At 59.3% G+C, this 55,176-nt stretch carries 59 protein-coding genes (1 of these 59 running past the window's edge); 33 read left to right on the top strand and 26 right to left on the bottom strand.

From position 1 onward, the window contains the following. Positions 1-352: 352 nt before the first annotated feature. Positions 353-1,171, bottom strand: a complete 819-nt coding sequence (locus tag ACR0LX_RS07820) for a sulfotransferase family protein (RefSeq protein ID WP_480783215.1) — start codon at positions 1,169-1,171, stop codon at positions 353-355. Between the two features lie 142 nt (positions 1,172-1,313). Between ACR0LX_RS07820 and ACR0LX_RS07815 the strand changes: the two genes are divergently transcribed. After that, positions 1,314-2,891 carry a DUF5928 domain-containing protein gene (locus ACR0LX_RS07815; RefSeq protein WP_480783214.1) on the top strand — a complete coding sequence of 526 codons (1,578 nt, stop codon included), beginning with the start codon at positions 1,314-1,316 and terminating at the stop codon, positions 2,889-2,891. A gap of 6 nt (positions 2,892-2,897) precedes the next feature. Here the strand turns inward: ACR0LX_RS07815 and amaB are convergent, their stop codons facing one another. The 3 genes from amaB to ilvD all read right to left on the bottom strand — a co-directional run bounded on the left by amaB (position 2,898) and on the right by ilvD (position 7,636). Then, positions 2,898-4,394: an L-piperidine-6-carboxylate dehydrogenase gene (gene amaB / locus ACR0LX_RS07810; RefSeq protein WP_480783218.1), complete on the bottom strand. Its 1,497-nt coding sequence runs from the start codon at positions 4,392-4,394 to the stop codon at positions 2,898-2,900. A gap of 18 nt (positions 4,395-4,412) precedes the next feature. After that, positions 4,413-5,519 (bottom strand): saccharopine dehydrogenase family protein, encoded by a 1,107-nt coding sequence (locus ACR0LX_RS07805; RefSeq protein WP_480579202.1) that lies wholly within the window; start codon positions 5,517-5,519, stop codon positions 4,413-4,415. Between the two features lie 284 nt (positions 5,520-5,803). Further along, positions 5,804-7,636, bottom strand: coding sequence for a dihydroxy-acid dehydratase (gene ilvD / locus ACR0LX_RS07800; RefSeq protein ID WP_480783213.1), 1,833 nt, complete (start codon positions 7,634-7,636; stop codon positions 5,804-5,806). Between the two features lie 106 nt (positions 7,637-7,742). On the opposite strand from ilvD, the gene ACR0LX_RS07795 reads away from it, so the two are divergent. The 4 genes from ACR0LX_RS07795 (at position 7,743) to ACR0LX_RS07780 (ending at position 10,682) form a co-directional block, all read left to right on the top strand. After that, positions 7,743-8,303 carry a helix-turn-helix domain-containing protein gene (locus ACR0LX_RS07795; RefSeq protein ID WP_480783212.1) on the top strand — a complete coding sequence of 187 codons (561 nt, stop codon included), beginning with the start codon at positions 7,743-7,745 and terminating at the stop codon, positions 8,301-8,303. A 2-nt stretch (positions 8,304-8,305) separates the two neighbouring features. Then, a complete protein-coding gene (locus ACR0LX_RS07790) occupies positions 8,306-8,572 on the top strand; it encodes a CBU_0592 family membrane protein (protein ID WP_480783211.1) in 267 nt (88 codons plus the stop codon). 71 nt (positions 8,573-8,643) lie between these two features. After that, a complete protein-coding gene (sseA, locus tag ACR0LX_RS07785; protein WP_480783210.1) occupies positions 8,644-9,498 on the top strand; it encodes a 3-mercaptopyruvate sulfurtransferase in 855 nt (284 codons plus the stop codon). Next, positions 9,498-10,682, top strand: coding sequence for an amino acid aminotransferase (locus ACR0LX_RS07780; RefSeq protein ID WP_480783209.1), 1,185 nt, complete (start codon positions 9,498-9,500; stop codon positions 10,680-10,682). Before sseA ends, ACR0LX_RS07780 begins: the two co-directional genes overlap by 1 nt. Before the next feature lie 71 nt (positions 10,683-10,753). On the opposite strand, the gene ACR0LX_RS07775 is transcribed toward ACR0LX_RS07780, so the two are convergent. After that, positions 10,754-12,079, bottom strand: coding sequence for an ammonium transporter (locus tag ACR0LX_RS07775; protein WP_480783208.1), 1,326 nt, complete (start codon positions 12,077-12,079; stop codon positions 10,754-10,756). A 32-nt stretch (positions 12,080-12,111) separates the two neighbouring features. After that, positions 12,112-12,450: a P-II family nitrogen regulator gene (locus ACR0LX_RS07770; RefSeq protein WP_058273036.1), complete on the bottom strand. Its 339-nt coding sequence runs from the start codon at positions 12,448-12,450 to the stop codon at positions 12,112-12,114. Between the two features lie 259 nt (positions 12,451-12,709). Here ACR0LX_RS07770 and ACR0LX_RS07765 point away from each other — a divergent pair, with 259 nt between their 5' ends. Next, the gene (locus ACR0LX_RS07765) at positions 12,710-14,896 is read left to right on the top strand and encodes a transglycosylase domain-containing protein (RefSeq protein WP_480783207.1); all 2,187 of its coding nucleotides are present in this window, start codon (positions 12,710-12,712) and stop codon (positions 14,894-14,896) included. A gap of 46 nt (positions 14,897-14,942) precedes the next feature. Here ACR0LX_RS07765 and leuB read toward each other — a convergent pair whose 3' ends face one another. From leuB to ACR0LX_RS07730, 7 genes are all read right to left on the bottom strand, one after another. Further along, positions 14,943-16,046, bottom strand: a complete 1,104-nt coding sequence (gene leuB / locus ACR0LX_RS07760; protein ID WP_480579219.1) for a 3-isopropylmalate dehydrogenase — start codon at positions 16,044-16,046, stop codon at positions 14,943-14,945. A 143-nt stretch (positions 16,047-16,189) separates the two neighbouring features. Then, the gene (locus tag ACR0LX_RS07755) at positions 16,190-17,212 is read right to left on the bottom strand and encodes an endonuclease/exonuclease/phosphatase family protein (RefSeq protein ID WP_480783206.1); all 1,023 of its coding nucleotides are present in this window, start codon (positions 17,210-17,212) and stop codon (positions 16,190-16,192) included. Further along, entirely contained in the window at positions 17,209-18,039 is an 831-nt protein-coding gene (locus ACR0LX_RS07750; protein WP_480579223.1) for a hypothetical protein, read from the bottom strand. The genes ACR0LX_RS07755 and ACR0LX_RS07750 overlap by 4 nt, the downstream gene beginning before the upstream one ends. 330 nt (positions 18,040-18,369) lie before the next feature. Continuing rightward, positions 18,370-18,975 carry a 3-isopropylmalate dehydratase small subunit gene (gene leuD / locus ACR0LX_RS07745; RefSeq protein WP_480783205.1) on the bottom strand — a complete coding sequence of 202 codons (606 nt, stop codon included), beginning with the start codon at positions 18,973-18,975 and terminating at the stop codon, positions 18,370-18,372. 42 nt (positions 18,976-19,017) lie between these two features. Further along, a complete protein-coding gene (locus tag ACR0LX_RS07740; RefSeq protein WP_480579227.1) occupies positions 19,018-19,563 on the bottom strand; it encodes an HdeD family acid-resistance protein in 546 nt (181 codons plus the stop codon). A 37-nt stretch (positions 19,564-19,600) separates the two neighbouring features. Further along, positions 19,601-21,004, bottom strand: a complete 1,404-nt coding sequence (gene leuC / locus ACR0LX_RS07735; RefSeq protein WP_480783204.1) for a 3-isopropylmalate dehydratase large subunit — start codon at positions 21,002-21,004, stop codon at positions 19,601-19,603. A gap of 43 nt (positions 21,005-21,047) precedes the next feature. Next, positions 21,048-21,143, bottom strand: a complete 96-nt coding sequence (locus ACR0LX_RS07730) for an isopropylmalate isomerase (RefSeq protein WP_260023663.1) — start codon at positions 21,141-21,143, stop codon at positions 21,048-21,050. Positions 21,144-21,387: 244 nt separating this feature from the next. On the opposite strand from ACR0LX_RS07730, the gene rsfS reads away from it, so the two are divergent. Genes rsfS through ACR0LX_RS07715 form a run of 3 tightly spaced genes read left to right on the top strand, consistent with a single transcriptional unit; the run spans position 21,388 to position 22,749 of the window. Continuing rightward, positions 21,388-21,747, top strand: a complete 360-nt coding sequence (gene rsfS / locus ACR0LX_RS07725) for a ribosome silencing factor (protein ID WP_058276550.1) — start codon at positions 21,388-21,390, stop codon at positions 21,745-21,747. Positions 21,748-21,791: 44 nt separating this feature from the next. Next, positions 21,792-22,262 (top strand): 23S rRNA (pseudouridine(1915)-N(3))-methyltransferase RlmH, encoded by a 471-nt coding sequence (gene rlmH, locus ACR0LX_RS07720; protein WP_480783203.1) that lies wholly within the window; start codon positions 21,792-21,794, stop codon positions 22,260-22,262. Position 22,263: 1 nt separating this feature from the next. After that, complete coding sequence (locus ACR0LX_RS07715; RefSeq protein ID WP_480783202.1) at positions 22,264-22,749, top strand: flavodoxin family protein; 486 nt, start codon at positions 22,264-22,266, stop codon at positions 22,747-22,749. Positions 22,750-22,752: 3 nt separating this feature from the next. On the opposite strand, the gene ACR0LX_RS07710 is transcribed toward ACR0LX_RS07715, so the two are convergent. Together ACR0LX_RS07710 and ACR0LX_RS07705 are read right to left on the bottom strand one after the other, a co-directional pair. Further along, positions 22,753-23,100, bottom strand: coding sequence for a hypothetical protein (locus tag ACR0LX_RS07710; protein WP_480783201.1), 348 nt, complete (start codon positions 23,098-23,100; stop codon positions 22,753-22,755). A gap of 35 nt (positions 23,101-23,135) precedes the next feature. Then, the gene (locus tag ACR0LX_RS07705) at positions 23,136-23,846 is read right to left on the bottom strand and encodes a DUF599 domain-containing protein (RefSeq protein ID WP_480783200.1); all 711 of its coding nucleotides are present in this window, start codon (positions 23,844-23,846) and stop codon (positions 23,136-23,138) included. 82 nt (positions 23,847-23,928) lie between these two features. On the opposite strand from ACR0LX_RS07705, the gene ACR0LX_RS07700 reads away from it, so the two are divergent. The 7 genes from ACR0LX_RS07700 to ACR0LX_RS07670 all read left to right on the top strand — a co-directional run bounded on the left by ACR0LX_RS07700 (position 23,929) and on the right by ACR0LX_RS07670 (position 30,824). Then, positions 23,929-25,368 carry an FAD-linked oxidase C-terminal domain-containing protein gene (locus ACR0LX_RS07700; protein WP_480783199.1) on the top strand — a complete coding sequence of 480 codons (1,440 nt, stop codon included), beginning with the start codon at positions 23,929-23,931 and terminating at the stop codon, positions 25,366-25,368. Positions 25,369-25,433: 65 nt separating this feature from the next. Further along, complete coding sequence (locus ACR0LX_RS07695) at positions 25,434-26,534, top strand: FAD-binding protein (RefSeq protein WP_480783198.1); 1,101 nt, start codon at positions 25,434-25,436, stop codon at positions 26,532-26,534. A gap of 4 nt (positions 26,535-26,538) precedes the next feature. Continuing rightward, a complete protein-coding gene (glcF, locus tag ACR0LX_RS07690; RefSeq protein ID WP_480783197.1) occupies positions 26,539-27,861 on the top strand; it encodes a glycolate oxidase subunit GlcF in 1,323 nt (440 codons plus the stop codon). Positions 27,862-27,979: 118 nt separating this feature from the next. Next, a complete protein-coding gene (locus ACR0LX_RS07685; protein WP_480579245.1) occupies positions 27,980-28,765 on the top strand; it encodes a trypsin-like serine peptidase in 786 nt (261 codons plus the stop codon). After that, on the top strand, positions 28,762-29,580 hold the full coding sequence (locus tag ACR0LX_RS07680) for a trypsin-like serine peptidase (protein WP_480783196.1): 819 nt from the start codon (positions 28,762-28,764) through the stop codon (positions 29,578-29,580). Before ACR0LX_RS07685 ends, ACR0LX_RS07680 begins: the two co-directional genes overlap by 4 nt. Before the next feature lie 122 nt (positions 29,581-29,702). Further along, complete coding sequence (locus ACR0LX_RS07675) at positions 29,703-30,170, top strand: Hsp20 family protein (protein WP_480579249.1); 468 nt, start codon at positions 29,703-29,705, stop codon at positions 30,168-30,170. 279 nt (positions 30,171-30,449) lie between these two features. Further along, entirely contained in the window at positions 30,450-30,824 is a 375-nt protein-coding gene (locus tag ACR0LX_RS07670; RefSeq protein ID WP_480783195.1) for a hypothetical protein, read from the top strand. 72 nt (positions 30,825-30,896) lie between these two features. On the opposite strand, the gene ACR0LX_RS07665 is transcribed toward ACR0LX_RS07670, so the two are convergent. Beyond that, positions 30,897-33,080 (bottom strand): esterase-like activity of phytase family protein, encoded by a 2,184-nt coding sequence (locus ACR0LX_RS07665; protein WP_480783194.1) that lies wholly within the window; start codon positions 33,078-33,080, stop codon positions 30,897-30,899. A 271-nt stretch (positions 33,081-33,351) separates the two neighbouring features. On the opposite strand from ACR0LX_RS07665, the gene ACR0LX_RS07660 reads away from it, so the two are divergent. From ACR0LX_RS07660 to ACR0LX_RS07625, 8 genes are all read left to right on the top strand, one after another. Continuing rightward, positions 33,352-34,431 (top strand): hypothetical protein, encoded by a 1,080-nt coding sequence (locus ACR0LX_RS07660; protein ID WP_480783193.1) that lies wholly within the window; start codon positions 33,352-33,354, stop codon positions 34,429-34,431. A gap of 317 nt (positions 34,432-34,748) precedes the next feature. Beyond that, the gene (locus tag ACR0LX_RS07655) at positions 34,749-35,873 is read left to right on the top strand and encodes a hypothetical protein (RefSeq protein ID WP_480783192.1); all 1,125 of its coding nucleotides are present in this window, start codon (positions 34,749-34,751) and stop codon (positions 35,871-35,873) included. 57 nt (positions 35,874-35,930) lie between these two features. After that, positions 35,931-37,862, top strand: coding sequence for an AAA family ATPase (locus ACR0LX_RS07650; RefSeq protein WP_480783191.1), 1,932 nt, complete (start codon positions 35,931-35,933; stop codon positions 37,860-37,862). Then, positions 37,859-38,218, top strand: a complete 360-nt coding sequence (locus ACR0LX_RS07645; protein ID WP_480783190.1) for a hypothetical protein — start codon at positions 37,859-37,861, stop codon at positions 38,216-38,218. The genes ACR0LX_RS07650 and ACR0LX_RS07645 overlap by 4 nt, the downstream gene beginning before the upstream one ends. Then, complete coding sequence (locus ACR0LX_RS07640; RefSeq protein ID WP_480783189.1) at positions 38,211-38,546, top strand: hypothetical protein; 336 nt, start codon at positions 38,211-38,213, stop codon at positions 38,544-38,546. The genes ACR0LX_RS07645 and ACR0LX_RS07640 overlap by 8 nt, the downstream gene beginning before the upstream one ends. Beyond that, positions 38,543-39,880 carry a DUF6638 family protein gene (locus tag ACR0LX_RS07635; protein ID WP_480783188.1) on the top strand — a complete coding sequence of 446 codons (1,338 nt, stop codon included), beginning with the start codon at positions 38,543-38,545 and terminating at the stop codon, positions 39,878-39,880. Before ACR0LX_RS07640 ends, ACR0LX_RS07635 begins: the two co-directional genes overlap by 4 nt. 1 nt (position 39,881) lies before the next feature. Then, a complete protein-coding gene (locus tag ACR0LX_RS07630; RefSeq protein WP_480783187.1) occupies positions 39,882-40,148 on the top strand; it encodes a hypothetical protein in 267 nt (88 codons plus the stop codon). Positions 40,149-40,158: 10 nt separating this feature from the next. Beyond that, entirely contained in the window at positions 40,159-40,803 is a 645-nt protein-coding gene (locus tag ACR0LX_RS07625; protein WP_480783186.1) for a DUF1523 family protein, read from the top strand. A 45-nt stretch (positions 40,804-40,848) separates the two neighbouring features. Here the strand turns inward: ACR0LX_RS07625 and ACR0LX_RS07620 are convergent, their stop codons facing one another. The 6 genes from ACR0LX_RS07620 to ACR0LX_RS07595 form a co-directional block, all read right to left on the bottom strand. Then, positions 40,849-41,943: a flagellar basal body P-ring protein FlgI gene (locus ACR0LX_RS07620; protein WP_480783185.1), complete on the bottom strand. Its 1,095-nt coding sequence runs from the start codon at positions 41,941-41,943 to the stop codon at positions 40,849-40,851. Further along, on the bottom strand, positions 41,940-42,947 hold the full coding sequence (locus ACR0LX_RS07615; protein ID WP_480783184.1) for a flagellin: 1,008 nt from the start codon (positions 42,945-42,947) through the stop codon (positions 41,940-41,942). Before ACR0LX_RS07615 ends, ACR0LX_RS07620 begins: the two co-directional genes overlap by 4 nt. A 2-nt stretch (positions 42,948-42,949) precedes the next feature. Continuing rightward, a complete protein-coding gene (flgK, locus tag ACR0LX_RS07610; RefSeq protein ID WP_480783183.1) occupies positions 42,950-44,401 on the bottom strand; it encodes a flagellar hook-associated protein FlgK in 1,452 nt (483 codons plus the stop codon). A 33-nt stretch (positions 44,402-44,434) separates the two neighbouring features. Then, positions 44,435-45,730 carry a flagellar hook protein FlgE gene (locus ACR0LX_RS07605; RefSeq protein ID WP_480579275.1) on the bottom strand — a complete coding sequence of 432 codons (1,296 nt, stop codon included), beginning with the start codon at positions 45,728-45,730 and terminating at the stop codon, positions 44,435-44,437. A gap of 95 nt (positions 45,731-45,825) precedes the next feature. After that, a complete protein-coding gene (locus ACR0LX_RS07600; protein ID WP_480783182.1) occupies positions 45,826-46,665 on the bottom strand; it encodes a flagellar motor protein MotB in 840 nt (279 codons plus the stop codon). A gap of 89 nt (positions 46,666-46,754) precedes the next feature. Further along, positions 46,755-48,092, bottom strand: a complete 1,338-nt coding sequence (locus ACR0LX_RS07595) for a FliI/YscN family ATPase (protein ID WP_480783181.1) — start codon at positions 48,090-48,092, stop codon at positions 46,755-46,757. A gap of 88 nt (positions 48,093-48,180) precedes the next feature. Here ACR0LX_RS07595 and ACR0LX_RS07590 point away from each other — a divergent pair, with 88 nt between their 5' ends. The 9 genes from ACR0LX_RS07590 to ACR0LX_RS07550 are packed head-to-tail and all read left to right on the top strand — an operon-like array spanning position 48,181 to position 52,735. Then, entirely contained in the window at positions 48,181-48,570 is a 390-nt protein-coding gene (locus ACR0LX_RS07590; RefSeq protein ID WP_480783180.1) for a FlgB family protein, read from the top strand. A gap of 11 nt (positions 48,571-48,581) precedes the next feature. Next, positions 48,582-48,968 carry a flagellar basal body rod protein FlgC gene (gene flgC / locus ACR0LX_RS07585; protein WP_480783179.1) on the top strand — a complete coding sequence of 129 codons (387 nt, stop codon included), beginning with the start codon at positions 48,582-48,584 and terminating at the stop codon, positions 48,966-48,968. 11 nt (positions 48,969-48,979) lie between these two features. Beyond that, on the top strand, positions 48,980-49,270 hold the full coding sequence (gene fliE, locus ACR0LX_RS07580) for a flagellar hook-basal body complex protein FliE (protein ID WP_480783178.1): 291 nt from the start codon (positions 48,980-48,982) through the stop codon (positions 49,268-49,270). Positions 49,271-49,274: 4 nt separating this feature from the next. Beyond that, positions 49,275-49,547: a flagellar biosynthetic protein FliQ gene (locus ACR0LX_RS07575; RefSeq protein ID WP_480579287.1), complete on the top strand. Its 273-nt coding sequence runs from the start codon at positions 49,275-49,277 to the stop codon at positions 49,545-49,547. After that, positions 49,547-50,257, top strand: a complete 711-nt coding sequence (locus ACR0LX_RS07570; protein WP_480579289.1) for a flagellar hook-basal body complex protein — start codon at positions 49,547-49,549, stop codon at positions 50,255-50,257. The genes ACR0LX_RS07575 and ACR0LX_RS07570 overlap by 1 nt, the downstream gene beginning before the upstream one ends. A 20-nt stretch (positions 50,258-50,277) precedes the next feature. Next, positions 50,278-51,063 (top strand): flagellar basal-body rod protein FlgG, encoded by a 786-nt coding sequence (gene flgG / locus ACR0LX_RS07565; RefSeq protein WP_480783177.1) that lies wholly within the window; start codon positions 50,278-50,280, stop codon positions 51,061-51,063. Beyond that, the gene (gene flgA / locus ACR0LX_RS07560; RefSeq protein ID WP_480783176.1) at positions 51,063-51,476 is read left to right on the top strand and encodes a flagellar basal body P-ring formation chaperone FlgA; all 414 of its coding nucleotides are present in this window, start codon (positions 51,063-51,065) and stop codon (positions 51,474-51,476) included. Before flgG ends, flgA begins: the two co-directional genes overlap by 1 nt. Next, positions 51,476-52,207: a flagellar basal body L-ring protein FlgH gene (flgH, locus tag ACR0LX_RS07555; protein ID WP_480783175.1), complete on the top strand. Its 732-nt coding sequence runs from the start codon at positions 51,476-51,478 to the stop codon at positions 52,205-52,207. The genes flgA and flgH overlap by 1 nt, the downstream gene beginning before the upstream one ends. A 9-nt stretch (positions 52,208-52,216) precedes the next feature. Beyond that, a complete protein-coding gene (locus ACR0LX_RS07550) occupies positions 52,217-52,735 on the top strand; it encodes a flagellar basal body-associated protein FliL (protein ID WP_480783174.1) in 519 nt (172 codons plus the stop codon). Positions 52,736-52,753: 18 nt separating this feature from the next. Here ACR0LX_RS07550 and ACR0LX_RS07545 read toward each other — a convergent pair whose 3' ends face one another. The 4 genes in view from ACR0LX_RS07545 to flhA are tightly spaced (each overlapping or abutting the next) and all read right to left on the bottom strand, a layout consistent with a single transcriptional unit that may run on beyond the window. Next, a complete protein-coding gene (locus ACR0LX_RS07545) occupies positions 52,754-53,122 on the bottom strand; it encodes a hypothetical protein (protein ID WP_480783173.1) in 369 nt (122 codons plus the stop codon). Next, complete coding sequence (gene flhB / locus ACR0LX_RS07540; protein ID WP_480783172.1) at positions 53,119-54,207, bottom strand: flagellar type III secretion system protein FlhB; 1,089 nt, start codon at positions 54,205-54,207, stop codon at positions 53,119-53,121. Before flhB ends, ACR0LX_RS07545 begins: the two co-directional genes overlap by 4 nt. Further along, a complete protein-coding gene (locus ACR0LX_RS07535; protein ID WP_480783171.1) occupies positions 54,204-54,977 on the bottom strand; it encodes a flagellar biosynthetic protein FliR in 774 nt (257 codons plus the stop codon). Before ACR0LX_RS07535 ends, flhB begins: the two co-directional genes overlap by 4 nt. Then, on the bottom strand, positions 54,974-55,176 hold the end of the coding sequence (gene flhA / locus ACR0LX_RS07530) for a flagellar biosynthesis protein FlhA (protein ID WP_480783170.1). 1,885 nt of this gene lie beyond the right edge of the window; 203 of the gene's 2,088 nt are visible here — the last part of the coding sequence; the start codon falls outside the window, past its right edge; the stop codon is at positions 54,974-54,976. Before flhA ends, ACR0LX_RS07535 begins: the two co-directional genes overlap by 4 nt.

Below are 55,176 nucleotides of genomic sequence, written 5' to 3'. Positions count from 1 at the left end.
AGGTTCAAATCCTACTCCCGCAACCAGCGTCAGAAAACCACAACACAACCCGTTCAGACTACAAACAGTCCACCAGACCAATTGCTTAACGATCAAACCTCGTCAGGCTCATAACCTGAAGGTCAGAGGTTCAAATCCTCTCCCCGCAACCAAACTTCCAACAGCCCGTTCGATCTACAAACAGTCCACTGGACTGTTTGCTTAACGATCAAACCTCGTCAGGCTCATATTCTTGGGCTCCATTTAGACAACGTTGCGTGGCAAGCGAACGACAAAGGTCTGCGGCTTATGGACTCCCGTTCAATGGACATACTAGGGTACGCCGCCTTAGGGGATAGGCTGTTTGCTTGCCTTAGTCGCCCAGTTTAGCATGAACCTCGTCAAGATCGATCTCGGCGATCGGCATCTTGTTTGCGGGGTTTTCGAAATCGTATTTGAACAACTCGAAATCCTGTTTGTAGATCTCGTAGACCAGATGCATCGACAGGTCGTCAAAATAGTCCTCGACTGGATGCGCGCGCTTTGGTCCGTGACCTTCGGATTCGTTGAAGCGCGGAATTTCTGACAGGGTGACAGGATGCGCGGTCTCTAGGTTGTTCAAAACATCCTGCATGCCGTCGTTGAACTTTTCGGTCCAGAAGATGTTGTCATACTGACCGCCATTCGCAATGAGAGTCGAGACATGCCCCGACATCGCTGACCAGTGAATGTCCGGGTCCATCGGGCGTCGCCAGCGAATGGTGTCGCGTGCGAACAGTAAGAATCGGCGAAAACTGGCGATCTGGTCGAACTCTCCTTTGCCGTCGTCACCGCCTACTTCGATCCCGTAATTGTAGATCAATGTCGGCACCAGATTTCCGCGATAGCGTCTCCCATTGCGCTGAATGCCGCAGATCTTGTCGAAAAAAGAGCTCAGGATCCGCGTGTAGGGATTGCGCACACAGGTGAATGTGTACGAGGCATGGGACTGTACGTTCCGGGTGATCGTGTCCTTGCTGGGATCAAAGGCCCATTTGTGCATCCCGTCGGTGGCGTCATGAATATCTCCGTCAAAGAACTGACCGTGATCCGAATAATACATGATCTGGCCGATCGTCGAACACGCGCATTTGGGCACAACACGGTACACCATGCTTTGGCTTTCGGTCATCCATGTTCCGGGAAAACCCATCTGCTATGCCTCCTGCGCTGGTTTGGTCTCAACTCGACAGTCCAGCTTATGAAATCAAAGAACCAAAAATATTCTGTTTATTCAATCGTTCATCCTCAGTATCACGGTTGCAAACGGGCAGAAATGGGAAATACCGACAACGATGGCAAAGATTGCCTTTATCCTTTTGTGCCACAAAGACCCCGAGGCCATCATCGCCCAGGCCCGGCAGTTGACGGCCGCAGGGGACTGTATGGCCATTCATTTCGACGCCAGATCGAGCCATGAAGACTACTCGCGCATTCAGGCGGCTCTGAGCGACAATCCGAGCGTGACCTTTGCTGCAAAGCGGATCAGATGCGGCTGGGGGGAATGGTCGCTGGTTCAGGCCACGTTGAACGCTTTGCAAGCTGCGACCGACGCGTTTCCGCGGGCTACCCATTTCTACATGCTGTCGGGCGATTGCATGGCGATCAAAACGGCCGAATACGCGCATCACTTTCTGGACGAATCCGACATGGATTTTGTCGAAAGTCACGATTTCTTCGAAAGCGACTGGATCAAGACCGGCATGAAAGAGGACCGCCTGATCTATCGCCATTTCTTCAACGAGCGTACGCAGGCCGGCAGGTTCTATGCCAGCTACGAGGTGCAGAAAAAGCTGGGTCTGACCCGCGACGTGCCGCAGGACATACAAGTCATGATCGGCAGCCAGTGGTGGTGTCTGCGCCGCCGCACGGTTGAAATGATCCAAGTATTTCTGCGTGAACGCCGCGACGTGATCCGGTTTTTCTCGACCACCTGGATCCCGGACGAGACGTTCTTTCAAACCCTCGTGCGCCACTTGATCCCGAAAGAGCAGATCGAAAGCCGCACCCTGACCTTTCTGATGTTTTCGGATTATGGGATGCCTGTAACGTTCTATAATGACCATTACGATCTGCTGTTGGCGCAGGACTATTTGTTTGCTCGCAAGATCAGCCCCGAGGCGCATGAGCTCAAAGACCGTCTGGGTCAGCTATATGCGGCCGAGGGCGTGACCTTTCACATCTCGGACGAGGGACGCAACCTCTACCGTTTTCTGACCGGGCGCGGGCGCGTTGGACGGCGGTATGCACAGCGCTTCTGGGAGGCCTCGAATACGCTTGGGCCGGACCGGGATCTATTTCTGATCACCTGCAAGAAATGGCACGTGGCCAAACGCTTGCTGGATCAGATCATTTCGGAAACTCAGCTGCCCTGCGTAGAATACCTGTTCAACGAGGAACGTACCCAATTGCCTGATTTGGGCGGGATCGAAACGACCCTGAAGAAACGCGCACGCCATCGCCGCGCGACTGTTGGCATGTTGTATGACGAGTTCGCGTCCGACCGGCTAGTTCTGTGCGTCGATCCCGGCAGCATCGAGATCATTCGTGATTTCCAGGCCGATCAGGTCCGGCTGCGGGTCTTGGATATCGAGTGCAGCTATACCGACGACAATTTGGCCGGACATGCGGAACGTGTGGGGCTTGTCGGTCCGAACAGTCCTGCGGAATCGGTGCAGCGCCTGTTGCCAACCCTGCGCAGCGAGATCACACATGAATCCGAGCTGATCAGGGAGGCCGCGGGCGACGGATATTTCCGTATCCGCGAAACCGCAGACCGGGCCGAAAACGCCGAGGAATTGGCCCGGTTCCTGTCCGTTTCACCGCAAAAGGCCGAAGCCATTTTGCAGCTGGACTATCTGTTTACGGACTGAGCGGCCTCAGATGTCGAACTTGACACCTTGCGCCAGCGGCAATTCGTCCGAATAGTTCACGGTGTTCGTTTGCCGGCGCATATAGGCCTTCCATGCATCCGACCCGCTTTCGCGCCCGCCTCCGGTTTCCTTTTCGCCACCGAAGGCACCACCGATTTCGGCGCCTGACGGGCCGATATTCACATTGGCGATCCCGCAATCGGACCCGGCTGCCGTCAGGAACTGTTCGGCCTCGCGCATGTTCAGGGTGAAGACGCAGGATGACAGCCCTTGCGGCACGTCGTTTTGAATGTCGATCGCCTCGGCAAAATCGTCATACCCCATGACGTACAGGATCGGCGCGAATGTTTCGGTTTTGACCGTTTTGGTCTGGCCCGGCATCTCGACGATAGCGGGTTCCATATAGACACCCGCCGGCACGCCATCGGTCACGCGCTTGCCGCCAAAAACTACGCCGTCCTCGGCCTCGGCGGCGCTGAGCGCAGCTGTCATCGCCGCGCCCGAGGCTTCGTCGACCAGAGGTCCGACCAATGTACCCTCGGCCAGCGGATCGCCAATCGGCAGCCCCGAATAGGCTTTCTTCAACCGTGCGACCAGTTCATCCCTGATCGAGTTGTGGACGATCAGACGGCGCAATGTGGTGCATCGCTGACCCGCCGTGCCAACGGCTGAAAACACGATTGCGCGTACCGCCATTTCCAGATCGGCCGATGGACCGACGATCATGGCGTTGTTGCCGCCCAGTTCCAGAATGCATTTGCCAAACCGCTGCGCCACAACGGGCGCGACGGCGCGGCCCATCCGGGTCGATCCAGTGGCCGAGATTACGGGCACATCCTCGCTGGCCACCAACGCCTCGCCCAACTCGGTCCCGCCGATCAGTGTTTGCAGCAACCCTTCGGGCGCGTCCCCGAACCGCGCCAGTGCACGTTCGAATATCTTCTGACATGCCATAGCTGTCAGAGGTGTCTTTTCCGAGGGTTTCCAGATCACCGGATCGCCGCATACAAGCGCAATCGCCGTGTTCCACGACCAGACGGCTACGGGAAAATTGAAGGCCGAAATCACACCAACGGGTCCGGCAGGATGCCAGGTTTCCATCATCCGGTGACCCGGACGCTCTGAAGCGACCGTCAGGCCATAAAGCTGCCGTGACAGGCCAACGGCAAAGTCGCAGATGTCGATCATCTCCTGCACTTCGCCCAGCCCTTCCGAGGTGATCTTGCCCACCTCCCAGCTGACCAGCGCACCCAGATCATCTTTTGCGGCGCGCAGCTCTTCGCCCAGCAGGCGGATCAACTCGCCCCGGTGGGGAGCAGGCACAACCCGCCAGGCTTTGAAGGCGGCGGTGGCACGCGCAAAGACAGCTTCCATTTCTGCCGCAGGGGTTTCATGAACCTCAGCCAGCAGGCTGCCATCGATGGGAGAGGTGACGCGCAGCGTGCCGCCTTTCAGCTCGGCCGCTGTCAGGTCCAGATTTGCCAGAATAGTATCCGCAGTCATCACGATATCTTTCATGTCTCAAGCCGCCTTGTTCTGTTCGGTGACGTCGCCGGCGCGATAGAGCCGGCCAAATTCAGTGTTGAGGAAATCCGAGAGCTTGACCTGCTCTTGCCGGACAAACCCTTTGGTCGGCAGAATGCCCTGCCGCATCAGGTCGACGACACCCAGCACTCCGGCTGCGGTCGTGACCTGAATGGCGCTCCAGACCTGGCCGCCGATGGTGCGGGCGAAAGACTTGTTGATCAGTGACCGTTCGCGCAGTTCACCGTCGATTGTCCCGCGCGCTGTGCAGTAGACCAGCACCACATCCTGATCGGTGCGCGGCAGCGCGGTTTCGAAAATCTCTTTCAGCAAGTCCCGGCGCCGTTCAAGCCCCAGATCGTTCAGCAGCAGCCGAAGGATGTCCCGATGTCCCGGATAACGGATCGAGCGGTAGGAGACCGCCCGCGCCTTGCCTTCAAGCGTTTCGGGCAAGGTTCCCAGACCGCCCGAGGTGTTGAAGCATTCGTACTCAACACCGTCATGGCCGATGACCTCGTAATCCTCCAACGGCGCGGTCTTTACCCGCTCGCCGTTTACGATGGCATCGCAGGGGTTGCAGTATTCGTTGATCAGGCCGTCCGTCGACCAGGTCAGGTTGTATTTCAATGCGTTGGTCGGAAACAGTGGCAGCGCGCCCACGCGCATGTGCAGGCTGTCGATCTTGTCGAATTCTACCGCCAGCGCAGCCCCGGCGATGCCGACAAATCCGGGGGCCAGCCCGCATTGCGGCATGAACGCCGTCTTGCTGTTTTGCGCAAGGTCGCGCACGGCTTGGGTGGCCGCCACATCCTCGGTCAGATCAAAGTAATGAGCACCGGCCTTTTGAGACGCTTCGGCAATCATTGGCGTCAGGAAGAACGGAGCAGCCGATATCACCGCGTCAAACTCTGCCAGCCCCTTGGCAAGCGCATCGGGATCACTGGCATCAATCTGACGGGTAGCAATGCCCAGCCCCTTGAGGTCCGACAATGCCGACAGGTTGTTGTCCGCCACAGCGACCGAATAATGGGGTGAGGTTTTCAGCAGGGTTGCGATCATTCGCCCGATCTTACCCGCCCCGACAACGCAAACATTCCAGACCAAAACGCGCCTCCTTTGCCTGTTTCCTTTAAGTATGGAGGGCAGATCGTCCGCGTGGCAGATGGTATCTTGACGAAAACGCCGTGAGTCTCGTCATATAGACGGTAAAATGGACGAATTGACGAATTCCAGTATACCCCTGCGTCCCCGGATCTATCCGGCAGACGCGAGGTTAAGAAAGCGCGCAACCCATTGGACCGACACTGGGATTCGGTCTCAGTCCGATTGAACGAATACTGGGGGGAGTTTGCGAAATGGGGCTGGCCTGTACCGGCCAGCCCGATGTCTCAGACCTGACGCACAGCGCCTTTCGCCGCGCTGGTGGCCAGCTTTGCGTATGCTTTCAGCGCCGTGGAAACTTTGCGTTTGCGCGGCGCGGCTGGTAGCCAGCCTTTCTCGTCCTGTTCTTCGCGCCGTGCGGCCAGTTCCTCGTCCGAAACCGCCAGATGGATGGTGCGGTTGGGGATGTCGATCTCGATCTTGTCGCCATTCTGGACAAGGCCGATCTCGCCGCCTTCGGCCGCCTCGGGTGAGACATGACCGATCGAAAGACCCGAGGTGCCGCCGGAAAACCGGCCGTCGGTCAGCAATGCGCAGGCTTTGCCCAGTCCTTTCGATTTCAGGTACGAGGTTGGGTAGAGCATTTCCTGCATGCCCGGCCCGCCGCGCGGACCCTCGTAACGGATCACCACCACGTCGCCTTCCTTGACCTTGCCGGTCAGGATGTCGTTGACGGCCTGATCCTGGCTTTCGCAGACATAGGCCGTGCCGGTGAAGGTCAGAATGTGCTCATCCACGCCCGCCGTTTTGACGATACAGCCGTCGCGCGCAATGTTTCCGAACAGAACCGCCAGACCGCCGTCCTGACTGAACGCGTGTTCCTTGGAGCGGATCACGCCGTTTTCGCGGTCGGTGTCCAGTTCCTTATACCGGTTCGACTGGCTGAACGCCTGCGTTGTTCGCACTCCGCCAGGGGCGGCTTTGAACAGGTCCTGCGCGGCCGGGTTGTTGGCAATCTTGATGTCCCAATTGGCAATCGCTTCGCCCATGGTGGCGGAATGCACAGTGTGGCATTCCTCGTGCAGCAGTCCCGCACGGCTGAGTTCGCCGAGGATCGAAAAGATGCCGCCGGCGCGGTGGACGTCCTCCATATGCACGTTCTCAATATTCGGCGCGACCTTGCACAGACAGGGGACCTTGCGGCTGAGGTGGTCCATGTCGCTCATGTTGAAATGCACTTCGCCCTCATGCGCAATGGCGAGCAGGTGCAGCACGGTGTTGGTGGAACCACCCATGGCGATGTCCAGACTCATGGCGTTCTCGAACGCCTCGAACGTCGCGATTTCGCGCGGAAGGAAACCCTTTTCGTCAAGATCGTAATGCCGCTTGGTGATCTCGACGATGCGGCGACCGGCCTCAAGGAACAGTTCCTTGCGGTCGGCATGGGTGGCCAGGGTCGAGCCATTACCCGGCAGCGCCAGACCCAGCGCCTCGGCCAGACAGTTCATCGAGTTGGCGGTGAACATACCCGAACACGACCCGCAGGTGGGGCAGGCGTTTTCCTCAATGTGCTGGACTTGTTCATCGGTGAACCGGTCATCAGCAGCGGCGACCATGGCGTCCACGAGGTCGATCTTTTTGGCGTCCAGATCGGCGATGTCGATCTTGCCAGCCTCCATCGGCCCGCCCGAGACAAAGATCGCCGGGATGTTCAGGCGCATGGCGGCCATCAGCATGCCGGGGGTGATCTTGTCACAGTTCGAGATACAGACCATCGCGTCGGCGCAATGGGCGTTGACCATGTATTCAACCGAATCCGCGATCACCTCACGCGAAGGCAAGGAATACAGCATGCCGTCATGGCCCATGGCGATACCGTCATCGACCGCAATGGTGTTGAATTCCTTGGCAACGCCACCGGCGGCCTCAACCTCGCGCGCGACCATCTGGCCGAGGTCTTTCAAGTGGACGTGGCCGGGCACGAACTGGGTGAACGAATTGACGATGGCGATGATCGGCTTGCCGAAATCATCGTCGCCCATTCCTGTGGCGCGCCACAGTCCGCGGGCTCCGGCCATGTTGCGGCCATGGGTCGAGGTTCTGGATCGGTACATTGGCATGATGCTGTTTCCCTTTTGCCCCGGTTGCGATATCCGAGTTTCGTACGTTATAGCGCACGTACCACATGTGCGCTATAACGCACAAGAGGATTCGCAGGACGGCAGAATGGCACCGGACGAGATAACGCTGAAATTAAGGGATGTGCGGGCGGCTTCGGGGCTGAGCCTTTCAAAAGCGGCCGAGCTGACCGGCGTCAGCAAAGCCATGCTGGGCCAGATCGAACGCGGTGAATCGAGCCCGACAATTGCCACCCTGTGGAAGATCGCCAAGGGATTTGAGATACCGCTCAGCGCGCTGATTGGCACCACCGCCGGGCGAGACCCGTCTGCCGGTGTTTTCCAGACCGTAACCTTTCCGGGCAGCATTTCGGTCAAGATCGTGTTTCCGTTTGATCCGGCCCTTGCGGCGGAAACCTTTCACGTCACGTTGAAACCGGATCAGAGCCACACCTCTCCCGCCCATGCGTCGGGCGTCACCGAAGAGGTGTTTGTTCTGAACGGCCCGTTGGAGGTTCGGCGGAATGGCGAGTGGGTGATGCTGCAGGACGGGCAAGGGTTGCGCTTTGCCGCCGACCTGCCGCATGGATATCGTGCGGGTCCGGATGGGGCGGAATTTCTGAACATGCATCACTATGGGCAACAAGCAGCAGGCCAGCAGGACACTTGATCATGGCATTTTTGAACTCTTTGACTTTTGCCGACGCTGTCGGATCTTTTGGCGCTTTGCTGGTGGTTGCGGCCTATTTTGCGACGCAGATGCGGATGATGAACTCCGAGGATTTGGCCTTTCCGTTAATCAATCTGTGCGGGTCCATTCTGATCGTCTATTCCCTGCTCGCGAATTTCAATCTGGCCTCGATGCTGATCGAAAGCTTCTGGATCGTGATCAGCCTGATTGGTATTGCTCAACATTTCCGCCTGCGCCGCGCGAAGTGAGCGCTATCCAAGCTTGAACCCTTACCCTGCGAAGTATAGGGAAAACTCAAGCTCGCTTAGGGGAGGCTTTGATGCAGGACGATCCAAAAACCCTCGTGTCTACAGACTGGCTGGCCGCGCATATCAAGGACCCGGATCTGCGGATTCTGGACGGGTCCTGGTATCTGCCCGCGCAGAACCGCGACGCCAAGGCTGAATATGACGCGGCGCATATCCCCGGTGCCCGGTTCTTTGATATCGACGATATCTCGGATCATCGCTCGGACCTGCCGCATATGGCGCCACCGGTCGAGAAATTCATGTCGCGCCTGCGTGGCATGGGCGTGGGCGATGGCCACCAGGTTGTGGTCTATGACGGTGCCGGGTTGATGTCGGCCGCACGGGTCTGGTGGTTGTTCCGCCTGATGGGTCAGGACAACATTGCTGTGCTGGATGGCGGCTTGCCAAAATGGCAGGCCGAAGGGCGCGAGGTCGAGGATCTGCCCCCCGTTGTTCGCGATCGCCACATGACTGTCCGCGTCCAGAACCATCTGGTGCGGGATGTGACGCAAGTGTCCGCCGCAGCCAAGCTGGCAGATCATGAAATCATCGATGCCCGGTCAGCAGGTCGATTTACCGGTACCGAGGCAGAACCGCGCGAAGGTTTGCGATCGGGCCGCATTCCGGGCTCGCGCAATGTCCCGTTTGGCGTTTTGCTGAACAAGAACGGCACGATGAAATCACCCGAGGAATGTCGCACCATCTTTGAGGCGGCAGGCGTGGACCTGTCAAAGCCCGCAATCACGTCGTGCGGATCAGGTGTGACTGCCGCAATCCTCAGCCTAGCGCTCGAGCGCATGGGCAAGAAAGACCATTCGCTTTATGACGGCTCCTGGGCTGAATGGGGTGCCTTCCCGACCCTGCCCGTCGCAACCGGAGAGACCTGATGTTCGAGAACCTCAAACCGCAGCCCGCCGACAAGATCTTGGCGCTGATGCAGATGTATCGCGAAGACCCGCGCGATCAGAAGATCGACCTGGGTGTTGGCGTCTATAAGAACGCCGAGGGTGTCACTCCGGTGATGCGCGCGGTGAAATCGGCCGAGCGGCGTCTTGTCGAAGAGCAGGACAGCAAGGCCTATACCGGGCTTGCCGGCGATCCGGCCTATGCCGATGCGATGATCGGCCTGATCCTTGGGAACACCGTAGCGCGCGGCAATATCGCTGCTGTTGCCACCCCGGGTGGCACCGGGGCCTGCCGTCAGGCGTTCGAGATGATCCGAATGGCCAATCCTTCGGCGCGTGTCTTTCTGTCGAACCCCACATGGCCGAACCACCCGTCAATACTGCGTTATCTGGGAATTGAAACCGCCGAATATCGCTACTTTGACAGCGAAACCCGTGGGGTCGATTTCGATGGCATGATCGAAGACCTGAAAACAGCGAATGCAGGCGACGTGGTCCTGCTGCATGGCTGCTGCCACAACCCGACGGGTGCAAACCTGAACATGGTGCAATGGCAGGAGGTCGTAAACCTGATCAACGAACGTGGCCTCGTGGCGATGATCGACATTGCCTATCAGGGCTTTGGCGATGGCCTGGAAGAGGACGCGCAGGCGACCCGTCTGGTGGCCTCGTCGGTCAAGAGGTGCCTGATCGCGGCCTCGTGCTCGAAGAATTTCGGGGTCTACCGCGAACGCACCGGTCTGTTGATGGCGATCAGTGATGACCCGGCGCAAACGGCTTTGAACCAGGCGACTTTGGCGTTTCTGAACCGCCAGAACTATTCCTTCCCACCGGATCACGGCGCGCGGGTGGTAACCACGATCCTGAACGACGACGCGTTGCGCGCCGACTGGGCGGCCGAGCTGGAAGAGGTCCGTCTGTCGATGTTGGGACTGCGCCAGCAACTGTCGGATGAATTGCAGCGTCTCAGCGGTTCCGACCGGTTTGGTTTCATCGCCCAGCATCGCGGCATGTTCTCGCGCCTTGGCGCGGCCCCGGAACTGGTCGAGCAACTGCGCAACGATCACGGTATCTATATGGTCGGAGACAGCCGCTTGAATATCGCCGGTCTGAACGCCGTTACCGTGCCGATCTTGGCCAAGGCGATTGTCGACGTTGGTGTATGAGCGGTCTGGACATTAGACAAAAGAAAACCCGGGCGAAAACGCCCGGGTTTTTTGTTTTCCATACTTAACGGTTAGCCCTTAGAGAACTCGGGATAGGCTTCCATGCCCAGTTCGCCCATGTCCAGACCGTTGATCTCTTCTTCTTCACCAACGCGCAGGCCGATGGTGTTCTTGAGGATCGTGAACAGAATAAAGCTCACCACGAAGACAAAGATGCCAATGGCGGCAAAGCCGATGATCTGGGTCACGAAGGACGCGTCCCCGTTTGTCCACGCGACGATGAAAGTGCCCCAGAAACCTGCGATCAGGTGAACCGGGATTGCGCCGACCACGTCGTCGATCTTCATCCGGTCCAGCATCGGAACTGTCAGGACAACGATCACGCCGCCGATGGCACCGATGATCAGAGCCTGGAACAGCGACGGGGCCAGCGGTTCGGCGGTGATCGACACCAGCCCGGCCAATGCGCCGTTCAGTACCATGGTCAGGTCGACCTTGCCGTACATCACCTGCGTCAGGATCAGCGCAGCAACGGCACCGGCGGCAGCGGCCATATTGGTGTTGGCAAAGATACGGCTGATATCGGCCATGTCACCGATGGTGCCCATCGCCAGTTGCGAGCCGCCGTTGAAGCCGAACCAACCCAGCCACAGGATGAACGTACCCAGGGTTGCCAGCGCCAGATTTGAACCGGGGATCGGAACCACTTTGCCGTCTTTGTTGTACTTGCCGATCCGCGGGCCCAGCACGATGGCACCGGCCAGCGCTGCGAACCCACCTGCGGCGTGCACAAGGGTCGAGCCTGCAAAATCGCTAAAGCCCATTTCGGACAACCAGCCGCCGCCCCACTGCCAGGATGCCTCGATCGGGTAGATGATCCCGGTCAGGACGATCACGAAGATGAAGAAGGGCCACAGTTTGATGCGTTCGGCTACAGTTCCTGACACGATCGACGCTGTTGTGGCGCAGAACATCAGCTGGAAAAAGAAATCCGAACCAACCGAAGCATAGGACAGGTCGGTCTCGACACCGTCAAGACCAACAGGTTCCAGAGAGGTCGGCGAGAACGCGCCCAGAACGCCAGTGATGGTCCAGCCGTCACCGGGATACATCAGGTTAAAGCCAACCAGCCAGTACATGATGGCGGCAAATGAAAACAGACCCATGTTCTTGATCAGCTGCATGGCCACGTTCTTGGACCGCACCAGACCGGCCTCGAGCATGGCAAAGCCGGCCGCCATCCAGAACACAAGGAAGCCGCCAACCAGAAACAGCAGCGAGGTCAGGATATATTGCGTGTGTTGCGCGGTCTCACCGGCAGCGGCCTCTTGCGCCAGGCCCATCTGCGGCAGCGCGACAATCGCGGCAGCAGGGATGAGAGATTTCATCAGGTTCATTGTTCGTCCTCGAATTGTGGTGGATCGGGCGCCTACAGCGCTTCCTCGTTGGTTTCCCCGGTCCGCACGCGCAGGGCCTGCTCGACATCGAGGACAAAAATCTTGCCGTCACCGATCTTGCCGGTTTTGGCGGTTTTGGTGATCGTCTCGACGATCTGATCGGCCATGGTCGCGGGCACCACGATCTCGAGCTTGATCTTGGGTACAAAATTCACGGCGTATTCTGCCCCGCGATAGATCTCAGTGTGTCCGGATTGCGAGCCGAAGCCCTTGATCTCGGTCACCATCATGCCGCGTACCCCGGCCTCGGTGAGCGCTTCGCGCACCTCCTCAAGCTTGAATGGCTTGATTGTCGCAATGATCAGTTTCACATCTTTCCCCTCTGCTGCCCCGGCGATACCGGTTTGTTTGCACCTGCAGAAAAAGAGCGTGACTGGGCCCGGGAAGGCACGGTCTGTCGGTGGATTTTCGGGTCGAAAGTGGTCAAAGTTGCACAATTTTTGCACAAAATCTTAGAGCAGACTAAAAATTAGGCGGATTCAGAAGGGGAAATTCAGGAAATTCGGACCTCTACATGGGCGCCGCATCGCGGTATGGTGGCGCAAAAGTATAATCGGGCAGAGTTTGAGCATGACTGAGTCCAAGCGCCGCAAACCAACACTGGTTGCAGACAAACGGTATCCGTCGAAGGGTCGTAAGCCTTCGGCGTCGAAACGTGCGGCAAAACCTGCGGGCAAGAAATCGACCACCCGCAAAACCACCACACGCAAGACGGCGCGGCGTAAAACGCGGAAGACCGGCGGCGGCAAGGGAGGCGGGATTTTCCGCCGCATGTTCCGCTGGATTTTCCGCCTGATCTGGGGGCTGACCTGGCGCGTCGGCGCTGTCGCCGCCCTGCTGTTGGCGCTGGCGGTTGGCGTGGTGTATTCGACGTTGCCCGACGTCGACGCGTTGCTCGATGGCCGTGCGCGGGGGTCAGTTACCCTGTTGGACCGCGACGGCAAGGTCTTTGCCTGGCGCGGGGATCAGTTCGGTGGTGTCATGACGGCGGATACGGTGTCGCCGCACCTGAAGAACGCGGTGATCGCGACTGAAGACAAGCGCTTTTATCGCCATTTCGGTGTCAGCCCGCGCGGTGTTGCCAGCGCCGTGCGTATCAACCTGAGCGAAGGACGTGGCCCGCTGTCTGGGCACGGTGGATCGACGATCACGCAGCAAACGGCAAAGCTGCTGTGTCTGGGCGTGCCCTATGTGCCGGAAGACTGGGAATCCGAGGCCGCATATGAATCCGATTGCCGTCAGGGCTCGTTGTGGCGCAAGGCTAAAGAAGCGATCTACGCCATTGCCATGGAGGTCAAATACTCGAAAAACGAGATTCTGACCATCTATCTGAACCGGGCTTTCCTGGGCGCGGGCGCGCGTGGGTTCGAAGCGGCCAGTCAGCGTTACTTTGGTATTTCAGCGGCCGAGGTCAGCCCTTCTGAGGCGGCGATGCTGGCAGGGCTGCTGGTTGCACCTTCGCGATACGCGCCGACCAATAACCTGAAACGCTCGCAGGATCGTGCGCGGCTGGTTGTCGGGTTGATGGAAACCCAAGGCTACCTTTCCCCGGCGCAGGCCAGTGAAGCCCGCAGTCGACCGGCCGAGCTGTCCGAGGCCGCCGCCGCCCGCGCAGGCGGCTATTTCGCCGATTGGGTGATGGCAAGCGGGCCGGAATTCTTTACGCGCAACACCACCGAAGACGTGGTGATCCGTACCACGCTGGATCAGCGCATTCAGCAATCAGCGGAAGAGGCTTTGAAGTTCATCTTTCAGGAAAAGGTTCGCGAAGGGTCTAAGGCACAGGCCGCAATTGTCGTGATGTCCGCAGATGGCGCGGTGCGGGGCATGGTCGGTGGCCGCAAGACACGGGTTTCGGGTGCATTCAACCGCGCCACGCAGGCATTGCGGCAGACGGGATCGTCGTTCAAACCCTTTGTCTACGCCACAGCACTGGAACTGGGGTATTCCCCGCTGGATACTGTGATGGATGAGCCCACCTGCTGGAACATCCCCGGATCGGGTCAATGGTGCCCAAAGAACTACACCAACAAATACTACGGTCGCGTCACGCTTGCGGATGCGCTCAAGAATTCGCTGAACATCCCTGCGGTCAAAGTGGCCGACATCGCCGGGCTGGACAACGTGCGTACGGTCGCCAGCGGGTTTGGCATCGCCAGCGATCTGGCGGAAGGTCCCGCGCTGGCGCTGGGCGCGTCGGAAAGCACGCTGATCGAGATGACAGGCGCGTATGCGGGTATCCTGAACGGAGGCTCGGCGGTGGAGCCCTATGGGCTGACCGAATTGAAGCTGTTGGGCGATGAAACGCCGGTGATGGTGACGACAACCGGGATCGGCGAGCGGGTCATCAACGACAACGCGGCCAAGCAGCTGACCTGGATGATGGAGCGCGTGGTTTCAGAAGGCACCGGTGGGCGCGCCAAACTGCCCGGATGGCAGGTGGCCGGCAAGACAGGTACGACACAGGCCGCGCGCGATGCCTGGTTCATCGGGTTCACCGCAGATTACGTGACCGGTGTCTGGATGGGCTATGACGACAACACGCCCTTGTCCGGTGTCACCGGTGGCGGGTTGCCCGCCGAGATCTGGAAGGAAACCATGCTGCGCGTGACCGAAGGTATGACTCCATCGCCGCTGCCCATGATGGCCCCCGAACCACCGGTTCAGGTCGCGCAGCCGCAGCGTCAGCCACGCCGGAAACAGAATGGCTTTGAACGCGCAGTTAATAAGCTGTTGAGTGATATCTTCGGCAATTGATGCCGGATGCAAAGGGCGGCGCTGAGAGCGCCGCCTTTTTTGGTCCTTAAAGGCTGTCGTCCAGCGCGGCGACAATCGTATCGCCCATTTCGCTAGTCGACACCGGTGTTACGCCCTCATCAGCCAGCAGGTCTGCCGTGCGTACCCCATCGGCCAGAACCTTTTCGATGGCGGCCTCCAGCCGGTCGGCTTCCTCGCCCTGATCAAAGCTGTAGCGCAGCGCCATTGCAAAGCTGAGGATACAGGCGATCGGGTTGGCCTTACCCTGACCGGTGATATCCGGGGCCGAGCCGTGAACGGGTTCGTACATCGCTTTGGGGCGACCATTGGACATCGGCGCGCCCAGCGAGGCCGAAGGCAGCATGCCCAGCGAACCAGTCAGCATCGCGGCGGTGTCGCTCAGGATGTCGCCGAACAGGTTATCCGTCAGGATCACATCAAACTGTTTCGGGGCGCGGACCAGCTGCATTGCGCCGTTGTCGGCATACATGTGGGTCACTTCCACTTCGGGGTATTCCGCGGCCACCCGGTCCACGACCTCACGCCACAGGATGCCCGATTCCATCACGTTGGCCTTCTCCATCGAGCAGACCTTCTTGTTCCGACGCATCGCCAGTTCAAAGGCGGAACGTGCGGCGCGTTCGATCTCGGATTCGGTATAGCGCTGGGTGTTGATGCCGACCCGCTCATTGCCTTCCTCGAAGATGCCGCGCGGCTCGCCGAAATAGACGCCCGAGGTCAGTTCGCGCACGATCATGATGTCGAGACCCGCGACCACGTCCTTTTTCAGCGACGAGAAATCTGCCAGCGCGTCAAAACACTGCGCCGGACGCAAGTTGGAATACAGGTCCATTTCTTTGCGCAGGCGCAACAGTCCGCGCTCGGGTTTGAGGCTAAAGTCCAGATCGTCGTATTTCGGACCACCAACAGCACCCAGCAGAACTGCGTCGACCTCTAGCGCCTTGGCCATCGTCTCGTCCGACAGTGGTTTGCCATGGGCGTCATAGGCTGCGCCGCCAACCAGATCCTCGCTTACGTCGAATTCCAAGCCGCGATTGGTGCGGAACCAATCGATGATCTTGCGGACTTCGGCCATGACTTCGGGGCCAATTCCGTCTCCGGGCAGGATGAGGAGCGAGGGGTTGGACATGTAGGATCTCCTTGCGTTTTACAGCACAGCCCCTAGCGCCTGCGCCGCACCGGGTCAATGTGATGGAACTGCCAATTTGTAAGGAAAACAGGGGCAATCAAGGAAATCCGGCATCAGCCTTTAGCGGATTGCTGCTCTGCGCTCTATTCTACGTCCAGATCGACCCAGACCAGGCGATGGCGGCTGGCGGTCGCCGCAGGGTCGTGTGGCGCGTCGATGGGCCAAAAGACCCCCGCATCAGCGACCGACCAGTCCGACGACGGCAGAACATAGTCGACACGCCTGTCACCAACGCCTTTCCAGGTCACGGTTGTCTGCGCGCCGTTTTGGTCACGTGGTTGCGGGTCCTGAAGCCGGGGATCAGCAAGAAGCGATTGCATCGCCTCTTTCAATCCCTCCCCGTCTGCGGGGTCGAGGTTGGCGTCGCCCGCGATCACAAAGCGGCTTTTGGGGGCAGGCCCCAATTCGCCATCCAGCAGCACTTGCCAGAACCGAATTTCATCGCGGTTGCGCAAACCGTTGCGATCCTCGGGGCCGTCAAACACCGGTGGCGTTGCGTGGAATGTCATCAGGTCCAACTGTCCCCCAGGTGCCTGGATTGGGACCACCCAATGCGCGGTCGAGGATAACCTCTGGATGCTGTGTGCAGCGGCGGATGGGAACGGAGCGTCGTTCTTTTCCGGCAGTCTTGCACCGGGAAGGTGCTGCCACAGCAGTTCCGAATAGCTTTTGACTTCGTGTTCGAGGATCGGAAACCGCGACAATACGGCCAGTCCATGGTGACCGGTGAATCTGCCCCAACCCTGCGCGTCGCCGGGGTCATGCGTCTGCCCGTTGCCGTTCAGATCGACATTGGTTTCCAGCCCCGCGTTAGGCTGGGCCGAAAACTGATAGGCGTAATCCAGACCCGCATCCGCCAGCGTCTGGACCAAGGCCGATAAGGCAAGCCTGTCGAGATCCCAGTCGATACCCTGAAGCGCGACGATATCGGGGCGGGTGGCCGCAAGCACGTCCACCACCGCAGAAACCTGCGGATCACCCCGCTGGATGTCGCGCAGCAACAGGCCGGGACCGTCCCGGCTGAGCTCGGTGTTGAAGGTGGCTACGCGAATCGTTTCGGCCTGTGCTGCAAAGGGCAGCAGCAACAGGACAAGGGCGCGGATCATGCGGCCTGAGTGGTCTCGGATGTTGAATAAGCGCGGCGTTTCTCGACGATCAACCCGGCGATGCGAAGGGTCGCCATGCCGCGCATGATCATGCTGGCGGGCAAGAAGGCCCATGCGCTGAGCGTCCAGATCAGCGTCTGTGGATTGCCGAGCGCAATGGGGTCAATGACTGCAGCGAGCAATTTGATCAATGCCGGGATAAGGAACGGCAGTAGAATTCCGATCGAGATGTTCAGTCGACCGTCGCGCTGTAGGCGCGAAACCACATCGCCGCCTTTGGTCGGGTCGAACAGTGGCAGATTGGTCCAGACATTGAAGGCCCCGTTGCCCGTTGGCCATCCCCGCCATTTCACCGCATAGGCAAAGCTGGCGATCGTGACCAAGGCCAGAACATATGCCACTCCGGCGGCGATGCGTACCAGTTCAACCAGCGGCGCCGCAGCATCAGCTGGCAGCATCAAAACGACAAGTCGCACAGGAGAATACGGAAAATCGGCAACATTTGCGATCATCAGGCCCATGGAATACACCAGCCCGGTCACTTCGGTCGGTGCATAGGCGTTCTTGCAGATCAGCGTCAGGAACATCACCATCGACATCAGGCCGACAAAGCGAAGGCGGTTCACCGGTGGCGCATCGCGGAATTCGATCAGGCTGGGGAATGCAGAGTTATATTCCGAGAAGGTCAGGATAAACGCAAGGATCGCCAGAAAGACGACAATCTCTGTTCCGTTTTGCGTGGATGCCGGCAGATACAAAGCAGGGGTGAGCACCAGAAGTGCCACCAATAGACCACGTATCGCCGCCCCCGTTGTGCGTGCAATCACTATCCGAACCCTTTTCCAAACCGGACCAGTCGATTCTTTGCCAACTTGGTTCCAACTTGTGCCCGCCGCTCTTTTTTTGACGGATGCCTCTTTTCCGTCAACAGTGGCGACATTGAACTGACCGCTCAAGCCAAGGGGCAGAAAACACTGTGTTTCGGGCAAAATGATGGCGCAACTGATGCGCGATTGCATCATTTGGGGCGCAAATGTGGCGGGTATCTCAAAATGAGACCTAGATGTAGTATCTGTTAATAAATCAACCCCAAGAATGCGAACGGGGCCGCGTCAGCGACCCCGTTAGGTTGAGTGTCCACAGAATCATCCCCAGGTTCATACCCAGGGGCGCGCCTGATTTGCGTGATCCTCGAATCGGTCGATGTGATGGTCTTTTTCCATCGTCAGGCCAATATCGTCGAGACCGTTCAGCAGGCAGTGCTTGCGATGCGGATCGATGTCAAATTCTATGACAACCCCGTCCGATGTGGTGATCTGCTGATCTTCCAGATGCACGGTCATGCGGGCGTTCTCACCCTTGTGGGCGTCGTCCATCAGGATCGCATGGTGCTCTTCTTCGACAACGATGGGCAGGATGCCGTTCTTGAAGCAGTTGTTGAAGAAGATGTCGGCAAAGCTGGTCGAGATCACCACCTTGATGCCGAAATCCTTGATCGCCCAGGGCGCGTGTTCACGCGACGAGCCGCAGCCGAAATTGTCGCCTGCAATCAGAATCTCGGTCTGGCGGTAGGCGGGTTTGTTGAGAACGAAATCTTCGTTCTCGCCGCCATGTTCGTGATAGCGCATCTCGTCAAACAGAACGACGCCAAGGCCAGACCGTTTGATGGTCTTCAGGTGCACTTTTGGAATGATCATATCGGTGTCGATATTGATCAGCGGCATCGGGGCGGCCACCCCGTGGACTTTTTCAAACTTTTCCATGTTCACACTCCTGCCGGAGAGGGCCGCGCCCGTTCTCCGCGTTTAAGCTTCTTTCGTTTCGTCCTTGGGTGCGTTCTTGACGAAGAACGCCATGAAGACCAATCCGAACCCGTTGAACAGCATCTCGATGCCCAGCAGTATACCCAGAAGGCTCAGCAAAGCGGCGGGTTCGCTGCTTGCATAAGACCAGATGATACCTGCCAGGATGATCGACAAGATGCCTGAGATCATCGTCGGCCAGAAAAACTGCGTTCCTTTCATCTGGAACGACAGAATGACCCGCGCGATGCCGCCTGCCATGAACAGGATCAGCATCACGGTCGCCAGCGTCAGCGTGCCCTGAAGCGGATGATCCAGAAAGGACCAGCCGAGGAACAGCATGACCGCACCCATGATGAGCGACAGGATCTTGTTGCCGGCACCCTCGACCGTGAAGCCGCCGACAATCTGCATTGCGCCCGCGATCAGCAGCAACACGCCGGTCACAACCGTCACCGCCACCGATGCCACAACGGGCGCGCCCAGCACAAAGATGCCGAACGCTATGGACAGAAGCCCCAGCAGGAGCCATTTGATCCAGTCACTCATGTGTTCAATCCCTCAAATATCTAGATATGAGGGGACCTTACATCAATTCACGGACGTCTGTCAGCCGTCCTGTGATTGCCGCTGCGGCAGCCATTGCCGGGCTCAGCAGATGGGTCCGCCCACCGCGGCCCTGGCGACCCTCAAAGTTGCGGTTCGAGGTCGCAGCACAGCGCTCGCCCGGTTGCAACTGATCAGGGTTCATCGCCAGACACATCGAACATCCGGCCAGACGCCATTCGAAACCGGCCTCTTTGAAAATCTCGGCAAGGCCCTCTTCCTCGGCCTGCGCGCGAACCAGACCCGAGCCGGGCACGACCATTGCGCGCATCCCGTCCTTGATCTTTTTGCCCTTCAGGATTTCCGCTGCAGCCCGCAGGTCTTCGATCCGACCGTTGGTGCAGGAGCCGATAAAGACGGTGTCGACTTCGACCTCGCTCAGTTTCTGCCCGGCTTCCAGACCCATGTATTCGATTGACCGGCGCGCCGCGTCGACCTTGCCGCCCTCGAAATCTTCAGGGTTCGGAACGGTTGCGGTGATCGGCAGCACATCCTCGGGGCTGGTGCCCCAGGTAACCACGGGTGCGATGTCTTCGCCGCGCAGGGTGATGACCTTGTCGAAATGCGCGCCTTCGTCGGTATAGAGCGTTTTCCACCAGTCCATCGCCGCTTCCCACTGTGCACCTTTGGGCGCGTGGGGACGGCCTTTGACATATTCAAAGGTGGTCTTATCCGGAGCGATCAGGCCCGCGCGGGCGCCGCCTTCGATGGCCATGTTGCAGACGGTCATGCGACCTTCCATCGAAAGGTCACGGATCGCTTCGCCGCAATATTCGATGACATAGCCAGTTCCGCCAGCGGTGCCGGTCTCGCCGATCACGGCCAGAGTGATGTCCTTGGCGGTCACGCCCGGCTGCAGTTTGCCGGTGATTTCCACCTTCATGTTCTTGGATTTCTTCTGGATCAGGGTCTGCGTGGCCAGAACATGTTCCACTTCGGACGTGCCAATACCGTGGGCCAGCGCGCCAAACGCGCCGTGGGTCGCGGTGTGGCTGTCGCCGCAGACAACGGTCATGCCGGGCAGGGTCCAGCCCTGTTCTGGGCCGACGATATGCACGATGCCCTGACGGACGTCATGCACGGGATAGTAGTGAATGCCGAAATCCTTGGCGTTCTTGTCCAGTGCTTCGACCTGAATGCGCGATTCCGGGTTTTCGATGCCGTTCACACGGTCCGGCGTTGTCGGAACGTTATGGTCCGGCACGGCGATGGTCTTTTCCGGAGCACGCACCTTGCGGCCGGCCATGCGCAGGCCTTCGAACGCCTGCGGGCTGGTGACTTCGTGTACCAGATGGCGGTCGATATACAGCAGGCAGGTGCCATCATCGGCTTCATGCGCGACATGGGCATCCCAGATCTTGTCATAGAGTGTTTTGGGGGACATCGGTCCTCTCCCGTATGTAATGAGAAATAGCTGGCGAGTTGGCTTAGGCCGCGGATAGGCGGGCCAGAACCGTGCGGGCAGCCCCAAAGAACCGTTCGCGCAAACGCGCGCGGTCTTCCAGATTCTGTTCTTGGGCCACATTGAGTCTCATGCCGGTTCAGATATAGACACTGGCCGAATCTATCAAGGTCTTGTGCACCCCTGCAGATGCCGTCAGGGCACATTCCTGCGAGGGTCGCCGGGCCTTCATTGAAATGTCATGGGGCGCTTGTTACCTTGTAAGTGTCCCAGCGCCGGGGATTTGACGGCGCGCAGCAAAGGAGGACTATGTCCTGTCTCTACATACACAGGCGGGTTTGCCCGCCGAAGATGGGGCCAGCGTAATGGCCCACTCTCAGTCAATCAGCGACAAGCTGCTTGAACGTATCCTTTCCTCACTTTCCGATGACAAGGCCGAAGACGTCGTGCAGATCAACCTGCAAGGCAAGTCGTCCGTCGCGGATCACATGGTGATTGCCTCGGGTCGGTCGACCCGTCAGGTCTCGGCCATGGCGGAAAAACTGACGGATCGCATCAAGCAGGAATTCGGTTTCACCTCGAAGGTCGAAGGCAAGGATGCCGGCGACTGGGTGCTGATCGATACGGGCGACGTGATCGTTCATATCTTCCGCCCCGAAGTGCGCGAATTCTACCAGCTGGAAAAGATGTGGCTGCCTCAGGGCGGCAGCGCCTCGGCCAACTGAGGCGCTATCCCGGCCCGTATTGAGGGGCCGGAGGCGAGAGAGACATGCGTATCAGCATCGTTGCGGTCGGGCGATTGCGCGCCGGACCGGAGAAATCCCTGCTTGATGACTATCTGACCCGATTTGACCGGACCGGACGTGGCCTGGGGCTTGGGCCTGCGCGCGTGATCGAGGTTGAAGACAAGAAAAATGCCGGTATGGGTGCCGAGGCCACATTGCTGCGCAAGGCGTTGCCCAAAGGCGCGGTGATCTGCACGCTGGATGAACGGGGGCGGATTATGTCTTCGCCCGATTTCGCCAAAAAGCTGGGGGGCTGGCGCGATGCGGGACGTCAGGATCTGGCGCTGATCATTGGTGGAGCTGACGGAATAGACCCTAATTTGAGGGCTGAGGCCGATTTTTCCATCTCATTCGGATCGATGGTCTGGCCCCATATGCTGGTCCGTGTGATGCTGGCCGAGCAACTTTACCGGGCCGCTACCATCTTGTCGGGCGGTCCCTACCACCGGGTCTGAGATGGCGCAGCTACTGATCGTTTATCATTCACGCACCGGCGGCGCACGGCAGATGGCCGAAGCGGCGGCCGAGGCTGCGCGCGCCGAAGCAGACACCGTTCTGAAATTCGCTGATCAAGCCGGACCCGAGGATTTGCTGGCAGCAGACGGGTATATCTTTTGCGCGCCCGAAAATCTGGCAGCGCTTTCGGGTCTTATGAAGGAGTTCTTCGACCGCTGTTACTATCCCGTACTTGGACGGATCGAAGGGCGGCCCTATGCACAAATGATCTGTGCTGGGTCCGATGGCGAAAACGCCGCCCGTCAGACTGCCCGGATCGCAACCGGTTGGCGGCTGAAAGAGGTTCAGCCACCATTGATCCTGTGCACACATGCCCAGTCGCCCGAGGCGATCCTGGCGGAGAAGACCATCCCAGAAGATCAGCTCGAGAAATGTCGCGAGATAGGGGCCGCGATGGCCGCTGGCCTGAGTCTTGGGGTGTTTTGAACCCTAGTTCAGATCAACGATGGTGGTGTCTTCGCTCCAACCGCCAACATTGTCGCGCGCCTGAATTTGTACTTGTGTCATTCCCTCTGGGATCGCGACGCCACTCAACGATCGGGTAAAGGGTTGCTCATCGACATGAGGATGATGCAATACGCGCATGCCCAGTTCGGTCCCCTCCATGTCCAACACGCGCCAGCCATCGGCATAGTCATCCCAGCCGGTATCGGGATGCCGGATCGTCACATCAAAACGCCACGTGTCACCACTGCGACTGGCCGAGACGTTTTCGATCACCGGTGAATCGGCAAGGGCTGGGCTGGCCAGAAGAAGGCTGAGAATCATATATCGCATGACCAGAACTTACGGGTTGAAGGGCTGCGTTGGAATCACGACTGTGTGTTCGGTGGCCGCGCCATGAGAACCGCGCGTGAATTCGAGACAAATTCGCGCCGGTACAGCACGCCCAGCGTCACCAATGAACTGAGGATCAATGCCGCGGGTCCCAATATCCAGGCAACCGATGCCAGCGCAAAATAGGTAACGCGCAACCCCCGGTTAAAGCTGCGCGCACCCGTGACACAGATCTCGGCCGCTTGTGCGGCCCGCGGATAGGCTTGCGGGTCTTCGGGATCGTTGGGCACAGCAGCCATCAACACGGCGCAATACCCGAACAGGCGATGAGCCCAGACATATTTCAGAAACGCGTTGGCCAGCAGAGCGATGATTATCAGGATCTTGATTTCCCACACCATTGCCGGGGCGCTGCCAATAGCCAGATCGTTTGCGACGCCTGCCAACCGCTCGGTATTGCCAAGCAGGGCGAGGCCACCGCCGATCGCAATCATCGTGGTCGAGGCAAAGAAGGTGCTGCCCTGCCGCATGGCTGCAACGACCTGCGCATCGAACACCCTGGGCTGGCGCGTAACCATCTCGCGCATCCACGCCCGGCGATAGCCATCCATCATCGTCGCAACGGACGGCTTTGATGGCGCCGGGTTTTCGATCCGCCACCCGATCCACAGCCAGCCACCCAGCAAAAGCAGAATTGCGGCGTAGTCCAGCGGTGAAAACAGGTGCGCTCGGTCAATCCACGTCATGTCAGCGACATTACGTCCGAAGGCGAAAACTTGCCAGACGGCTAAATTGGTAATATTATTTTACCAAACTGGAGGATCAGCAATGGAAATGCCACAGCCAAATCCCGATGTGCTTGCGCGCAAACCAGCGGTTCTGGCCCGTTTGCAACAGGTTCTACCCCCCGATGCGGTGATCCACGATCCGGCTGAGACGCGGGCATATGAGTGCGATGCCCTGACGGCGTATCGCTGCCCTCCGATGCTGGCGGTGCTGCCTTCGACCACGCAAGAGGTCTCGGACGTTTTGCGCATTTGCCACGAAGAAGGCGTGCCAGTGGTGCCGCGCGGATCGGGCACGTCGCTGGCCGGTGGCGCGCTGCCAACGGCTGATTGCGTGATCCTTGGTGTCGCGCGGCTGACCGAAGTTCTTGAGACCGACTATGACAACCGCTTTATCCGAGTGCAGTCGGGCCGCACCAACCTGAGCGTGACCGGCGCGGTCGAGGAAAAGGACTTCTTTTACGCCCCTGATCCCTCATCCCAGTTGGCCTGCGCGATCGCGGGCAATATCGCGATGAATTCGGGCGGAGCGCATTGTTTGAAATACGGTGTGACCACCAACAACCTGCTGGGCGTGACCATGGTCATGATGGATGGCAGCGTGGTCGAGATTGGCGGCGCGCATCTGGACGCTGGCGGGCTGGACCTGTTGGGCGTCATTTGCGGGTCCGAAGGTCAGCTGGGCGTTGTGACCGAGGCCACATTGCGCATCCTGCGCAAGCCCGAAGGAGCGCGGCCCGTGCTGATGGGGTTCGATGACAATGCGGTCGCCGGTCAATGCGTATCGGACATCATAAAGTCCGGCATCCTGCCGGTGGCGATCGAGTTCATGGATACGTTGTGCATCAAAGCCTGTGAGAACTTTGCCCACGCGGGCTATCCCGATTGCACGGCTTTGCTGATTGTCGAGGTCGAAGGCTCGGAAACCGAAATTGACTATCAACTGTCCAAAATCATCGAAATCGCCAGACGTCACAACCCGGTCGAGATCCGCGAAAGCCAGTCGGCTGAGGAAAGCGCGAAAATCTGGCTGGGTCGCAAATCGGCCTTTGGCGCGATGGGACAGATGAACGACTATATGTGCCTGGATGGCACGATCCCGGTGTCATCGCTGCCCGATGTGCTGCGTAGGATCGGAGAACTGAGCGAGGAATACGGCCTGCCCGTCGGCAACGTTTTTCATGCGGGCGATGGCAACATGCATCCGCTGATCCTGTTCGACGCCAACAAGCCTGGCGATCTCGAGAAATGCGAGGCGTTTGGGGCCGATATCCTGAAACTCTGCGTCGATGCGGGCGGCTGCCTGACGGGCGAGCATGGGGTCGGTATCGAAAAGCGGGATCTGATGAGCCATCAATATGCTCCACAGGATCTTGAGGCGCAGATGGCGGTTAAGGATGTGTTCGATCCGAACTGGTTGTTGAACCCGGCCAAGGTCTTTCCACTGGACGCATCCGAGGCGCGTCGGATGGCGGCGGAATAGGGGGCTCTGCCCCCGCCGCAGCAAGCTGCGACCCCCCCGAGGTATTTTTGAACAGAAGAAGTGACATGGGACCAGAAACAGAAGCGGAACTGGCCGAACTGGTGGCTGGGCTCAATGGCCCGGTGCGGATTGTTGGCGGCGGCACGCGCGGTGTGACCGGTGCAGCACCAGTGCTGAGCACGGCGCGGCTGAGTGGCATCACACTGTATGAGCCCGGTGCGTTGACGCTTGTGGCGCGGGCGGGAACGCCCCTGGCCGAAGTTGAGACGGCTTTGGATGCCGAAGGGCAGCAGCTGGCTTTTGAGCCGATAGATCATCGCGCTTTGCTGGGTACCAGCGGCGAGCCAACCATTGGCGGAGTTGTTGCGGCAAATGTCTCGGGGCCGCGCAGGATACAATCGGGTGCCTGTCGTGATTTTCTGCTGGGCGTGCGCTTTGTCGACGGTCGCGGGCGTGTCGTAAAGAACGGCGGGCGCGTAATGAAGAACGTAACCGGGTACGATCTGGTCAAGCTTATGGCGGGGTCCTGGGGCACGCTGGGCGTTCTGACCGAGGTTTCGCTGAAAGTGCTGCCAAAGCCCGAGGCGTCCGCAACACTGATGGTTCGGGTTCCCGGCATCGAAGCTGCGGTCCAGGTTATGTCGGCGGCACTGCGGTCCCCCTTCGAAGTGACAGGCGCCGTCTATGATCCGGCGCTGGAGTCAGCTTTCCTGCGACTCGAAGGGTTTGCGGATGCGGTTGCTTATCGCAGCGGCAAGCTGCGTGCCGAATTGGCAGCGTTGGGGGAGGTCTCGGACCACGCTGAGTCACAAGACCTGTGGCGCGATATCCGCGATGTCCGCGGCTTGGCTGATCCGGGCGGAGATGTCTGGCGGATATCGGTCAAGCCGAGCGATGCGCCCGGGATTGCCGAAAAGCTGGATGCGGATCGACTGTTGTTCGATTGGGGCGGGGGCCTGATCTGGGCGCTCGTCCCGCAAGGGACCGATGTTCGCGGACGGATTGGCGCGTTTGCAGGCCATGCGACCCTGATCCGCGCCAGTGACGAGACATTCAAGTCCTTGGGTCGCTTCCAACCGGAAACGAAGGAAATTGCGGCTCTGACAAAGGGAGTTCGGCAGAAATTCGACCCGCGAGGTGTTCTCAATCCGGGGTTGATGGGGTAGCGCAATGCAGACAGTTTTCACCGAAAAGCAATTGCAGGATCCGGCCATTCGACGGTCAAACGAAATCCTGCGCAGTTGCGTGCATTGTGGCTTCTGTACGGCCACTTGTCCGACGTATCAGGTGCTTGGCGATGAGCTCGACAGCCCGCGCGGGCGCATCTATCTGATCAAGGACATGCTGGAAAACGAGCGTGTGCCCGATGCAAAAACCGTCAAGCATATCGACCGGTGCCTGTCCTGTCTTGCCTGCATGACCACGTGCCCGTCGGGCGTACATTATATGCATCTGGTAGATCACGCGCGCGATTATATCGAGCAGAAGTACAAGCGCCCGTTTTCCGACCGTGCCTTGCGCTGGGTGCTGGCGCGTATCCTGCCCTATCCGATGCGGTTTCGCTGGGCCCTGATCGGGGCCAAACTGGGTCGCCCGTTCCGGTTTCTGATGCCGGATGCCCGCCTGCGCGCGATGCTGGATATGGCACCCCGGCACATCCCGCCGGTCAGCCGCAATGACGACCCGCAAAGCTTTGCGCCCGAAGGCCCGCGCCTGAAACGGGTCGCGTTGATGACCGGTTGCGCGCAAAAGGCGCTGAACACGGATATCAACGATGCCACGATCCGCCTGTTGACGCGGCTTGGGTGCGAAGTTGTCGTGGCCAAAGGGGCCGGCTGCTGCGGGGCGCTTACGCATCACGTGGGAAAAACCGACCAAAGCCATGCGGCAGCCGCAGCCAATATCCGGGCCTGGAGCGCAGAATTGGATGGGAATGGTCTCGATGCCATCGCCATCAACACGTCCGGTTGCGGGACCACGGTCAAGGACTATGGCCATATGTTCCGCAACGATCCCCTGGCGCGGGACGCTGCGCGGGTATCGGCGATCACCATGGATGTCAGCGAACTATTGATGCAGCTGGAGATGCCGGAAGGTGACCAGAAAGACCTGAAGGTTGCTTATCATGCTGCCTGTTCCCTGCAGCATGGGCAACAGATCAAGGCCCATCCTAAGGAGTTGCTGAAACGGGCTGGATTCGCCGTGTTAGAGCCTGCTGACAGCCACTTGTGCTGCGGGTCGGCCGGAACGTACAACCTGTTGCAACCAGAGATTTCAGCAAAGCTCAAAGAGCGCAAAGTACGTACGCTTGAAGCCAAGACCCCGGACATCATCGCGGCAGGCAATATCGGCTGCATGATGCAGATCGGGTCGGGGACGGACATCCCGGTGGTGCATACGGTCGAATTGCTAGATTGGGCAACGGGCGGCCCCGTGCCGGGCGTCCTGCAACGCGGACATGTCACGGCTTCGCCTATCCCGATCTTGCGCTAGGATCGCCTGCTGCATTCCCGCATCACACCCGGCCAATTCTGCCGGACGCTCTTCCTGCCCTATTTTCGCCCCACAGCACGCGTAGTTTCGGTGTTCGGAAAAACCGCCGGAGTCGCGCGTGCGCAAATGGATCACAGCCATCGCCTTTGGGATGCTGCCGCTGGCGGCTATGGCGCAGGATTCCGGGTTGAAAAGCCTGAACACCACTGATTCCGGGCGCCAATGGATGGCTGTTGGCCGTCTCAACATTGACGGGACGGGGTTTTGCACCGGGGCGCTGATCTCTCCGACTCTGGTGCTGACGGCGGCCCATTGCCTCTATGACAAAGTTTCGGGCCAGCGGATCGACCCGGGCAGAATCGAGTTTCTGGCCGGATGGCGACTGGGTCACGCCTCGGCCTATCGGGCCGCGCGGCAGACTGTGATCCACCCCGGTTATGATTTCAATGCTGACACAACCGCGGACCGTGTGCGCCACGACATCGCGCTGATTGAGCTGTGGCAGCCGATCCGCAACACATCCGTCATTCCTTTTGAAACCGGGGACAGACCGGCGCAGGGCGAGGATGTCGGCGTCGTCTCATATGCGGAAGACCGCGCCGAGGCGCCCTCGTTGCAAGAGGTGTGTTCCATCGTGGCGCGCCAGTCCGGCGTTTTGGTGATGTCCTGCAATGTCGATTTCGGGGCATCGGGTGCGCCGGTCTTTTCCTTCGCGTACGAGCGGCCACGGATCGTATCGGTCGTGGCCGCCAAGGCGGAAATGGGCGGCAGTCGCGTGGCGCTGGGCACCGCGCTCGAGGAATCTTTGGAACTTTTGCAGACAGAACTGGCCCAAGGACGAGGGCATACGGCGTCGACCGAGGGGATTGGAAAAAACATAGGAGCGAGGTTTCTGAAACCATGATCCATCATTTGATCAAGGTATTATTTTGTTTGGCTATTTTCGGCACAGCAGCACAGGCGCAGTTGAGCAATCAGCGCCGATTGACCGATCGCGATGACCTGTATGGCTGGGAAGCTGTCGGACGTCTGGATATTGGCGAGAGCGGGTTTTGCACCGGGACGCTGATCGCGCGGGATCTGGTGCTGACTGCGGCTCATTGTGCGTTGGACAAAGCAACTGGCAGACCTTATCCGCCAGGAAAAGTGACTTTTCGTGCAGGTCTGAGTGATGGCAAATCGCTTGCCGATCGCAAGGTTATCCAGATTGCCTCGCACCCAGCTTTCGTTGCCAACGCACCGGTATCGGTACAGCGCGTTCGCGTTGATGTCGCCTTGATGCGGCTGGAAGAGCCGATCCCTTATTCTGTTGCTGACCCCTTCGCCCTCTATGACGGGCGAATTCTGGGTAATGAAATCAGCGTTGCCTCGTATGGGCGGGGTCGGGCGGATGCGATCACACGCCAACGGTCGTGCCGCATTCTGCAACGTGGACAGGGTCTGATCAGCTTTGACTGCGATATCACCTTCGGCTCGTCCGGGTCGGCAATTCTGGCAAAGAAAGGTTCGCGCTGGCAGATCTTTTCTGTTGTATCCGCCGGCGCATCTGACGGTCGGCGCACCATCGGGTACGGCATGGAATTGCCCGAAATAGTGGCCGAACTCAAAACAATTCTGCGCCGCGACGCGCCGCGACCCATGGCGACGATCCGACGCCTGCAACCGGGGTCAGACAAGTCCAGTTCCGGTGCCAAATTCCTCAGCGCCGGCGGGTCTTGAACTGCTTCCAGCCACTACCCATGTGAACTGTACCGGGTCGCCGCAAACGGGGCTCGGTATGCTCCACCGCCCGTCCGAACGGAGGGCAAACTGTAGATCGCTCTGATATGAGGATACCACACATGCGTACATTTGATTTTGCACCGCTGCACCGCGCGACCATCGGCTTTGACCAGATTGCCGACATGATGGATCGGGTTCTGACCAATGACGGCGCTCAGCCCACTTATCCGCCTTACAACATCGAAAAAACCGATGCTGACACCTATCGGATCTCGGTCGCTGTCGCGGGCTTCTCGGATGCTGACCTGTCGGTCGAAGTGAAGGAAAACGCGCTGATCGTTGCAGGCAAGAAAGCCGCTGACGAAAAAGAGCGCAGCTATCTGCACCGTGGCATCGCCACCCGCGCGTTCGAGCGCCGCTTTGCGCTGGCCGATCACGTGCGCGTCACCGGCGCCAGCCACGAAAACGGCATGCTGAACATCGACCTGAAGCGTGAAGTGCCCGAAGCGCTGAAACCGCGCCGGATCGAGATCGCCTCGGCCAATGCCATCGAAAAAGACGTGGTCGATGCCAAGGCCGTAAACTGAGGCTACCTGATCACTGGGCGATAGTTCCGCCTCTCTGAACTGTCGCAGACTGCACGCCCCGCGTTCCTCCAGACGCGGGGCGTTGTTTGTTTTCGCCGCACCGCATTTTCAAACGACAACATCTGGAAAAAACTGGCAATGATCGCGACCCTCGCGCTAGTCTTTTTGCAACGAGCCTTTTGAGCGCTCGGGTCTTGGTTTGGCAAAAGGATATAGCGACCGATGTCTTTCAAGTTCGTCTCAGCCGGAATTTTATGTGCAGCATTCACGCTTTCTTCGATGGCTTCCGCTCCTGCAAAGGCGGACGACACGGATGCGTTGATCGCAGGTGTCGCGCTGGGTGTGCTGGGGGCATCGATCGCCAAGCATCATCACAAGCACGGCTCGCATTACCAGAAGCACCCGCACGTTTCGGCCAAAGAAAATGCCATCGGCCTGTGTATGCATCGGACCCATTCTGCGATGTCAAATCAGGGCTTTTACGCAGTGGACTTCGAGCGGACCTTGTCCTTCACCGAAAACGCAGATGGCATCAACCTGATCGACCTCGAGGTCGCGCGTTCAAACGACCGAACGGATGCACGTAGCTATATCAAGGCGCATTGTGCGATCCAGGACGACAAAGTCGTAAATTTCCGCTATTCGCACTATTGAACCGGGCTTACATTTGCGGTCAATAAATCGGCCCCGCGTATCCCATGCACGGGGCCGATTTCTTTTCTGAGATCAATTCCCGGCCGTGACCGACCCGATTGACCAGAACATTGTCTCACCCGAGGCATCATCGACGCCGTCATTGTCGGTCATCACAAACGCCTCGCCCGAGGGCAGGATGGCCAGACCTTCGATCTTGTCCAGAACGTATCCGCCTGTCGATGTCAGGTCAGGCAGAAGGTCGCGGACCTCTTGCTTGCTGACCACGGGCAGCTCGCCACCCAGCGGGGCCGGGGCCATCTCGGACAGCGGGATGCGATAGATTTTCTTGGTGACTGCGCGGTGGTCATGCTGGTTGTCGCGCTCGATGACATAGAAATGGTCGCCGAAGGCCACGATTTCCGACAGACCAACCCAGCCTTCTTCGGGATCAGCTTTTGGATAGTGCACGGCGCCCCATTCCTTGGTCTCAAGGTTGTAAGCGACAAGCTTCACATGGTTTTCCGGGTCGTCCTTCCACTCGCGCTGTACCGCCAACCACAGAGTGTCGCCAACCTTGGTGATGCCTTCGAAGCCAAAGCGCTTTTCGACGGCCGTCAGTTCCGGGGGCAGACCGATCTCGCCCTTGCGGTCCTGGATCAGGCCGTCTGCGCCGACATGATAGATCGCGTGCGGGATAAGGCGGTCGGTGCGGCCTTCGGAGGCGACGTAGAACCCTCCGTTGCCGTCCAGCGTGATGCCCTCAAGGTCCAGTTTCTGGGCCGGGTTGCCGTCCTGACGGTGGATGCGGATCACGTCCACGATGCGGGCGGGTTTCTGACTGGGGTCAATCTTGAAGATCGACGGCTGGAAGCCGTAGAAGCTGTCATTGACCGCATAGATCATGCCGTCCGCATCCGCGACCATACCGGACAGCGCCCCCCATCCGATCAGCTCATCCGCGCCTGCCGACGTCAAATGGGGATAGGCAGCGGGAGCGTCCTGATATTCGAAGATTGAAACATGCGCCCGCGGGCCGCCATCTTCGATCAGGTCTTTTTCGTTGGCCGAAATCAGCAGGTTGCGTTCCGGGATCGCGACATAACCTTCGGTTCCGACGCCCGAGGGCAGCAACTGTTTCAGAACCGGGTTGGCCGGAACGGTGGCGTCATAGACACCGACGACCGAGGCACGCTCGGCCCCCACAAAGATCATCGGTGTGCCGCCAAAGGTGGCTGCGGTCACGCTTTCCGGCTCAACCCCTTTGCTGTCCGAGCGTTTGTCGGGGTAGTGGCCGATCTGGATGATGGCTTTTTCGAACTCGGCGCCGTTCTCGTAAACAACCGTGCCGTCCTTGTGGAAGATGGTCCAACCACGCGAGCCGCCTTCGTAATCGCCTTCATTGGCGGTGGCGAAATGGTTGTCGTCGATCCATTTGACCGCGTCCGGCTCGCGCAGGCGGCCCGGCTGGTTTTCGGTGAAGATCAACGCGCCGCGTTCGTCCGTGGCGTCGATGCCTTCCAGATCAACCGCGCCTGCCGAGAAATGGCTGACCACATTGCCGTCCTTGTCGACGACCGCGATGTGGTTGTTTTCTTGCAGGGTGACGACGGTTTCGCCCAGGCTGTTGATGTCAACGAATTCCGGCTCGGGGTCCGTTGGGGCAACGTCTGCCAGCCCGGTCAGCGCGGCAATCTTCATACCGTTGCAATCCAACGCACCGTCTTTCAGAGGCACCAAGGCCAGCGAGCCAGCGGGCAGTTGTGGGATGATACCGTCGTTCAGGTCTTCGTCGCGTTCATTCTCGATCGCTACGGCAACAAAGCTGCCATCGGGGGCTATCGCGACACTGTCGGGCTGGCCGCCCAGGTCACAGGCACCGGTTTCGGCCTTGCCTACGATATCGACCGAGATCAGCTTTCCCGACGGCGCCGTATAGCTGTCCGAAGTGTTCACACCGACGAAAGCCGTTGCGCCAACGATTCCCACGGATGTCGGCTCGCCACCAACAGCCATCGCGCCCAACGGCGCCGGGTTCGCGGGGTCGGTGATATCCACCATCCCGATCACGCCCAGCGGGCTGTCGGTATAGACCAGCGTCATGCCATCTGCGGTCGCCGCGATGATCTCGGGCGAGGTTTCGCGGGTGGTATCGGCCCCTTCGGCCATGTTTTTCACGACGGGGAACGACGCGATCCGGTTGAAATTCATCTCTGCCACAGCCTGACCGGCGGTCAGGGCAAGGGCAGATGTCAGGCAGACATAGCGCAATGACATGGGTGATATCCTCTCTCACTTGGACGCTGAGTGGGATGGACGGCCTATGTTGCGGGATCGTGACGGTTTTGTTTCACTTTGGTGACAAGTTTGCGCGTGCGTTGCATCTGCGACGCGCCCATCGGTTTCCGTTCGCGCCTGAGTTGTCCGACCTATCTTTTCCCGCCTGAATTTGCCAATCTTTGCGGGAATTTAGCATCCGCGGGGATGTAAATAGGTGTAACATTACCTATGTTATTGGGTAGATAAGAAAAATAGGGATAGAAATAAGATGTCGAACCAGCAATTCGAGGCGTTGATTCAGGAGACGCAAACCAAGGTCCGTGAAAGCCAGTCGCAGATCGAAGGGCTGACTTCACGTATCGAGGCGGCCCGCGCCAAGATCGGCACAGCCGAGGCGGATATCGACATCGAAAACGCCACGCTTGAGGACGTGCATGCCCATACCGAGGTGATGAACGCCAATATCGCCGAGCTGATCATGGGGCTGGATGACGTCACCAACGCGTTTTCCAAGGATTTCGACGAAATGCGCTCGAAAACCGGGTGGGAATCGTTTGTCGGCATCTTCGCAAAGGCCAAATCCGAGTCGATGCGGCAGGAACGGATGCGCACCGCCAATATCGATGACAAGCTGCAGGACCTGATCGCCAAATCCGACGTGATCGTCAAACTGCTGGAAGGGCAGTTGTCGGTGCTGGAAGAACAGCGGGTAAAGGTTGAGGACAACCTGTCCGTCACGCTGGACGATCGTGAGGCGACCGTGGCCGAACTGGAAGCCTTGCGCGCCGAAATTCAGGGCATGGACCCGGCCATTATTACGTTGGAGAACAAGATCAGCGTCGAACAGGACGCCGCCGCGCGGACCCAGTTAGAGACTGAATTGGCCGAGCTGAACAAGCAATACAACGCCAAGGTTCAGGAAGAGCAGGTCAAGCTGGCCAAGTCCCAGACGCTGGAGCGGTACATCGAAAAGGGCAAGACCTGGGTCGACTCGCTACAGAACCAGGCGGCGACGCAGATGGTGCTGATCAACAAGCTGCAGACAGACACGCAACAGCGCGTGGTCCTGTATGACGCCCTGACCAAATCGCTGAAAACCGCGCAACAGCAGGACGTGGCCCACCGCATCAACGAGATCGGCGTGCAAACCGACCAAGAGGCGCAAACCGCCATGGCCGCCATCGGCACCGCGACCAACCAGAAAATGGCCGATATGCTTGAAGCGCACGAGGACCACATGGTCTTTGCCCGCGACGTGCTGGAGAAAAAGGCCAAGGCAGATGAACGCTTTGCCCGCCGGTTCGCCTCGATTGTCGAGAAGCATGATAAGAATTTGTATGGTGGCTAAGTGCGTTTCGCTCACCAACAATTTCTATTACTAGCAATTAGTCTTGGTCCCTTGGAGGTGCCGAGACTCTTGGAAAAATTTGGTTTTATAGATCAGAAACCGACTTATCCTGAAGTGCTACAGGCATTGCTTATGGCAGTAATTGCGGCTTGCTTAATGCGACTTCTGTGTTGGTTGAGCTGGGGCAGCGAAAGGGGGCGGCGTTTTCAGCACTCGGTTGGGATCAACCCTCAAGTAGTACTGCATAGTGTCGGTTCGCCTCTCTTTAGATGGTGGTTTCATATCGATAAAAACGGGAAGGACTTGGACGCTCCAAGATGACCGATACCAACCCCACCCAAGACCATGTCGGCCTGACCGACACTTTCGCCTCGCGCCGGTATTTCCGCAAATTCGAGGTGATCACTGTCCACCTTCTGCGTGTGGCTGCGACGATGGAGGCCGAAGGCGCGATCAGCAAGCAAGAGGTGCGGATCGTGTCGCGCTACCTTTCGGGGCTGCTTTATACCTTCCGCGCGCTTTCCATGAAGTACCTGCTGGTCGGGCGAGACACCGGGCGGTTCTTTGGCAGCCTCGCGATGGACAAGCGTGACAGCGGCTTTCCGGTGGCGGCCGAGTTGCTAACCATGGCCAATGACGCCCAGCAGGCGCAGGTGCATCTGGCGAATATGCCCTCGGAAGACGACCTGAAAACCGACATGGTGCGGACGATTATTGGCGATCAGGAGATCCCGACTAAGCTGCAATTCGCGCTGTCACAAAGGCTCTATTACGAGGAATTGCTGAAAGGTCAGCTGTTCTGGGCCCGCAACGATCCCGAATGTCACTGGATCGGGAATGAGGGTGAGCGGCGCAAATTCATGATCCACTGGGCGGTCTATGACAGCCAGATCAACCTGCCGGTCATCTATCTGATGCAGCTGGAGGACAGCGGCAAAACCGCCCTGCCCAAGGACCAACGTCGCTGGCCCGAAGTGCAAGCGCATCTGATGGCGCAGTCGTTGGGCGGGTTGAAACTGGTGACGATCGCCAAGGGCTTTGATCAGGATTTCGACGACCTGCACCCGAAGCATTTGCGCCGCATCCATGTGGGTCCGATGTATTCCTCAGCCTATACCGAGCAATCCGGCCCCTTGCGGCAAGTGCTTGAGGACGCACAGTCTCCGCCGGGTCAGGACTGGGCATTGGCCTGGACCACCGAAGAGTTGGAAAGCGAAGAGGTGGTTCAGGAACGGTCGGGCTGGTTCGGGACGGTGGATCGAGAGGTCTTCGCGCTGGACCCGTTTGGCGGGCAGGGCGCCGAAACCGGGGCAACGCGCACGCAGCGGTCGATCATCCTGCCACAGCGTCCGTTTCAGGTGTTGGCCGAACGCAACCCGCCCGGCTTTGCGGATGTGCGCAAATTCGTGGTCAGCAAGTCGGGGCAGGTCTTGCGCTATTAGGATTTAAGCCTCCGGCGGGAGTATTTTTGAAAAGATGAAGCAAGGGCGGTTTTTGAAATGAGTTTGACGTCAGATCAGATGGAATTGCGCGAGACGGATATTCGCAAACACTATCCGGCAGCGACCGCCTTGTTGAACGGGTTCGAGCACGCGCCGCGGATTGCCAAAGCGGCTGAGGCAACGGTTGAGCGGTCTCCGGGCGTGTCGACAGGGCGGCGGTTTCGGTCCACGACGCCGGGGTTGGTGACGCGGCGGGTGGCGCGGGCGGATGGGGTGCATCTGGTCGAACGAATCGAGGCTTCGGATGATGGCGATGCGTTGGTCTCTCCGCCTCAGGCGACCACGCAACAGGCCATTCGTCGGAGCATCGCCATCGCCCTGGCTGTGGCCGAAGCCTATGCGGAGCAAACACCGCTGGCCGATCTGAAACGGGCCAATCTGGCTGGGGATCTGCCCGCCGCGCGCAAGACCGAATTCTCGGACTTGTTGACCGCCGAGGCTCTGATTACATCCCACACTTTCGGGAACGCACTGGCCTATCTGATGTCGTCGCATCTGGGCGAGACCACCGTCGATATTGGCGAGATCGAGGAAATTCTGACCGACAACGGCCAGCTTGCCCTGCATGGCGCACTGTGGGAGCTGGACCAAACGCTGGCCAAACACGCCCCCGACGACGCCCATCTGATCGCGGCCACCAGCGCCTATGCCGAGCAACTGATGGACAAGGCCGCCCTGCGCGCACAGTCCGCCGGTCATCTGGCCCCGTTCCAGAACGCTGCCTGGAATATTGAGGCGGATGATCTGACCATCCGGGGCTTTGAACCGGCCTCGAAGGCGAAGTCCACAACGCTTACCATGACGTTCAAGAAACCGAACGAGGTGGTCGGCAACCATATCGCCAAGTATCAGGCGATGAAGCTGGCCAAGATGGTGATGGCCTATGACTTCGACCGCCGCCTGAACCCGTTTGCGGAACTCGGCGGGTTCATCTTTACCTTCATGGGCGACGGCAAACCGGGTACCGGCAAAACTACCCTGATCCAGATGATGGCCGGGCTGATCAACGACTATTGCCAGAACGCGGGCTATCCGTTCCGCTATCAGAACCTGAGCACCGACAATATCGACAGCTATCAGGGCAAATCCGGACAGAATGCCAAGGCGTTTATCAACACGATCATCGACCCCTCGGTTATCGGGTTCGGCACCATCGACGATATCGACCAACTGGCGGGCAAACGCGGCGACCGGCAGTCCTCGGCCGGGCAATTGGAAATCACCGCCGTGCTGATGGAGAGCTTTGCCGGCGCCAACACCGTCGTGCGCGGCAACTGCACTTTTGGCATGTTCTCGAACTACCCCGAGAATGTGGACGACGCCCTGCGCCAGCGGGCCGGTGCGCGGTTCTTAGTAGACGGGCCGCAGACGCGCGAGGATTACATCGACATCCTGCACCTGCTGATGGGCCGCAACCACGACATCCCGCTGGGCGAACACGACGCCTATGCCGCGCAGGAGATCAAAAAGGCCGTCGCCGCCAGTTTCGAAAGCCATTCGCGCCCGCATGAGGACGCTCTGTTGCAGGTCTATGACCAAGTCTCGGGCGAGATTGGCCAGATGGACACCATCGCCAAGCTGGGCACCTACCTCAAGGCGATCCAAGCCGCGGATGAGCGCTTTACCGGTCGCGCGATCAAGAACATCACCGACGCGGTCAAGGTCCGCGCGATGGATTTCGAACTGCCCGACGAATGGATGGAAACCCCCGACCTGTTCCTGTTCCGCGACTACGACACCAAGAAAGCGATGATCGAGGACCTGCGCCAGCCGATCACGGTGGAAATGGTGATGCAGGAAATCAACCGCTACGCCGACAGCGAATTCCGCTATGCAGACAAGAGCGATGAGGTTGCCATCGAGAACGCCGTCCGCGAGATGGGCCGGATGGAAGAGGCCAAGCGGCGGTATCTGGAGGGGAAAAGGTGACCGGAGGGTTTGTTCTTATCCTCATGACGCTGGTTTCGGCGTGCATTTTTTTCGGGATCACCGTAGCCCGCAAACGGCCGGGCACGTTTGGTTCGTTTGCCAAACTGAGCCTGATTGTTTTTGCAATCTGTTATGTGTGGAGTTCACTGTTTCAGATTTGGATAAACGGTGCCTCTTTGGACAACCCGGAATCGTTGCTACACGCGTTTGGTCCCGGTCAGATGCCGAAATATTTCCTGCAAAGCGCAATTTTCTGGTTCATACCAGCGATGTTCATCGCAGCTATGAGCTTTGGGTTGATGCGGGCGCGCATTGTGAATTCCAGAGAACTTTCCGAGCAGGTCGATGATGATTGATATCGTTTACATCGCCGGCTGCATCTTGGCCGCTTATGTCGGTTCTCATTTCGTTGTATGGGTAATCAAACGCAGCCTTCCAGTACCGAAAGGACCATTCCAGCTGTTCCGGTTTCTCTTTTGGTGGGCAGCGAGTGTCACGGTGGGATCGGGTCTATTTTTGAGCACTTTCTGGATATTAATTTTCGTTCAATCCGCTCCCGGTGGTCGATTGGAAGAAGTAGAGCCCAGCATTCGTCTTTTGGGATTACTACTCCTGTCGGCTCCATACTGGATAGGGCTATTCAAGGGCATAGACCTGCAGATATCGCAAAGGTTTAGGGTATGATCCGCCTCATCGAAAAAGGCCTGATGTTCGGCAATCTCGTCCACATCTCCAGCCCGGCTCTGGTCGAGCGGTATAACCGCGCGCTGCAGCATCTGGCGGGCAAGACCACGGCGCTGACGGATTTCCATGTGGATATCTCGGGCTATTCGCCCGAGGTGGGGATTGAGCTGGAGGATGAGCTCTACCTCAACCCCAACGGGGTCAACCGGCAGTTTATCCTGCTGACGACCGAACAAAAACGCGCGCCACTGCTGAACGTCAAATTCTCGACCTCGCGCGATATTCTGCGCGACTTCATCGAGATGAATGAGGCGCAGCTGTTTGCCCTGACCGCCACTGATGCGGTGGCCGGAGAGTTGGTGAACTCGGTCATCAAACTCACCACCCCGGGTGATCTGTTCAACATCCAGAAGATCGAGATCGAGGCCGACACCGCAGGCGGAACGCTGCGCAAGGCAGAACAACTGGCGGGCATGGTCGAGCAGTTCAAAACCGACGAGGACGCCTGGTTCGACGACGTGCTGATCGCCAAGATGATCGAAACCGCCAAAGAAACCGGCGACGTCACCCGCAACCCGGTGCGTCTGCGCCACACCGCCTTTGAGCAGCGTAACTTCTGGACCGCGCATTTCGGGGGGCTCTACCTGTTTCCCGACGTTGACCATCCGGCCGCCATCTGCATGGGCGACGAGGCCGAGGATCTGCCGGTCAAATTCGTGTTCGATCGCAGCCAGCACAATCGGATTGCGAAATTCCTGGGGTTGAACGGGTTGGTGGAGACCATCATCGAGGCCCGCAATGTGGATTCCGCCGCGATCCTGCAACAGAAGATGGACTTTCTGACAATCGCCGCTGCTGCGGACGCGGGTGTCGATCTGACGGATCTGGATCGCAGCGATATGCGGCGTCTCGCACGGACGCATTCGGACCGTCTGCCCGAGGCGTATCACGGGTTGGCGCAGCTGTTGCGCTGGGCGACTGCAGGCGGGCCGTGGCCGCGCATCACATCGGACCATCCGGCGTATTTCTACACCCTGCGTGCAGCTGACACGCCAAACCGCGATCTGGTCAATATGTTGTTGACGGAATTGGCTCCGCTGGACCCGCGGCAGATGTTCATCTGCCACAAGGAACTGTTTTACAGCACATACGCGACCTGGCCCGAGACTAAAAAGGCCTATGTTGCCGAATTTCTGGCGCGCGAGTATCAGGTGGACAAGGCAGGCGCACGCGCGGCCCTGTTTGGTCATGAACCGGATATGAGCGGTGACGACAGGGTCAGCGAAACGGTGATTGCCCGGGTCGGCCCCTGGGGCGCGTTGAGGAGGGATTGAGATGTTCGGAGCGATGCGCCTGTTTCTGATCCTGCTGGTCCTTCAAACGGTTGCCTATTTTGCGTTGTCTTACTATTCGCGTGGCGTCCGCCGTCGAAGGCTTGAGACCTGGTGGGACGAAAAGGGCAAGAAAGGCAACAAAGAGGCGTTTGTCGAACGCGGGCTGCATGTCTACGACAATTCGTTCCGGCGCAAGCTGATCCTGGGCGTCTATATTGTCCCTTGGGTGGCAATCGGCGCGCTGATCTATATCGTGAATTATATGTGAGGATTACGGCATGGCCTATGTAAAATGGGCGTTCATTATCATCTTCTGGGGCATGATTGCTGTGGTTTTGCAGTACTCGCTGCCGCAGCACGACGTCGTGCGGATCGTCAACACCTATGAAGAGCGGCAGGATCTGACCGACTGGACCCGGATTTTCTGGTCCGAGCCTGAAGACCAGTCAACCAGCCTGTCCAATCGCGATGTGCAGTTCATCCAGGCGGTTCGCGCCAATGGCAAACCTATTGTTTACCGGAACGAGGACACTGGCTGGGGTTGGCCGCCCTACTTCAAGTTCGACACGGCCAATCTGTACACCGAAGCCAATGATGCGAAATCGACGAAAGACAATCCCGATTGGGTTGTCGTGACTCACTACGGGTGGCGGAACGAGTTCATGTCGATCTTTCCCAATGCGATCTTCATTCGGCATGTCGAGGGGCCGGATGTGCGCATCATTCCCTGGTTCAACATCATCTTCCTGACCGTGTTTGCCGCCGTGGTCTGGGCGCTTTGGGTGCGTTGGCGCAGGTTCCGGCAGCGTCGTATCGATCCCATGCTGGAAAGCGTCGAGGACGGGATTTACGCCGCAGGCGACGCGATTGAGGAAAGACGCGGTAAATTCCGCCGCTGGTTGGACAGCTGGAAATCAAAATGAATTGCCCCAAGGGGGTGCGCAAAGCCGCGCCCCCTTTTGGGCACTTTACCTGACAACAAATTCGGCATGCAGCGCACCCGCTGCCTTGATTGTCTTCAAAATGTCGATCATGTCGCGGGGGGAAACGCCCAGGGCGTTCAGTCCAGCGACAACCTCGGACAGGGTGGCGGCTTCGGGAATTTCGGCAAGACCGGTGCCTTCTTCCTCTTCGATGCCGGCGACGGTTCTGGGGACCACGACCGTTTCGCCACGTGCAAACGGGTTGGGTTGAACGGCAATCGGGGCCTCTTCAACGGTGAGGGTCAGATTGCCTTGGGATACGGCGACGCGCGAAATCCGGACATCCTGCCCCATCACAATTGTCCCCGACCGCTGATCGACCACTACGCGGGCCTTAGTTTCCGGTTGCACAAGGATGTTCTCGATGCGGCCGATGGCATGCGCTGTCGAGGTCGACTGCGTGGCGGGGATATTCAGCTCAACAGTGCCCGAGTCCCGCATGATCGCAACCGCGCGATTGAACTCGGTGTTGATCGCGGTTTCGATGCGGCCCGCCGTTGTGAAATCAGGCTCCCTTAAAGCAAGGCGCAGCTGTGTCAGCGCCGACAGGTCAAAGTCGATCTCCCGCTCGACGCGCGCACCCGCCGGGATCACGCCCGAGGTCGGAACCCCGCGCACGACAGTGGCAGCCTCGCCCTCGGCCACTGCTCCACCAGCCAGAACCGTGCCCTGAGCAACCGCATAGATTTGACCATCTGCGGCATTCAACGGTGTCATGATCAGCGTCCCACCAAGCAGGCTTTTGCTGTCCCCGATGGCCGAGACCGTGACGTCGATCTGGCTGCCGACGCGCGAAAAAGGGGGCAGGCTGGCCGTAACCAGCACAGCGGCAACGTTCTTGGGGCGAAAGTCCTCGCCCGTGACGTTGACGCCCAACCGTTCGAGGATGTTTGACATGATCTCTTCGGTGAAGGGTGAGTTTCGCAGACCGTCGCCGGTTCCGTTCAACCCGACCACAAGGCCGTATCCGACCAGGTCGTTGCCGCGCACCCCGTCAAAGTCCACCAGATCCTTCAGGCGGATAGCCCCGGCCGTTGCCAACCCAGGCAAAAAGAGCAGAAGAAAAATCAGAACCTTCATCTCAGGAAATTCACCAGCGAGAGGTTCGAATTGCGAACCGTGACAGAGTAGAGGCTTTCCAGCTGGAATTGCACCGCCTTCAGCTGCGTTGCGGTTTCTGCCGGATCGGCCCCGATCAGACTGTTGCGACCGAATTCCAGACTGGTGCGCGCCGCAGCGTTTCGGGTTGCGGCCTGTTCCACGCGGGCCTGAGATGCGCCGATACTGGCCCTGAGCTTGACGAAATCACTGTCATTATTTGCCAGATCCTGCCCCAATTGCCGAAACAGCGTGGTTCTGACATCGGGGCTCAGGTTCAAGGTTGTGTCAGAGGCCAGCGCGGCAACAGCCACATCGCGCAAGGCGGCCCGGATGCCCGGGTCGTTTGCCTTGATTGGAATGTCGATACGCTCGTTTTCAGAGATTTGCATCGGGGCCAGATTTGTGTCGGACCCCTGATAGATAACGGCCTCGAACCCGGCAGGATCGTTGAACCAGTCTTCCGCCGCCTGCCGGATGTCGTTTGCAGAGGTCAAACCTGTCAGCTCGGTTCGCAGGGCATTCAACAGATCATCCGGCGACGGCAGCGGCGAGATGTCGGTGGCGGTGCCGGAAAACAGGCTTCGACCACCCGCCCGCGTGTTCAGAGCCGACATCATCGTATCAAGTTCGTTTCGGGCCTTGACCGAGGCATGTTCATGCGTCGTGGTCTGGTTTGCGGTGGCGAATGACAACAGCGACGCCGACACCTCGCCCACGGAGGCGTTAACTGTGCCAAGGCTCAATTGCATCGCGTCCGTAAACAGCCGCGTCTCGGACGTGGCGATTTTGAACGCGTCCAGCCTGGCCAGGCTCCGGTCCAGGTCCAGCAATTGCGAGTAATCGCCACCCAGCCGCCCAGCGACGTCTTTTACCTTTCCCGACGACATCTCGTAAGTGAGGGTGTCGAGCTGGTTTCGTATCTCGGCGCTGCGCGTGCGCAATGTCATGTTGCGCGCCAGATCGCCTATCGCATTCAGTGTCATCCTCACAACCTCAGCAAAGTTTCCATCAATTCATCGACAACCGAGATGATGCGTGCGTTTGCGGCATAGCTTTGCTGAATACGCATCATGTTTTGCATCTCTGTATCCGTGTCGACGCCTTGCTCGGCCTCGATGCGTGCCATCTCGGATTGCGCATTATCCGCGAAGACCCAGCGCGTCTGGGCAGCATGCGCGTCTGCGCCGGCACTGGACAACAGCGCCTCAGTCACCTCGGTCGCGCGCATGTTTCCGGTGCCGAATATCGCCGATGCAATCGGGCGCGCGGTGTCCAACGCGGCCCCGAACGCCTGTAATTGCGTCGCATTTCCGGGATCGCCGGGTGCCGCTGCACCCAAGCCCGCGCGCAAACGCCAGCTGTCACCGCCCGTATCGGGATCGACTGTCGTATTCAGGCTGATGCGTGACGCCAGCCCCGGCGGAGCGGTGACGTCAAAGCGGTTTCCGCCATCTGTGAACAGGCCCGGGTCAGCTGCGCCCGCAGTTGCATCCAGACCGGGAGTTTCAAAGCGTTCGATCAGGTCGCGAGCCACTGCGTCCAGTTGCATTTGCGCTTCGACCGTCAGAGTGTCGCGAATCTCAAACTGAGCCGCCAGCGCCCCACCGCGAATTTGAGCCGACTCTCCCAGCGTTCGGACCGGGTTTCCGTTCATCTCAAGACCAGACAGCAATCCGTTCGCCACCGTCATGTGAGGCCGCGTGTCACCGGTTGTCGTAAACGTGAATTCGGCCGCTTTCCCTTCCAGAAGGATCAGTCCGCCATCTGAATACAGCGAGACCCGGTCGTTTTCTCTGGCGACCACATTGACCGGTATAAGTTCGTTGACCCGGTCGATCAGAATCTGCCGTTGATCCAACAGGGCGCCAGTGTCACCCCCGCCATTGCGGATCGCTGGTATTTTGGCATTGAGGTCCTCGATGTCCTCCAGCGTTTGGTTCAGCGTTTCAACATAAGAGCCGATTTTTCGATCTGCGTCCGAGCGCGTTTGCCGCAGGTTTTCCGAGGCCGAGTTTAGACCGTCGGACATTGCGCGCGCGCTGCGGGCTGCCTGATCCAGGCGTTCGATCGAATCCGGTAGGCTGGCTGCGGTGATCAGACTGCCTTCAAAATCCGACAACCGGGCGGCAAGCGACGTTGCCTGATCCGGAGGGCCGACAAAGCGTTCGAACCGGGAATGAAACTCTGCAATTGCAGAGTGCCAGCCAAGTTCGGCATCGGTTGTGCGCCGGTTTGCGGTCAGGACCGGATCCTGATGCCGCGTGATACCCACGACCCGAACGCCATTGCCCGAGATCTGACTGGTGGTCAGCTCCAGCGACCGCCGCGCATAGCCGGGCGTCAGCGCGTTGGCGATGTTGCCCGACACCACCGCGGCGCCGCGGCTGGCCGCGGTCAGGCCGCCGAGGGCGTTGTTCAAAGCTGTCGACATGTTCATGGGACAGGTCCTTTCCCTGGATCAACGCCCGGATCAGCGTTTGATGTTTGTGGTTTCCTGCAACATTTCATCCACGGTCTGAATGACCTTGGCGCTGGAGGAGTAGGCGCGCTGGGTCTGGATCATCGAGGTCAGTTCGGTCGCCACATCCGTCGTCGATTCCTCGCGCGCGAACGAAACCAGGTCGCCTGTCGGTCCCTCGCCCGCGTTCCAAAGGAAGAACGTGCCGCTTTCCCGTGAGGGCGCGTAGGTCTGGCTGTCAAGCGCGGTCAACCCATTCGGGTTGGGCACGTCGGCCAGTGGGATCTGGAACATCCGGCGGCTGACGCCGGTGTCATAGAACGCGTAGACATAGCCGTTTTCGTCGACCTGAACGCTGGTCATGGTGCCGACCGCAGACCCGTCGCGCGTGATCGAAACCGGGGCGAAAGTGTCCGACAATTGCGTGATGCCATCCGCATCACCAATCTCGCCGATATTGACCTCCATCGGGCCACCCGCCACGTTCACGACAAAGCTACCGGTGGCTGGATCATAGGCCCCGCCCGAGACGGTGGTGACGCTGGCCAGTGTTCCACCAGCCGTGCGGCTGTCGGTGAAGGTCAGGGTATACTCCCCGATCACCGCGCCGCCCGACGCCGAATCCCGCAGTGTTAGGGTCCATTCGTTGCTGGACCCGGCGGCGGGCACTGTTGGCACCAGCTCGATATCGACGCTTTCGGATTTGCCCAGATTGTCGAAATACTCGACCGACAGGGGTTGCGTGTCCCCCGGCGCGCCGGCGTCGGTCGCGGTGGCGGGCAAGTTCATGCGCAAGTTCATTTCAGTCGTCGGCGAACCGGACAGCTGATTGACGCTTAACTGTATCGGCTCCAATGCGGCGGGTGTGTCGCGCGGCACGCTCGGGATCGTGCCGTCCGCCGCCGCGCGCCAGCCAAGCAGGACAAGGCCGGATTCTGTGACCAGATAACCTTCTTCATTGGTGCGGAACGAGCCGGTTGTGGTCAGCAGCATCTCGTTCGAACCTGCCGCGATCTGCGAGCTTGGACGCACCGGCAGCATGCCCCGACCACGTACGGCCAGATCGGTCGAGTTGTTGGTCGTGACCAGAGGCCCGCGCTGATCAATCAGGCGCTGGCTGGTGGTTCTGACCCCGCCGGCGGAATAGCTGCCACCCTGGCCCGAAGTGACCATGGAATGAAAATCCGTTTCAACCCGCTTGTACCCGAAGGTCGAGGAATTCGCGATGTTGTCGGAAATCGTTGCCAGTTTGTTGGCATTGGCCTTCAACGCCGCGACACCGGCATTCAGCGAAGAGGAAATGGTCATCAGCGCGCCCTTCTGTTGCGTCAATCGTTGCAGCAACAGGTAACGTACTGGCCCTTAACAGCGCGCTAACAGATAAAATGCGTCGTATCCTGGGGCTACGGCACGCGCAGAAAGATGATCTCGATCCGGTTGTTGCGCGCTGCCATCGGATTGTCCGCGACACGTTCCCGGTCGGCGTGACCCGCAACCCGGTCCAGCCGCAGGGGCTCGACACCATTGTTCTGCAACATCTGCCGGACCACTTGTGCCCGCGACGTAGACAAATCCCAGACCGGGTTCTTTGCCAGAACCACAGGTGCCGAGCGCACGTGGCCCTCGACCGCGATGGCATTGGTCACAAGGTCCGACGACCGCGCCACCAGCAAGGCCAGTGCGCGCATCATGTCTGTCGGTTTGTCGGTCTCTGGTACGAACAGGGCTTGCGATTCGGTATCGAACAATTCAACGACCAACCCTTCGTCGGTGACGCGGGTGACGATATGTTGCAAGTGCTTGCTCGACACCAGGCTCTCACCGCTGCGCCCCAGCAGGTGCGCTTCGAGCGTCGAGAAATCCTCGGAAGCGCCTTCGCCCCCGCCGCGTGCGTCAACTCCGGTGGAACCGCGCGCCTGGTTCGCTTCGGTTGGATTGCGGTTGCTGGCACCCGAGCCATCCATCACCATGGTCTTTTCCGAAAACATGTTGTCTCCGCCAAAGGCACCGTCTCCGCCGCCCGACACGGGATTGACCGGAATCGTCGGCGAAAAGTAGTCCGCCAGCCCCTTGCGTTGTTTTTCCGTCGTTGCATTCAGCAGCCACATCAACATGAAGAAGGCCATCATGGCCGTGACAAAGTCGGCATAAGCGACTTTCCATGCGCCGCCGTGGTGGCCATCGCCGCCCGACACGCGCTTCTTCTTGATGATGATTGGCGCCGCATTGGTTTGCGCACCCATCTCCACCACCTTTATTCACCCAGCTACCGGGGTATCCCCGCAGGTCTTAAGGTGGCCTTAACACTTAAAACTGTTCGGAAATTAGTCGCCTATCTGGGCCCTCCCACTGCCGCGCGACGCAGGATGAGCGACAAGCGATCAAAGCTGTTCTTAACGCCTTCGGTATCGGGCTTGGCAAAGAAATCATCCAGTTCGGCGTGTACGCGCACGGCTTGATCCAGCAGGGGATCCGAACCCTCGGCGTAAAGGCCCGCTTTGATCATTACCTCGGATTGTTCGTAGCTTCCGACCAGTTTGCGGGTTTCCGCGATCAACTGGTTTTCAGTGCCGTTGGCAGCGTCCGGCAGGCTGCGCGACACCGAGCGGCTAAGGTCGATCGCCGGAAACCTGCCGCGTTCGGCGATGTCGCGGCTGAGGACAATGTGGCCGTCCAACACGCCACGCAGAATGTCGGCGACGGGTTCGTCCATATCCGAACCGGCCACCAGAACGCTGAAAACTGCGGTGATATCGCCCTGATCCTGCGCCCCGGGCCCGGCTCGTTCGCAAAGGCTGGCAATCAGCGAAGTGACCGAAGGAGGGAACCCGCGCAGCGAGGGCGATTCTCCCATCGCCACGGCGATCTCGCGGTGGGCTTCGGCAAAGCGGGTTATTGAATCGGCTAGAAACAACACGTTCAAACCCTGATCGCGCAGGAACTCGGCCACCGACATGGCCGACCAGGCGCAGCGGCGGCGCACCAGTGCGGACTGGTCCGAAGTTGCGGCCACAACGACCGCTCGTTTCATCCCCTCGAGTCCCAGAGCCTTGTCGACAAACTCGTTCACTTCGCGCCCGCGTTCACCGATCAGCGCGACAACGACCACATCCACCTCCATCGATCGGGCCAGGGTTGCCAGCAGAGTGGATTTTCCAACGCCAGAGCCCGCGAACAGACCAACGCGTTGGCCACGCACGACGGGCAGAACCGTGTTGAGCATTGCCAGTCCGGTTGCCATGCGCGCGCCCAAGGGATTGCGGGACACGGCTGCGGGCGGCGCTTGCATAATGTCGCGCGCCTCAACGCCGCCCAGCAGGGGCTTGCCGTCGAGCGGCTTGCCGAAGGTATCCACAACGCGGCCCAGCCAGTGCATCGCAGGGGCAAACGCTGGCGAGGCCTCCAGATACACCCGGTCACCCAGACTAACCCCGTCTGACGCGGCGCTAGGCAGCATGTGAATGTGGTCGGCGTCCACGTGCAGCACTTCGCCCGCCAGATCCGGCCCGTCACGGCGTTGCAGCGTCAGGTGATCCCCGATTCGCGCGGGACCTGCCAAACCCCCCACTTCTATCACGCCGTTTGCGACCCCGGTGACCAGCCCCATATGGCGCACCGCAGTCAGCCTGTCGAATTCGCATTTCAAAAGGATGGGATCGAGATCGGTCATGTCGTGGTCTCCAACTGGTTTGCTGAAAACGGTTTTTAAAGGAATCGGGGTTAAGCCTTGATTGAAATTGATCGAGGGAGAAGCCCCGATGTTCTCTGATTTGAACGTCTTTAAGACAGCGTACGCAATGGCAACCCATGCCGGGCAAAGGCAGGCGGTCATCGCACGTAACATGGCAAATGCGGATACGCCGGGTTACCGCGCCCGCGATATTCAAACTTTTCAGACTGCGTTCGAAAATACCGGCCCCAGAACCGCGATGGTGGCCACAAGATCTGCGCATATCCATGGGGCCGAGGCCGGTGATCAACACTGGGTCGAGCATGTGTCTCATGCTGCGAGCGATCCCAATGGCAACGGTGTCTCGTTGGAAGAAGAGATGCTGAAGGCGGTCGAGGTTAAGCGTCAGCATGATCGCGCGCTGGCTATCTATCGCTCTTCGATCGGTATCCTGCGAACCAGCCTCGGTCGCGTTTAGGGGGCCGGGTCATGAGTGATTTTTCTCATTCCCTGACGGCCTCAGCCAGCGCCTTACGGGCACAGGCCGCGCGCCTGCGCCACGTGTCCGAGAATATCTCGAACGCGGATACGCCCGGCTATCGACGCAAGACCGTCCCGTTCGAAACCGTCGAGAAGGCAGGCCGGGACGTGGTGCAGGCCGGGCGCGTCAAGCTTGATCACAGGGCGCTCTCGCGCATCCATGATCCCAGCCATCCCCTGGCGGATGAGACCGGCCATTATCGGGGCTCGAATGTCGATCTGATGATCGAAATAGCTGACGCGCGCGAAGCGCAGCGCAGTTATGAGGCCAACCTCAAAATGTTCGACCAGACCCGGCAGATGTCGTCGGCTCTGATGGATCTACTTCGGAAATAAGGACAACCAGAATGGATATCCGATCAATAACTGCCGCGCAGAACTATGCCGGTGCGCGACCCGCCACGCAGGCTGACCCGGATCACGCCGGATTGGCACAGGGGTTGCGGTCAGGTTTTCAGGACTTCGCGGCGACACTGAAGCACAGTGAGCAAGTCGCTCAGACCGCGATGGTCGGTCAGGCCGACCCGCACGCGTTGGTGCAAGCCCTGGCGCAGACCGAGCTGGCTGTCGAAACCGCCGTGATCGTGCGCAACAAAGTGGTCGAAGCGTATCAGGAAATCCTGCGGATGCCGGTCTGACACAATGCTGAGCGAGGGTCTCTACTATGACATCGTCCGCCAGGCGCTGTGGGTCGCGGTGATCACGTCGGTCCCGATTCTGGCGGTGGCGCTGGTTTCGGGGCTGGTGGTCGGTCTGTTTCAGGCCCTGACCTCGGTGCAGGAGATGACGCTGACTTTTGTTCCCAAGCTGATCGCGATCGTTATCGTGTTCTGGATCTCGATGGGTTTCATGACCCAGACGCTCGTCACATTTTTTACCGGAACGCTTGTTCCATTGATTGCAGGAGGCCGCTGATGGACACTGCCTATGTCACCCTGTCCCGCCAATCGGGGCTGATGAACGAAATGCGGTTGGTCGCGAACAATATCGCCAATGCCAATACCACCGGCTATCGCCAGCAGGGATTGGTGTTTTCCGAATTTGTCCGGGACATGCCGCATACGCCATCATTGTCCATGAGCCGGGCCGAGGTGCGCAATACGCTGCTGCACCAGGGGGTGCTGACCGAGACCGGTGGCCAGTTCGACTTTGCCATCGAAGGCGACGGGTTTTTCATGGTGGAAACGCCCGATGGCAACCGGCTGACCCGCGCAGGAAGTTTCTCCCCGAACGCGGACGGCGATCTGGTGACGTTGGACGGGTTTCGTGTGCTGGACAGCAACGGCGCCCCGGTTTTTGTGCCGCCCGACGCCGCGACAATCGATGTGGGCGGAGATGGCACGCTGAGCGTGGCAGGACAGCCGCTGGGCCAGATCGGGGTGTATCGGGTCGCTGACCCGCAGAACCTGGTGCGCGAAGGCAGCACCCGGTTCCGTCCTGGCGGAGATGTCGAGCCGGTAGATAACCCGGTTGTCCTGCATCGCTTTCTGGAAGGCTCGAACGTCAATGCTGTCGAGCAGGTGACGCGGCTGGTTGAAATTCAGCGCGCCTACGAACTTGGGCAAAGCTTTCTGGACGCTGAAAACGAACGTGTGCGGGGCGCGCTCAAAGCCCTGATGCGCTGATCTGAACAAGGAGAATCGATATGCGGGCACTCAAGATCGCAGCCACCGGGATGACAGCGCAGCAGATGCGGGTCGAGACGATTTCGAACAACCTGGCGAATATGAACACCACCGGGTACAACGCGCGCCGGGCTGAGTTTGCCGATCTGCACTATCAGCAGATGGCGCGCGCTGGCACCGTCAATTCGTCTGATGGGACCGTTTTGCCGACGGGTATTCAACTGGGCCTCGGGGTGCGCCCATCGGCGGTCACCGTTCAGTTGGAACAGGGTGCGCTGTCGCAGACTGGCGGCAACCTTGACGTCGCCATTGAAGGGCGCGGATATCTGGAAGTGACGCTGCCAAACGGCCAGTCTGCCTTTACCCGCGACGGCAGTCTGAAACGATCGGCAGAGGGGCTGATCGTGACCTCGGATGGCTTCACCGTGGCGCCCGAGATCACGATCCCGGACGACGCCAGATCGATCTCGATCAATGCGTCGGGCGAGGTCTACGCCTATTTCGACGACGCTCCCGAAGGCCAGTTGTTGGGTGAGTTCACGTTGGCCAGCTTCTCCAACGCCAAAGGGTTGGAGGCGATCGGAAGCAATTTGTTCAAAGAGACCGAAGCCTCGGGCGCACCGGTAGTCGGAACCCCGGGCGAGGACGGTCTGGGCACGTTGCGGCAAGGCTATCTCGAAGACAGTTCGGTCGACGCCGTACGCGAGGTGACAGAGTTGATCGAGGCTCAGCGCGGCTATGAAATGAACGCCAAGGTCATTACCGCCGTCGACCAGATGATGAGCGCGACGACGCAGGTGCGGTGATGCGGTGTCTGTTTCTGTTGTTGGCAGCTTGGCCGCAGGCGGTCCTGCCCGAGATCGTCGTCCCGACCCGAACGATCCGCGCCAAAGAGGTGATCGCAGCCGAAGATTTGGAAGTCAAGGCGTCCAACGTAACCGGTGCCGTGGCAAGCGCTGCAAGCCTGGTCGGTCAGGAAGCCCGGGTTGCGCTGTATCCCGGGCGGCCGATCAATCCGGCAGATGTCGGCCCTCCGGCGATTGTCGATCGCAATGACCTGGTGACGCTGGTGTTTGGCCGGGCGCTGCTGTCGATCACCGCCGAAGGCCGTGCGTTGGGACGCGGCGCGGCGGGTGAGCGTATCCGGGTCATGAACCTGTCATCGCGCACAACGATCACCGGTGTAATCCGTCCTGATGGGCAAATCGAGGTAAAGTAATGTCAAACCTGACCAAATCCCTGCTGCTTACCGCGTTGGCGGTTTCGGCCTGTGGTCGACTGGACCATTTGGGCAAGCCGCCCAGCTTGACGCCGACAAACGAATCTCCGGAACATGTGGCAATGCTATGGCCGGGACTACCGCTGCATAGCCAGTCGCAACGCACTGTCGACCAGGCATCGCTTTGGAGTGGCGGCCAGCATTCCCTACTGGGCGATCAGCGCGCGATGAAGAAGGGCGACATCCTAACCGTTGTTATTGAATTGGATGAAAAGGCCGAGATTTCCAACGACACCAACCGCTCGCGCACCGGCAAGGAAAGCCTCGCGGTACCTGGCCTGTTCGGTTTCCCGCAGCGTGCCACGCGGAACTGGCCCGAAGGTGCGTCTTTGGACGAAGTTGTCGAGATTGACTCGTCTTCGTCGTCCAAGGGAAAGGGCGCGGTAAAACGCAAAGAAAAACTGACTTTGCGTGTGGCGGCGACCGTGGTCGACGTCTTGCCCAACGGGGTTTTGTCGATCTCGGGCACGCAAGAGCTGCGGGTGAATTTCGAACTGCGTGAGTTGCTGGTCTCTGGCTATGTGCGCCCCGAGGACATTTCGCGCCAAAACGAGATCACTTATGACAAGATCGCTTCGGCGCGGGTGTCCTATGGTGGTCGCGGTCAGATTACGGACGTCCAGCAACCCCGTTACGGACAACAGGTCCTCGATACGTTGCTGCCATTCTGAGGTTTTGCTGTGATCAAGAAACTTTTACCGATCATCTTTTTGGTTGTTGGACTGGCTGCGGGGGTTGGGGCGGGCCTGTTGATGGCACCGGCCCCGGCCGGCACGGATCACAAAGACGCCAAGGCCGATGCCGAAAAGCCCAAGGACGCCAAATCGAACAAGGACAAGCAGGACAAGAATGCCAAAAAGGATGAAAAGTCCGACGGCTATGAATACCTGAAACTGACCAAGCAATTCGTGGTGCCTGTGGTTTCCGAGGACGAAATCACCGCGTTGGTGACAATGTCGCTGAGTTTACAGGCCAGCCCGGGACTGTCCGATACCTTTTATGCCAAGGAGCCCAAACTGCGCGATGGGTTCTTGCAGGTGCTGTTCGACCACGCCAATACAGGTGGGTTCGACGGGGCGTTTACCACGTCCAACAACCTGGAGGTCTTGCGCCAGTCCCTGCTGGAAGTTGCGCATAAAGAGTTGGGGCAGGATATCTCGGGCGTTCTGATCATGAGTGTCAATCGACAAGACAGCTGACACCGGCCTGCCAGGCATTCATCCGGTTGGACGTCGCGCCGTTGCGCGGGTTTGCGCCCTCAACTCGGCAACGGCCTGTTTGCGGCCAAAGGCGGTGCGCAGGCTTTTCATCGCGTCGAGCTTTTGCGCACGTAGCTGCGCCAGTTCCATGTTCAGCTGACGCCGCGTGGCCGATTCCCAGCGATGCCACAGAACGTCTGTGCCGGTGATGCGGTAGCTGTCCGAAAGCGAACTGTCAGATTGCACCTGTGCAAGTTGAGCGTCCAACCGGGCGAGCTGTTCCCGGACCCGCGTCTCGGCTTGCAACAGCGGTTGCAGCCGCTGGTTCTCTTTTTCAAACGCGGCTTCGGTTACGGCACGCAGGTCCGAAAGCTGTGTCAGTTTCAACGAATCTTTCCTTTTGCTCGCTTGCGCATCTCTTCTGCAAAGCGAATGGCTGCAGCCACCGGGCGGTAGTGCTCTTGCGCGATCTCCTGCCCGATCTCGACCGTGGCGTGAATGGCCCGCGCGGTCGGCGGATCGGAATGGATCGGAACCGCCGCCTCGGCCGCAGCCGAGCGGATAGCGGCGGCGACAGCGTCCATGCCCTTGGCAATGCAGACCGGGGCCGAGCCGCTGGCGCGCGACCATTTCAGCGCGACTGCATAGTGGGTCGGGTTGACGATGATCACGTCGGCGTTCGGCACGTCGGCCATCATCTGATTGGTGGCGATTTCCTGCGCCCGGTGACGGCGCTGTTGTTTGACGTGGGGATCACCTTCGGCGTCTTTGGTCTCGTCCTGGATTTCCTTGCGCGACATGCGGTTCTTGCGCATGTGCTCGGCGTGCTGCCAAAGGTAATCCACCACACCGATCGCCAGCGCGACAAACACCACAATGAACAAAAACCGGGCCAGCAGTCTCATCATCATCAGGATCGAAGTCTGGGCGGGTGAAGCGCTGGACGAGAGTATCTGATCCAGATGGGCGCGCAAAAACACCGCCAGACATGTGCCATAGATCACCAGCTTCACAAAGCTCTTTGCAAATTCAAAAAGGCCGCCGCGCCCGAATTTGTTCTTGGCGTTCGATACCAGCGAGATACGGGACAGTTTGGGCTTGAGTTTTGTAGGGGCGAAAATCAAAGCGCGCTGGGCGATCAGACTCAGCACCACTGCGGCGACTGGCAAAACAAACAGCATGGCGACCGGTGTCAGGGTTGAGGCGAGGATGCCTGCGACCGGAGCAGCCGCCGGTCCAGCGGCAATCAGGGCGGCGATCTGATCCGGTTGATCGATCAGAACAAGCAGCGCCGCACCCAGTTCGCGAGCCACATACTGGCCCGCCACCAGCATGGCGATCAGCAAACCGACATAGGCGGCGACAACGGATAGATCATTGGATTTGGCAATCTCGCCCTTTTCGCGAGCCTTCTGTAGCTTTTGCGGCGTTGGCTCAAATGGCTTGTCGCTGTCGTCGTCCTGGCCGCTCATGGCGGGGATCCAACCGGATCTCGCAGGAAGGCGAACAGGGCGTCGGACCAGACGGACAGGATCAGCGGAGCGCCTGCAAACAGCAGAAACAGGCCCGCAAACGTGATCGCCGGGGCGCCAACGAATGCGACCATGAGCTGCGGCATCGCGCGGTTGATCACACCCAGCGCCAGGTTATAGATCAGCGAGGCAATGACAAAGGGTGTCGCCAGCGCAAAGGCCAGCCCAAAGCTGCGCGACACTTGCGCGACACCCCATTGCGACAGGTCCGGTACCGATGGCGAGATCGCCATCGGAAACAGGGCGTAGCTGTTGATGATGAACTGGGCGGCGTAGACGTGCAGCCCCATCAGCGCCGCCAATGCCAATCCCGCAAGGGTCAGGAAGTAGCCCATCGCCGGAACGGGCTCGATGGCGGCACCGCCCAAAATTTGCGACAGAGAGGTGGCCTGTGCGGCGATCGAGCCCGCCGTTTGCAGCGCCAGCACAAACAACCGCAGACCCATCCCCAGAACCAGCCCCACCAGAACCTCGGTGCCCACCAGCGCGGTCAGGTGTAGCAACCCGGATGTGGGGCGATACTCGGGTATGGCGGGAGACACGATCAGTGTGAACGCCACGGCAACGCTCAGCTTCACGCGTACGGGAAGACTGCGTTCCCCAAAGGCGGGCAGCAAGGACACCAGCGCCGCGACGCGCAGGAACACCGCAAACATGTGCCAAAGGCCGCCCCCGATCACGGAGAGAAGTTCGGGCGGCAGAGCGATCATGCGGGCACGGTCCCGACCAGTGCCGGCCGCGCCTCGAGGCCGATTTCCTCGAACGAAAGCACTGGGTTCGAAATACCACGCGCCTGCATGATCGTGCGCAGCAGACGGCGGCGCCGGGTCGAGGTCACAAGGGCCGGGAACAACCCGTGCTCGGTGGATTGCGATACTGTTTGCGTCACGCCATCCGCCAACTTGTTGA

The sequence above is a fragment of the Ruegeria sp. CH11 genome (assembly GCF_056537105.1).
Note: the sequence above shows the minus strand (reverse complement) of the source record. Positions and strands in the feature narration are given on the sequence as shown.

Excerpts from the sequence above, each read along its gene's own strand:
- ACR0LX_RS07605 (WP_480579275.1), bottom strand. The coding sequence starts at position 45,730 with ATGACCATTTCCTCTTCGCTGAATGCCGGTGTCGCGGCGTTGAAGGCC.
- ACR0LX_RS07635 (WP_480783188.1), top strand. The coding sequence starts at position 38,543 with ATGATCCGCCTCATCGAAAAAGGCCTGATGTTCGGCAATCTCGTCCAC.
- leuD (WP_480783205.1), bottom strand. The coding sequence starts at position 18,975 with ATGGAAAAGTTTGAAAAAGTCCACGGGGTGGCCGCCCCGATGCCGCTG.
- ACR0LX_RS07775 (WP_480783208.1), bottom strand. The coding sequence starts at position 12,079 with ATGAACCTGATGAAATCTCTCATCCCTGCTGCCGCGATTGTCGCGCTG.
- ACR0LX_RS07660 (WP_480783193.1), top strand. The coding sequence starts at position 33,352 with ATGTCGAACCAGCAATTCGAGGCGTTGATTCAGGAGACGCAAACCAAG.
- ACR0LX_RS07670 (WP_480783195.1), top strand. The coding sequence starts at position 30,450 with ATGGCTTCCGCTCCTGCAAAGGCGGACGACACGGATGCGTTGATCGCA.
- ACR0LX_RS07630 (WP_480783187.1), top strand. The coding sequence starts at position 39,882 with ATGTTCGGAGCGATGCGCCTGTTTCTGATCCTGCTGGTCCTTCAAACG.
- flgG (WP_480783177.1), top strand. The coding sequence starts at position 50,278 with ATGCGGGCACTCAAGATCGCAGCCACCGGGATGACAGCGCAGCAGATG.
- ACR0LX_RS07675 (WP_480579249.1), top strand. The coding sequence starts at position 29,703 with ATGCGTACATTTGATTTTGCACCGCTGCACCGCGCGACCATCGGCTTT.
- glcF (WP_480783197.1), top strand. The coding sequence starts at position 26,539 with ATGCAGACAGTTTTCACCGAAAAGCAATTGCAGGATCCGGCCATTCGA.
- ACR0LX_RS07695 (WP_480783198.1), top strand. The coding sequence starts at position 25,434 with ATGGGACCAGAAACAGAAGCGGAACTGGCCGAACTGGTGGCTGGGCTC.
- sseA (WP_480783210.1), top strand. The coding sequence starts at position 8,644 with ATGCAGGACGATCCAAAAACCCTCGTGTCTACAGACTGGCTGGCCGCG.
- ACR0LX_RS07700 (WP_480783199.1), top strand. The coding sequence starts at position 23,929 with ATGGAAATGCCACAGCCAAATCCCGATGTGCTTGCGCGCAAACCAGCG.
- ACR0LX_RS07790 (WP_480783211.1), top strand. The coding sequence starts at position 8,306 with ATGGCATTTTTGAACTCTTTGACTTTTGCCGACGCTGTCGGATCTTTT.
- ACR0LX_RS07650 (WP_480783191.1), top strand. The coding sequence starts at position 35,931 with ATGAGTTTGACGTCAGATCAGATGGAATTGCGCGAGACGGATATTCGC.
- leuC (WP_480783204.1), bottom strand. The coding sequence starts at position 21,004 with ATGTCCCCCAAAACACTCTATGACAAGATCTGGGATGCCCATGTCGCG.
- ACR0LX_RS07570 (WP_480579289.1), top strand. The coding sequence starts at position 49,547 with ATGGACACTGCCTATGTCACCCTGTCCCGCCAATCGGGGCTGATGAAC.
- ACR0LX_RS07680 (WP_480783196.1), top strand. The coding sequence starts at position 28,762 with ATGATCCATCATTTGATCAAGGTATTATTTTGTTTGGCTATTTTCGGC.
- ACR0LX_RS07780 (WP_480783209.1), top strand. The coding sequence starts at position 9,498 with ATGTTCGAGAACCTCAAACCGCAGCCCGCCGACAAGATCTTGGCGCTG.
- leuB (WP_480579219.1), bottom strand. The coding sequence starts at position 16,046 with ATGTCCAACCCCTCGCTCCTCATCCTGCCCGGAGACGGAATTGGCCCC.
- flgK (WP_480783183.1), bottom strand. The coding sequence starts at position 44,401 with ATGAACATGTCGACAGCTTTGAACAACGCCCTCGGCGGCCTGACCGCG.
- rsfS (WP_058276550.1), top strand. The coding sequence starts at position 21,388 with ATGGCCCACTCTCAGTCAATCAGCGACAAGCTGCTTGAACGTATCCTT.
- ACR0LX_RS07710 (WP_480783201.1), bottom strand. The coding sequence starts at position 23,100 with ATGCGATATATGATTCTCAGCCTTCTTCTGGCCAGCCCAGCCCTTGCC.
- ACR0LX_RS07535 (WP_480783171.1), bottom strand. The coding sequence starts at position 54,977 with ATGATCGCTCTGCCGCCCGAACTTCTCTCCGTGATCGGGGGCGGCCTT.
- ACR0LX_RS07765 (WP_480783207.1), top strand. The coding sequence starts at position 12,710 with ATGACTGAGTCCAAGCGCCGCAAACCAACACTGGTTGCAGACAAACGG.
- ACR0LX_RS07755 (WP_480783206.1), bottom strand. The coding sequence starts at position 17,212 with ATGATCCGCGCCCTTGTCCTGTTGCTGCTGCCCTTTGCAGCACAGGCC.
- ACR0LX_RS07640 (WP_480783189.1), top strand. The coding sequence starts at position 38,211 with ATGATTGATATCGTTTACATCGCCGGCTGCATCTTGGCCGCTTATGTC.
- ACR0LX_RS07795 (WP_480783212.1), top strand. The coding sequence starts at position 7,743 with ATGGCACCGGACGAGATAACGCTGAAATTAAGGGATGTGCGGGCGGCT.
- ACR0LX_RS07655 (WP_480783192.1), top strand. The coding sequence starts at position 34,749 with ATGACCGATACCAACCCCACCCAAGACCATGTCGGCCTGACCGACACT.
- ACR0LX_RS07815 (WP_480783214.1), top strand. The coding sequence starts at position 1,314 with ATGGCAAAGATTGCCTTTATCCTTTTGTGCCACAAAGACCCCGAGGCC.
- flgH (WP_480783175.1), top strand. The coding sequence starts at position 51,476 with ATGTCAAACCTGACCAAATCCCTGCTGCTTACCGCGTTGGCGGTTTCG.
- amaB (WP_480783218.1), bottom strand. The coding sequence starts at position 4,394 with ATGACTGCGGATACTATTCTGGCAAATCTGGACCTGACAGCGGCCGAG.
- ACR0LX_RS07705 (WP_480783200.1), bottom strand. The coding sequence starts at position 23,846 with ATGACGTGGATTGACCGAGCGCACCTGTTTTCACCGCTGGACTACGCC.
- ACR0LX_RS07715 (WP_480783202.1), top strand. The coding sequence starts at position 22,264 with ATGGCGCAGCTACTGATCGTTTATCATTCACGCACCGGCGGCGCACGG.
- ACR0LX_RS07740 (WP_480579227.1), bottom strand. The coding sequence starts at position 19,563 with ATGAGTGACTGGATCAAATGGCTCCTGCTGGGGCTTCTGTCCATAGCG.
- flgA (WP_480783176.1), top strand. The coding sequence starts at position 51,063 with ATGCGGTGTCTGTTTCTGTTGTTGGCAGCTTGGCCGCAGGCGGTCCTG.
- ACR0LX_RS07590 (WP_480783180.1), top strand. The coding sequence starts at position 48,181 with ATGTTCTCTGATTTGAACGTCTTTAAGACAGCGTACGCAATGGCAACC.
- ACR0LX_RS07625 (WP_480783186.1), top strand. The coding sequence starts at position 40,159 with ATGGCCTATGTAAAATGGGCGTTCATTATCATCTTCTGGGGCATGATT.
- ilvD (WP_480783213.1), bottom strand. The coding sequence starts at position 7,636 with ATGCCAATGTACCGATCCAGAACCTCGACCCATGGCCGCAACATGGCC.
- fliE (WP_480783178.1), top strand. The coding sequence starts at position 48,980 with ATGGATATCCGATCAATAACTGCCGCGCAGAACTATGCCGGTGCGCGA.
- flhB (WP_480783172.1), bottom strand. The coding sequence starts at position 54,207 with ATGAGCGGCCAGGACGACGACAGCGACAAGCCATTTGAGCCAACGCCG.
- ACR0LX_RS07615 (WP_480783184.1), bottom strand. The coding sequence starts at position 42,947 with ATGACACTGAATGCGATAGGCGATCTGGCGCGCAACATGACATTGCGC.
- ACR0LX_RS07620 (WP_480783185.1), bottom strand. The coding sequence starts at position 41,943 with ATGAAGGTTCTGATTTTTCTTCTGCTCTTTTTGCCTGGGTTGGCAACG.
- ACR0LX_RS07600 (WP_480783182.1), bottom strand. The coding sequence starts at position 46,665 with ATGGGTGCGCAAACCAATGCGGCGCCAATCATCATCAAGAAGAAGCGC.
- ACR0LX_RS07820 (WP_480783215.1), bottom strand. The coding sequence starts at position 1,171 with ATGGGTTTTCCCGGAACATGGATGACCGAAAGCCAAAGCATGGTGTAC.
- rlmH (WP_480783203.1), top strand. The coding sequence starts at position 21,792 with ATGCGTATCAGCATCGTTGCGGTCGGGCGATTGCGCGCCGGACCGGAG.
- ACR0LX_RS07575 (WP_480579287.1), top strand. The coding sequence starts at position 49,275 with ATGCTGAGCGAGGGTCTCTACTATGACATCGTCCGCCAGGCGCTGTGG.
- flgC (WP_480783179.1), top strand. The coding sequence starts at position 48,582 with ATGAGTGATTTTTCTCATTCCCTGACGGCCTCAGCCAGCGCCTTACGG.
- ACR0LX_RS07665 (WP_480783194.1), bottom strand. The coding sequence starts at position 33,080 with ATGTCATTGCGCTATGTCTGCCTGACATCTGCCCTTGCCCTGACCGCC.
- ACR0LX_RS07595 (WP_480783181.1), bottom strand. The coding sequence starts at position 48,092 with ATGACCGATCTCGATCCCATCCTTTTGAAATGCGAATTCGACAGGCTG.